The 57,302-nt window shown below is 40.9% G+C and carries 49 protein-coding genes, 1 tRNA gene, 1 rRNA gene, 2 pseudogenes and 3 riboswitches; of the genes and pseudogenes, 35 read left to right on the forward strand and 18 right to left on the reverse strand.

The annotated features are described in order from the left end of the window. Positions 1-118: 118 nt before the first annotated feature. The 6 genes from rrf (at position 119) to tsaD (ending at position 3,089) form a co-directional block, all read left to right on the forward strand. Positions 119-234: ribosomal RNA gene (gene rrf / locus CSV76_RS14440) — 5S ribosomal RNA — on the forward strand. 26 nt (positions 235-260) lie between these two features. After that, positions 261-336, forward strand: a tRNA-Asp gene (locus CSV76_RS14445). 144 nt (positions 337-480) lie between these two features. After that, on the forward strand, positions 481-930 hold the full coding sequence (tsaE, locus tag CSV76_RS14450) for a tRNA (adenosine(37)-N6)-threonylcarbamoyltransferase complex ATPase subunit type 1 TsaE (RefSeq protein WP_198166241.1): 450 nt from the start codon (positions 481-483) through the stop codon (positions 928-930). Next, positions 927-1,628, forward strand: a complete 702-nt coding sequence (gene tsaB / locus CSV76_RS14455; RefSeq protein ID WP_085427341.1) for a tRNA (adenosine(37)-N6)-threonylcarbamoyltransferase complex dimerization subunit type 1 TsaB — start codon at positions 927-929, stop codon at positions 1,626-1,628. The genes tsaE and tsaB overlap by 4 nt, the downstream gene beginning before the upstream one ends. Next, positions 1,621-2,070, forward strand: coding sequence for a ribosomal protein S18-alanine N-acetyltransferase (rimI, locus tag CSV76_RS14460; protein WP_085427340.1), 450 nt, complete (start codon positions 1,621-1,623; stop codon positions 2,068-2,070). Before tsaB ends, rimI begins: the two co-directional genes overlap by 8 nt. Further along, positions 2,070-3,089, forward strand: a complete 1,020-nt coding sequence (tsaD, locus tag CSV76_RS14465) for a tRNA (adenosine(37)-N6)-threonylcarbamoyltransferase complex transferase subunit TsaD (protein WP_085427339.1) — start codon at positions 2,070-2,072, stop codon at positions 3,087-3,089. Before rimI ends, tsaD begins: the two co-directional genes overlap by 1 nt. Positions 3,090-3,582: 493 nt before the next feature. Here tsaD and CSV76_RS14470 read toward each other — a convergent pair whose 3' ends face one another. Then, entirely contained in the window at positions 3,583-5,508 is a 1,926-nt protein-coding gene (locus CSV76_RS14470; RefSeq protein ID WP_099626010.1) for an ABC-F family ATP-binding cassette domain-containing protein, read from the reverse strand. Positions 5,509-5,642: 134 nt separating this feature from the next. On the opposite strand from CSV76_RS14470, the gene CSV76_RS14475 reads away from it, so the two are divergent. The 4 genes from CSV76_RS14475 (at position 5,643) to dacB (ending at position 9,007) form a co-directional block, all read left to right on the forward strand. Then, the gene (locus CSV76_RS14475; RefSeq protein WP_085429019.1) at positions 5,643-6,308 is read left to right on the forward strand and encodes a redox-sensing transcriptional repressor Rex; all 666 of its coding nucleotides are present in this window, start codon (positions 5,643-5,645) and stop codon (positions 6,306-6,308) included. A 63-nt stretch (positions 6,309-6,371) separates the two neighbouring features. Beyond that, complete coding sequence (locus CSV76_RS14480; protein ID WP_029055052.1) at positions 6,372-6,563, forward strand: twin-arginine translocase TatA/TatE family subunit; 192 nt, start codon at positions 6,372-6,374, stop codon at positions 6,561-6,563. 17 nt (positions 6,564-6,580) lie between these two features. Continuing rightward, positions 6,581-7,384 carry a twin-arginine translocase subunit TatC gene (tatC, locus tag CSV76_RS14485; protein WP_099626011.1) on the forward strand — a complete coding sequence of 268 codons (804 nt, stop codon included), beginning with the start codon at positions 6,581-6,583 and terminating at the stop codon, positions 7,382-7,384. A 132-nt stretch (positions 7,385-7,516) separates the two neighbouring features. Beyond that, the gene (gene dacB, locus CSV76_RS14490) at positions 7,517-9,007 is read left to right on the forward strand and encodes a D-alanyl-D-alanine carboxypeptidase/D-alanyl-D-alanine endopeptidase (protein ID WP_085427336.1); all 1,491 of its coding nucleotides are present in this window, start codon (positions 7,517-7,519) and stop codon (positions 9,005-9,007) included. 200 nt (positions 9,008-9,207) lie between these two features. On the opposite strand, the gene CSV76_RS14495 is transcribed toward dacB, so the two are convergent. Next, positions 9,208-9,939 (reverse strand): CPBP family intramembrane glutamic endopeptidase, encoded by a 732-nt coding sequence (locus CSV76_RS14495; RefSeq protein WP_233204501.1) that lies wholly within the window; start codon positions 9,937-9,939, stop codon positions 9,208-9,210. A 195-nt stretch (positions 9,940-10,134) separates the two neighbouring features. On the opposite strand from CSV76_RS14495, the gene groES reads away from it, so the two are divergent. The 4 genes and pseudogenes from groES to CSV76_RS17395 all read left to right on the forward strand — a co-directional run bounded on the left by groES (position 10,135) and on the right by CSV76_RS17395 (position 12,868). Then, positions 10,135-10,419, forward strand: a complete 285-nt coding sequence (gene groES / locus CSV76_RS14500; RefSeq protein WP_085427334.1) for a co-chaperone GroES — start codon at positions 10,135-10,137, stop codon at positions 10,417-10,419. Positions 10,420-10,476: 57 nt separating this feature from the next. Next, complete coding sequence (gene groL, locus CSV76_RS14505; RefSeq protein WP_085427333.1) at positions 10,477-12,111, forward strand: chaperonin GroEL; 1,635 nt, start codon at positions 10,477-10,479, stop codon at positions 12,109-12,111. Between the two features lie 274 nt (positions 12,112-12,385). Next, a pseudogene (locus tag CSV76_RS17750) lies at positions 12,386-12,679 on the forward strand (GGDEF domain-containing protein); the annotation flags it as partial. 27 nt (positions 12,680-12,706) lie between these two features. After that, entirely contained in the window at positions 12,707-12,868 is a 162-nt protein-coding gene (locus tag CSV76_RS17395; RefSeq protein WP_158232816.1) for a nucleotidyl cyclase domain-containing protein, read from the forward strand. An 85-nt stretch (positions 12,869-12,953) separates the two neighbouring features. Here CSV76_RS17395 and CSV76_RS14525 read toward each other — a convergent pair whose 3' ends face one another. Then, positions 12,954-14,621 (reverse strand): glycerol-3-phosphate dehydrogenase/oxidase, encoded by a 1,668-nt coding sequence (locus CSV76_RS14525; protein WP_099626014.1) that lies wholly within the window; start codon positions 14,619-14,621, stop codon positions 12,954-12,956. Positions 14,622-14,836: 215 nt separating this feature from the next. Further along, positions 14,837-14,939, forward strand: a riboswitch (SAM riboswitch). A 73-nt stretch (positions 14,940-15,012) separates the two neighbouring features. Here CSV76_RS14525 and mtnK point away from each other — a divergent pair. Both mtnK and CSV76_RS14535 read left to right on the forward strand, forming a co-directional pair. Next, positions 15,013-16,218, forward strand: coding sequence for an S-methyl-5-thioribose kinase (gene mtnK / locus CSV76_RS14530; protein ID WP_099626015.1), 1,206 nt, complete (start codon positions 15,013-15,015; stop codon positions 16,216-16,218). Continuing rightward, a complete protein-coding gene (locus CSV76_RS14535) occupies positions 16,218-17,411 on the forward strand; it encodes a 2,3-diketo-5-methylthiopentyl-1-phosphate enolase (RefSeq protein ID WP_099626016.1) in 1,194 nt (397 codons plus the stop codon). The genes mtnK and CSV76_RS14535 overlap by 1 nt, the downstream gene beginning before the upstream one ends. 731 nt (positions 17,412-18,142) lie before the next feature. Here the strand turns inward: CSV76_RS14535 and CSV76_RS14540 are convergent. Continuing rightward, positions 18,143-20,179: a molybdopterin-containing oxidoreductase family protein gene (locus CSV76_RS14540; protein WP_099626017.1), complete on the reverse strand. Its 2,037-nt coding sequence runs from the start codon at positions 20,177-20,179 to the stop codon at positions 18,143-18,145. Between the two features lie 164 nt (positions 20,180-20,343). Beyond that, positions 20,344-20,434: riboswitch (SAM riboswitch) on the forward strand. A 138-nt stretch (positions 20,435-20,572) separates the two neighbouring features. Between CSV76_RS14540 and CSV76_RS14545 the strand changes: the two genes are divergently transcribed. From CSV76_RS14545 to CSV76_RS14565, 6 genes are all read left to right on the forward strand, one after another. Beyond that, the gene (locus CSV76_RS14545; RefSeq protein WP_099626018.1) at positions 20,573-21,823 is read left to right on the forward strand and encodes an MFS transporter; all 1,251 of its coding nucleotides are present in this window, start codon (positions 20,573-20,575) and stop codon (positions 21,821-21,823) included. Between the two features lie 204 nt (positions 21,824-22,027). After that, on the forward strand, positions 22,028-22,702 hold the full coding sequence (locus tag CSV76_RS14550; RefSeq protein ID WP_099626019.1) for a 2-hydroxy-3-keto-5-methylthiopentenyl-1-phosphate phosphatase: 675 nt from the start codon (positions 22,028-22,030) through the stop codon (positions 22,700-22,702). Positions 22,703-22,740: 38 nt separating this feature from the next. Beyond that, complete coding sequence (locus CSV76_RS14555) at positions 22,741-23,253, forward strand: 1,2-dihydroxy-3-keto-5-methylthiopentene dioxygenase (RefSeq protein ID WP_085427309.1); 513 nt, start codon at positions 22,741-22,743, stop codon at positions 23,251-23,253. Between the two features lie 46 nt (positions 23,254-23,299). Then, positions 23,300-23,833, forward strand: a complete 534-nt coding sequence (msrA, locus tag CSV76_RS14560) for a peptide-methionine (S)-S-oxide reductase MsrA (protein ID WP_099626020.1) — start codon at positions 23,300-23,302, stop codon at positions 23,831-23,833. 462 nt (positions 23,834-24,295) lie between these two features. Next, a complete protein-coding gene (locus CSV76_RS18005) occupies positions 24,296-24,592 on the forward strand; it encodes a nuclease-related domain-containing protein (RefSeq protein ID WP_143560375.1) in 297 nt (98 codons plus the stop codon). A 1,142-nt stretch (positions 24,593-25,734) separates the two neighbouring features. After that, a complete protein-coding gene (locus CSV76_RS14565) occupies positions 25,735-26,667 on the forward strand; it encodes an NADP-dependent oxidoreductase (protein WP_085427306.1) in 933 nt (310 codons plus the stop codon). A gap of 185 nt (positions 26,668-26,852) precedes the next feature. Here CSV76_RS14565 and CSV76_RS14570 read toward each other — a convergent pair whose 3' ends face one another. Both CSV76_RS14570 and CSV76_RS14575 read right to left on the reverse strand, forming a co-directional pair. After that, positions 26,853-27,653: a sulfite exporter TauE/SafE family protein gene (locus tag CSV76_RS14570; RefSeq protein ID WP_158232817.1), complete on the reverse strand. Its 801-nt coding sequence runs from the start codon at positions 27,651-27,653 to the stop codon at positions 26,853-26,855. Between the two features lie 213 nt (positions 27,654-27,866). Then, positions 27,867-28,502, reverse strand: coding sequence for a 2OG-Fe(II) oxygenase (locus CSV76_RS14575; protein ID WP_099626021.1), 636 nt, complete (start codon positions 28,500-28,502; stop codon positions 27,867-27,869). Between the two features lie 266 nt (positions 28,503-28,768). On the opposite strand from CSV76_RS14575, the gene CSV76_RS14580 reads away from it, so the two are divergent. Continuing rightward, positions 28,769-29,542 (forward strand): hypothetical protein, encoded by a 774-nt coding sequence (locus CSV76_RS14580; RefSeq protein ID WP_143560374.1) that lies wholly within the window; start codon positions 28,769-28,771, stop codon positions 29,540-29,542. 115 nt (positions 29,543-29,657) lie between these two features. Here the strand turns inward: CSV76_RS14580 and glpK are convergent, their stop codons facing one another. The 4 genes from glpK to CSV76_RS14600 all read right to left on the reverse strand — a co-directional run bounded on the left by glpK (position 29,658) and on the right by CSV76_RS14600 (position 34,434). Then, entirely contained in the window at positions 29,658-31,151 is a 1,494-nt protein-coding gene (gene glpK / locus CSV76_RS14585; protein WP_085427302.1) for a glycerol kinase GlpK, read from the reverse strand. A gap of 29 nt (positions 31,152-31,180) precedes the next feature. Next, on the reverse strand, positions 31,181-32,020 hold the full coding sequence (locus CSV76_RS14590) for an MIP/aquaporin family protein (RefSeq protein WP_085427301.1): 840 nt from the start codon (positions 32,018-32,020) through the stop codon (positions 31,181-31,183). 189 nt (positions 32,021-32,209) lie between these two features. Then, a complete protein-coding gene (locus CSV76_RS14595; protein WP_085427300.1) occupies positions 32,210-32,764 on the reverse strand; it encodes a glycerol-3-phosphate responsive antiterminator in 555 nt (184 codons plus the stop codon). Positions 32,765-32,808: 44 nt separating this feature from the next. Beyond that, positions 32,809-34,434: a glycerol-3-phosphate dehydrogenase/oxidase gene (locus CSV76_RS14600; protein ID WP_099626033.1), complete on the reverse strand. Its 1,626-nt coding sequence runs from the start codon at positions 34,432-34,434 to the stop codon at positions 32,809-32,811. Between the two features lie 301 nt (positions 34,435-34,735). Here CSV76_RS14600 and CSV76_RS14605 point away from each other — a divergent pair, with 301 nt between their 5' ends. The 3 genes from CSV76_RS14605 to CSV76_RS14615 all read left to right on the forward strand — a co-directional run bounded on the left by CSV76_RS14605 (position 34,736) and on the right by CSV76_RS14615 (position 40,101). Continuing rightward, on the forward strand, positions 34,736-35,452 hold the full coding sequence (locus CSV76_RS14605; RefSeq protein ID WP_099626023.1) for a toast rack family protein: 717 nt from the start codon (positions 34,736-34,738) through the stop codon (positions 35,450-35,452). Between the two features lie 255 nt (positions 35,453-35,707). Further along, on the forward strand, positions 35,708-38,467 hold the full coding sequence (locus CSV76_RS14610; protein ID WP_099626024.1) for an EAL domain-containing protein: 2,760 nt from the start codon (positions 35,708-35,710) through the stop codon (positions 38,465-38,467). Continuing rightward, positions 38,464-40,101, forward strand: a complete 1,638-nt coding sequence (locus tag CSV76_RS14615) for a thiamine pyrophosphate-binding protein (protein ID WP_099626025.1) — start codon at positions 38,464-38,466, stop codon at positions 40,099-40,101. Before CSV76_RS14610 ends, CSV76_RS14615 begins: the two co-directional genes overlap by 4 nt. Before the next feature lie 52 nt (positions 40,102-40,153). Here the strand turns inward: CSV76_RS14615 and CSV76_RS14620 are convergent, their stop codons facing one another. Next, positions 40,154-40,891 (reverse strand): hypothetical protein, encoded by a 738-nt coding sequence (locus CSV76_RS14620; protein WP_099626026.1) that lies wholly within the window; start codon positions 40,889-40,891, stop codon positions 40,154-40,156. A 274-nt stretch (positions 40,892-41,165) separates the two neighbouring features. Between CSV76_RS14620 and CSV76_RS14625 the strand changes: the two genes are divergently transcribed. Then, positions 41,166-42,047, forward strand: a complete 882-nt coding sequence (locus CSV76_RS14625) for a DMT family transporter (RefSeq protein WP_233204502.1) — start codon at positions 41,166-41,168, stop codon at positions 42,045-42,047. A gap of 116 nt (positions 42,048-42,163) precedes the next feature. Here the strand turns inward: CSV76_RS14625 and CSV76_RS14630 are convergent, their stop codons facing one another. Beyond that, complete coding sequence (locus CSV76_RS14630; RefSeq protein ID WP_085427285.1) at positions 42,164-42,460, reverse strand: hypothetical protein; 297 nt, start codon at positions 42,458-42,460, stop codon at positions 42,164-42,166. Between the two features lie 221 nt (positions 42,461-42,681). On the opposite strand from CSV76_RS14630, the gene CSV76_RS14635 reads away from it, so the two are divergent. Continuing rightward, entirely contained in the window at positions 42,682-43,098 is a 417-nt protein-coding gene (locus CSV76_RS14635) for a carboxymuconolactone decarboxylase family protein (protein ID WP_085427284.1), read from the forward strand. A gap of 182 nt (positions 43,099-43,280) precedes the next feature. Here the strand turns inward: CSV76_RS14635 and CSV76_RS14640 are convergent, their stop codons facing one another. Together CSV76_RS14640 and CSV76_RS14645 are read right to left on the reverse strand one after the other, a co-directional pair. Continuing rightward, positions 43,281-44,045, reverse strand: coding sequence for an SH3 domain-containing protein (locus CSV76_RS14640; RefSeq protein WP_085427283.1), 765 nt, complete (start codon positions 44,043-44,045; stop codon positions 43,281-43,283). 150 nt (positions 44,046-44,195) lie between these two features. Further along, positions 44,196-44,849 carry a reverse transcriptase-like protein gene (locus CSV76_RS14645; RefSeq protein WP_085427282.1) on the reverse strand — a complete coding sequence of 218 codons (654 nt, stop codon included), beginning with the start codon at positions 44,847-44,849 and terminating at the stop codon, positions 44,196-44,198. A gap of 369 nt (positions 44,850-45,218) precedes the next feature. On the opposite strand from CSV76_RS14645, the gene CSV76_RS14650 reads away from it, so the two are divergent. Next, positions 45,219-46,700, forward strand: a complete 1,482-nt coding sequence (locus CSV76_RS14650) for a glycine betaine uptake BCCT transporter (protein WP_085427281.1) — start codon at positions 45,219-45,221, stop codon at positions 46,698-46,700. 288 nt (positions 46,701-46,988) lie between these two features. Beyond that, positions 46,989-47,951, forward strand: coding sequence for a tRNA dihydrouridine synthase (locus CSV76_RS14655; protein WP_085427280.1), 963 nt, complete (start codon positions 46,989-46,991; stop codon positions 47,949-47,951). A gap of 61 nt (positions 47,952-48,012) precedes the next feature. Here the strand turns inward: CSV76_RS14655 and CSV76_RS14660 are convergent, their stop codons facing one another. Beyond that, complete coding sequence (locus tag CSV76_RS14660) at positions 48,013-49,179, reverse strand: pyridoxal phosphate-dependent aminotransferase (RefSeq protein WP_099626027.1); 1,167 nt, start codon at positions 49,177-49,179, stop codon at positions 48,013-48,015. Between the two features lie 228 nt (positions 49,180-49,407). Continuing rightward, positions 49,408-49,519: riboswitch (SAM riboswitch) on the forward strand. A 121-nt stretch (positions 49,520-49,640) separates the two neighbouring features. Here CSV76_RS14660 and CSV76_RS14665 point away from each other — a divergent pair. From CSV76_RS14665 to CSV76_RS14675, 3 genes are read left to right on the forward strand one after another with little or no spacing between them, the layout of a single operon-like run. Beyond that, complete coding sequence (locus CSV76_RS14665; RefSeq protein ID WP_085427278.1) at positions 49,641-50,654, forward strand: methionine ABC transporter ATP-binding protein; 1,014 nt, start codon at positions 49,641-49,643, stop codon at positions 50,652-50,654. Beyond that, a complete protein-coding gene (locus CSV76_RS14670; protein WP_099626028.1) occupies positions 50,647-51,315 on the forward strand; it encodes a methionine ABC transporter permease in 669 nt (222 codons plus the stop codon). The genes CSV76_RS14665 and CSV76_RS14670 overlap by 8 nt, the downstream gene beginning before the upstream one ends. Before the next feature lie 18 nt (positions 51,316-51,333). Continuing rightward, positions 51,334-52,158, forward strand: a complete 825-nt coding sequence (locus tag CSV76_RS14675) for a MetQ/NlpA family ABC transporter substrate-binding protein (RefSeq protein ID WP_085427276.1) — start codon at positions 51,334-51,336, stop codon at positions 52,156-52,158. Positions 52,159-52,244: 86 nt separating this feature from the next. Here the strand turns inward: CSV76_RS14675 and sdaAA are convergent, their stop codons facing one another. Continuing rightward, entirely contained in the window at positions 52,245-53,822 is a 1,578-nt protein-coding gene (gene sdaAA / locus CSV76_RS17895; RefSeq protein ID WP_085427275.1) for an L-serine ammonia-lyase, iron-sulfur-dependent, subunit alpha, read from the reverse strand. Between the two features lie 181 nt (positions 53,823-54,003). Then, the gene (locus CSV76_RS14685; protein ID WP_198166237.1) at positions 54,004-55,059 is read right to left on the reverse strand and encodes a M42 family metallopeptidase; all 1,056 of its coding nucleotides are present in this window, start codon (positions 55,057-55,059) and stop codon (positions 54,004-54,006) included. Between the two features lie 177 nt (positions 55,060-55,236). Between CSV76_RS14685 and CSV76_RS14690 the strand changes: the two genes are divergently transcribed. Then, entirely contained in the window at positions 55,237-55,605 is a 369-nt protein-coding gene (locus tag CSV76_RS14690) for an STAS domain-containing protein (RefSeq protein ID WP_099626029.1), read from the forward strand. 173 nt (positions 55,606-55,778) lie between these two features. Here CSV76_RS14690 and CSV76_RS14695 read toward each other — a convergent pair whose 3' ends face one another. Next, positions 55,779-56,216 (reverse strand): universal stress protein, encoded by a 438-nt coding sequence (locus CSV76_RS14695; protein WP_099626030.1) that lies wholly within the window; start codon positions 56,214-56,216, stop codon positions 55,779-55,781. Positions 56,217-56,842: 626 nt separating this feature from the next. Between CSV76_RS14695 and CSV76_RS14700 the strand changes: the two are divergent. Next, positions 56,843-57,169, forward strand: a pseudogene (locus tag CSV76_RS14700) (alpha/beta hydrolase family protein); the annotation flags it as partial. Positions 57,170-57,302 lie beyond the last annotated feature (133 nt).

The following is a 57,302-nucleotide window of genomic DNA, read 5'->3' on the forward strand; positions in this document are numbered from 1 at the left end:
ACGTATGTAGCTGACAGATACTAATCGATCGAGGACTTAACCTATTTTAAAAAGTAGTTACTTGAACTACGCCAATGTCTTTTATTCAGTTTTGAGTGAACAAGCTTTACTCAAAGAGTCTAGTAACGATAGCGAAGAGGTCACACCCGTTCCCATACCGAACACGGAAGTTAAGCTCTTCAGCGCCGATGGTAGTTGGGGGTTTCCCCCTGTGAGAGTAGGACGTTGCTAGGCTTTAATTTTTTTTGTAAATTTCAAGTGGTCCCGTGGTGTAGCGGTTAACATGCCTGCCTGTCACGCAGGAGATCGCGGGTTCGATTCCCGTCGGGACCGCCATATTTTAACATTCCAAAACGATTTCACCTTAACGGGTGTGATCGTTTTTTTAATATGAATAAACATGGCCGTCTTCTTGGCTTTTGTTTTGAAGAGTTTTTCTGTACACTAGTACTATGATAAGAAGAGAAGGGTGAGTTGGCTGTGTGGAAGAAAGAAATCAAGTCAGTAGAAGAGATGGAGAAGCTCGCTGCCGAGATTGGCAAGTATCTTAGACCTCCTGATGTGTTGACGCTTGAAGGCGATCTCGGAGCAGGGAAGACGACGTTCACAAAAGCACTTGCGAAATCGATCGGAATCACACGGACAGTCAGCAGTCCCACTTTTACGATTATCAAGCAGTATGAAGGGGATTATCCTTTCAATCATTTGGATGTATATCGATTAGCCAACAGTGAAGAAGACTTGGGATGGGACGAACTGTTTTATGGGGATGCCATTTCTGTAGTGGAATGGGCGCAATTTATTCAAGAAGAGTTGCCCGAAGATCGTTTGGAATTAATCATCCGCCATACGGGAACCTATTCTCGTGAAGTTGAATGCACGCCAAAAGGTGAACGATTTACACGTATTTGTGAGGAGATTTTTACATGATATGGTTAGGTATAGATACAGCAAACTCACCTCTGTCAGTAGCAATTGTTAAAGATAACGTGTTACTTATTGAAGAGTCGAGCATGATGAAGATTAATCATTCGCTACGTGCGATGCCAGCGGTAGAGGAAGCATGTCGCAAAGCAGATATTACACCGTCTGAAATTGATGCAATTGCAGTCTCTGAAGGTCCAGGGTCGTATACGGGAGTCCGCATTGGCGTGACAATCGCGAAAACACTTGCATGGACGCTAGACAAGCCGCTTTACGGTGTATCGAGCCTGAAGGCCCTAGCAATGAATGGACAACTATTTAATGGCCTTGTTTGCTCTTTAATTGATGCCAGAAGATCTAACGTCTATGCAGGAGTCTATCGTGCAGAAGGTGAAGGATTGGTCAATGTACTTGAAGATCAGCACTGTGCACTTGTAGAGTTACTGGAGAAGTTACAGGAGTATAATGAACCAGTCTTATTCGTTGGAGAAGATGTGAAGCTGCATGAAGCGGTCATTCGTGAACGACTTGGTGGGCTAGCGCATCTAGCTTCATTCGCTTTAAATGTACCGCGCGCTTCTTCTGTTGTTTTATTGGCGCAACGTGCGGATGAACCGGAAACGGTGCATACGTTTACGCCACAGTATAAGCGTATTACGGAAGCGGAAGCGAATTTGGAGAAGAAGGTGCCTTCTCATGAGTAATGAAGTGTTATTTCGGAAGATGACACATGATGACATTGCGGCGGTTGCAGCTATAGAGCTCGAATCATTTGCGACGCCTTGGACCGAAGAGATTTTTGAGCATGAATTGACCGGTAATGCGTATGCTCATTATATTGTAGCGGAATTAGATGGGGAAGTAATTGGGCACTGCGGTATGTGGATCGTTCTAGATGAATGTCATATTACCAATGTCGCTGTACTATCAGCTTATCGTGGAAAAGGGTATGGAGAAGACCTGATGCGTCAGGCTATGGAGTTATGCCGCTTGAATGAAGTAAAGACTATGACGCTTGAAGTACGTGTAAGTAATGAACCGGCACGGACGTTGTATCGTAAGCTAGGTTTTCAAGAAGGCGGAATCAGGAAAAACTATTATACAGACGACCATGAAGATGGGCTCGTCATGTGGGTGGAATTCTAATGAATAAAGATCATTATATTTTAGGTATTGAAACAAGCTGTGATGAAACTGCAGCCTCTGTAGTGAAAAACGGAACGGAAATTGTTTCTTCGATTGTATCGTCACAAATTCAGCAGCAGAAGCAATTCGGCGGTGTAGTGCCAGAAATCGCTTCGCGTCTGCATGTCGAACAAATTACACTGGTGATAGAGGAAGCATTAAAAGAAGCAAAATTAGTACCAAGTGATTTGGAAGCAATTGCTGTAACCGAGGGACCTGGATTAGTAGGAGCTTTGTTGATTGGTATCAATGCTGCAAAGGCTTTTGCATTTGCAAACCAATTACCACTGATAGGTGTGCACCATATTGCAGGACATGTATACGCCAATCAGTTAATGCATGAGATGGAGTTTCCGCTATTGGCGCTGATCGTCTCAGGTGGTCATACAGAGCTCGTTGTTATGAAGTCACATGGTTCATTTGAATTGATCGGTGAAACGCGTGATGATGCGGCAGGTGAGGCGTATGACAAAGTGGCTCGTGTCCTTGGTTTGCCTTATCCAGGAGGTCCTCAAGTGGATCGTTTAGCGTTGGCTAGCGATGAAAGTATCGATTTTCCTCGTGCTTGGTTAGAAAAGGAATCGTATGATTTTAGTTTTAGTGGATTGAAATCCGCGGTTATCAATTATAAGCATAATATTGAGCAAAAAGGCGGGAAGATCAATCACGATCATGTTGCTGCTGGATTTCAGCAGAGTGTCGTGGATGTACTGACGGTCAAAACGGTGAAAGCGGCAAAAGAATATGGTGTGAAGCAAGTGATTGCGGCAGGTGGAGTTGCAGCCAATCAAGGATTGCGAAAATCATTGACTGCAGCGCTTGAACAAGAGGAGATTCCTTTTTATGTACCACCCATTTCCTTATGCACAGATAATGCTGCGATGATTGCGGCAGCTGGTTATGAGATGTGGAAAAGTGGCGTTCGAAGTGATTCTAGTATGAATGGTCGACCTGGAATGCCATTAAAATCATGGAATTAAATAAGATGCACACAGTTTGCTAACTTTCAGCAAATTGTGTGTTTTTTTGTTAGACGAATATTCATTTGTCAATAGAGAACATTCGTACTTATGCACAATTTGTGGATAGATTGTGGGTAACATATGTAACATGTGAATGGTAAGCGTATACATATAGGATAACTATGTGGATTATTAAACAATTAAATGTGGACAACGTGGATAACTATGTTCATATGTGTTCAAATGGGGATTTTCTCTGTGGAAAAGGTTGTGGAGAAATAAATTTGATTTTGAGAAACTTTTTCTAGTTAAAAGTTGAAAAAGGCGAATGATTGATAGAATACGATGGATTATGTCGCGATATGTCGAATGAAGTTGAGGAGTTTTTCGCCAATTCATTGTATTCGTTGTGTCAGGAGTGGGTTGTAATCGCATAGACGAGATACGTAATTTTTGTACATATCCAATCCAAAATAAAAAACGAACTTTCAATTGAAAGTCCGTTTCGTAATTATAGATTTTCTAGTTCATCTTGAAGCATTAGCCACTCTTCTGATTGTTCGTCATGTATAGCTTGAGTTTCATCGATTTGACGTTGAATGTCCATAAGTTCGATATGGTCGTTCGCTAGTTCGGGTTCTAGTAATTTCAATTGTAATGTCTCGATCTCTACATCGAGAGCTTCGAGTTTTTTTTCTAAGTCTGCGATCGCTCTAGTTAGTTTACGCTCGTGACGTTGGTTTTCTTTGTTGGCCACTTCTTTTTTGATGATAGGTTCTTTTGCGCGCTGTTCAAGTTGTGTAGCTGCTAAAATTTCCTCTGTTTCTGTTTTCTTCTCAATGTAGTAATCATAGTCACCTAGGTATTCAACTGCACCGTCATCACTCATTTCGATGACTTTGGTTGCGAGTCGATTGATGAAATACCTGTCATGTGACACGAACAGAATGGTTCCTGGAAAGTCGTCTAGCGCATTTTCTAGAATCTCTTTACTGTCGAGATCTAGATGGTTTGTCGGCTCGTCCAAAATTAACGTGTTGGACTTCTCTAACATTAGTTGTGCCAATGAAAGACGAGCTTTCTCTCCGCCTGATAGCGACGTGACGAGTTTTTCTATATCGTCGCCTGTGAACAGGAATCGTCCAAGTAATGAGCGTACATCTTTTTCATTCATCAATGGCCAGTCATCCCAGATTTCTTGCAAAACCGTGCCAGAACCGATGAGTGTTGCTTGGTTTTGATCATAGTAACCGAATTGCACGTTCGTACCATAGCGGATTTCTCCACCTAGCAGTTCGTTGCGCTTTACTATAGTTTTGAGTAAAGTTGACTTGCCTACACCGTTCGGTCCGACAAATGCCACGCGGTCTCCTTTATAAATTCGCAGATTAATATGCTTTGATACAGGCACTTCGTCATAGCCAATTTTCACATCGTCTAGCGATAGTACATCGTTACCGCTTGGTCGATCGAGCGAGAAGGAGAAGTTGGCGGATTTCTCGTCACCGTCAGGAGAGTCCATCCATTCGCGGCGCTCAAGTTGTTTGCGTCGACTCTTCGCCATTTTGGAAGTGGATGCACGCGCAATATTCTTTTGAATAAATTCTTCAAGTTTCGCACGTTCATCCTTTTCCTGAACAAACAACTTCTGATCACGTTCATAGTTCTTTGCTTTCTCATCTAGGTATGAACTGTAATTTCCGCTGTACTTTGAAACTTTTCGTCGTGATACTTCATATACGGTTGTAACTACTTTATCGAGGAAGTACCTATCATGAGAAACAATTAAAATGGCACCTTCATAGCCCGACAGGTAACGTTCCAGCCAGTTCAGTGTCTCGATGTCCAAGTGGTTCGTCGGTTCATCGAGTATCAACAGGTCCGGCTTGCTCAGCAGCATGCGTGCAAGTGCAAGACGCGTTTTTTGACCGCCTGACAGTAAGTGCACCGGCTTCTCGAAATCGTCGGGATAAAAGCGCATGCCGTGAAGAACAGAACGGGCATCGGCTTCAAACTGATAACCTCCCGCTTCTTTAAAAGCGATTTGAAGCTCATCATACTCGGTCATTACGCGTGCGTAACGATCGGTATCCTCATACACTGCAGGATTCGCCATTTCATGTTCTAACGCACGCAAACGACTTTCTTTTTCACGAAGTGGTGCAAATACTGTCATCACTTCATCCCAAATCGTTAGCTCCGAATCCAGCCCGCTATGCTGTTCAAGATAGCCCATGCGTATATCCTTTGGAATCATAATATCGCCTTCATCCGCGGATAGTTCACCTGCTATTATTTTTAATAATGTCGATTTTCCGGCACCATTTCGTCCGACGAGTGCGACACGATCCCGATGCTGTACTTCGAGACGGACATTCTCCAGTAGATTCGTACCTGAAAAAGACTTGGTCAGTCCATTCACTTGTAAAATAATCAAGTCCCACACCTCTATTCCTTATCAGTTTAATGGAACGGAGCGCACCATGCAATAATCGGCTTTACAATAATCTCGTTGTGCTGTACGATAAAAGCGGCTATACCCTTGTTCATGGGTTGGTCATTGAAGTAACAATGGAGGTTCGGCACAGCGTGAGTAAACCTAGAATTCCACAGGCAACATCTAAACGATTGCCTCTATATTATAGATTTTTGAGAAATTATGCAGACAAAGGCGTACAACGCATATCATCGGGAGAATTAAGTGAAGCGATGAAAATTGATGCGGCGACGATTAGAAGAGACTTTTCCCATTTCGGAGCGCTTGGACGTAAAGGATACGGCTACGACGTTGATTCCTTATTGCAGTTCTTCCGTGAAACCCTTGATCAGGATGAAGAAACCAAAGTTGCTTTAATCGGGGTAGGTAGTCTCGGTAATGCATTCTTGAAATATAATTTTCAGAAGATCCATAACACGAAAATTGTCGTGGCGTTCGATCCGAAAGCACCGCATGATGGAGAATTGAAGAACGATATTCCTATCTATCCGCCTGATCGTATCGAGGAGAAAATTAAAGAACTGGGCATTGAAATGGTGATATTGACTGTTCCATCACGCGTTGCACAGGAATTGACAGACCGTCTTGCTACAACAGGCGTAAAGGGGATTTTAAATTTCACACCTGAACGTTTAGCGGTACCAGATACAATCCGCATCCAGACCATTGACTTGTCCGTAGAGTTGCAAACATTGATTTATCTCATTAAAACAGACGTAAAAGATTCACAAATTACATAACACTGTGATAGTAAAATCATAGGTTTTCATGTAGAATAGACATATTATGAGGAGGTGGCCAACATGGCTCCAGGTATCGGAAGTTTACTGATTATCGCTGTGATTGCATTGCTTATATTTGGTCCTAAGAAATTACCTGAAATCGGTAAAGCGTTCGGTTCTTCATTGCGCGAGTTCAAAAACGCAACTAAAGGCCTTACAGACGACGAAGATGACGTAAAAAAGGTTGAAGACAAGAAAGAAGAAGTGCGCTGAGTTAGGGTGTTATTCTGATGGCAGATAAAGACTTAACAATCATTGAACATATAGATGAAGTTCGAAAACGGCTGATGGTAATCGTCGTTTTCTTTATTGTTGGGGCAATTGGCAGTTTCTTCTTAGCGAAGCCGCTGATCAATTTTATACAATTCGATACACCGGCTGAACAAGTCACATTAAATGCATTTAACGTCGTAGATCCAGTCGTGATCTATTTGAAGGTTATAGTATTTCTTGCGATTGTTATTATTTCACCGGTCATCATGTATCAATTTTGGGCCTTTATTTCACCAGGTCTTCGTGACTTAGAACGACGTGTCACACTATCGTATATACCGTTTGCTTTTCTCCTGTTTTTAGCAGGAATTAGTTTCTCTTACTTTGTATTGCTACCGTACGTGATGAAATTCATGATTAATCTGTCAGGTCAATTGAACATTGAGCAGACAATCGGTATCAATGAGTATTTTTCTTTTTTATTCTCACTACTATTGCCGTTTGGTTTTGTTTTTCAATTACCGATCGTCATATTGTTTTTATCCCGTCTCGGTGTGTTGCAACCTAAAGTACTTGTTAAAATACGGAAGGTTGCGTACTTTGTTCTATTCGTACTTGCTGCGTTCATTACACCACCGGACATTGTATCGCATTTATTCACCACGGTTCCGCTATTCATCTTATATGAGATCAGCATCGTGATTTCACGTTTAGGCTACAGGAAGTTTGAGAAGTCCGAACGTCTGCGCCAGATGGAAGAAGTGAAGGCAGAGCAACAGCGTCAAATTGACGAAGTGCTGAATAAAACAGATGATAACTAAACCACACAAATCCTCTTGCTCACGCAGGAGGATTTTTACGTTTACATAATAAAGGTCGTAGATGGGTTCATTTACCAGTAGCCCTATGGTAAACTATCTAAGAATAGAATGAGTAGGGGGAAATGAAATCTAGTGAACAGCAAAAAGACTCCAAACAGATGGAGCAAGTGGTTGTTAGGTGCAATGTTGCTTATGGCGAGTGTTACGACTCCTGTTGCAGGCGTTCAAGTTGCTGCTGCACAGCAGTCTTATAAAGCGATGGAAGTCGGTATCAATCAAGTTATTACTAGTCAACGTATGCGTGGTACACGAAGCAGTGTCGTCGTACGTGAAGCAAATACGAATCGTATTATCTATCAATATCGTGGCAATCAAGGAGTTACACCTGCCTCGAATGTTAAAGTGTTAACAAGTACAGCGGCTCTTGAAGTGCTCGGTAAAGACTATACATTCGACACAGATGTCTTGACGAACGGCACGATAAAAAACGGTGTTCTTGACGGTCATCTTTATTTACGCGGGACAGGAGATCCGACATTACTAGAATCTGATTTACTCCGTCTAGCAAGACAAATGCGGGAATCAGGAATTCATACAGTAACCGGACATATTGTGGCGGACGATACGTGGTTTGACACGCAGCGTCTATCACCAGGTATTTATAAATCAGATGAAACGTATTACTATGCAGCACAAATTTCGGCACTGACGATTTCACCAAATAAAGATTACGATGCAGGTACGACAATTGTTGAAGCGAAGCCGACAAGAAATGGTAAAGCGGGAGCGGTCACATTGACTCCACATACGGACATCGTAAAAGTAGTCAACCGCACACGGACAGTACCGAAAAATCAACGCAACACGGTAACAATGAGTCGTCAACAAGGTACGAATACGATCATTGTTTCAGGAAACGTACCACTTAACTCAAATGGTAAGCGTCAATGGGTAACGGTATCGAATCCGACCGCCTATACAGCAGACGTTTTCAAACGCGCACTGGCCAAAGAAGGCATCAAGCTTCAGCCAACAGCACGTGTCACACGTGGCAAGACACCTGCAAACGCAGAATTACTTGCAAAGAAAGAATCGATGTCACTGTTTTATTTAATGATGCCATTTATGAAATACAGCAACAACTCCCATGCGGAAATCTTGGCAAAATCCATGGGTCGCGCAGTATACAATGACGGGAGTTGGAATGCCGGCTTGCGTGTTGTTAGGGAAACGTTAGAAAAGGATGGTATTAGTACAAAGGGAATTTATCTAGAGGACGGTTCAGGTATGTCTCATAAGAATAAAATTCCATCCGAGAAGATTGCGGAAGTATTATATGCAGCTCAGTCCAAAGATTGGTATACGGCATTTGAGCGTTCACTGCCCATTGCTGGCGTCAATGATCGCATGCTTGGAGGAACGTTGCGCAACCGTCTGACAAGCCCTGTAGTCAAGGGCAAAGTATACGCGAAGACAGGCTCTCTGAATGGCACAGATTCATTGTCTGGCTATGTAAAGACGAAGGGTGGACAAGAGTTGATCTTCAGTATTTTGACAGAGAATGTTAAAGGAACAGCTAGGCCTGATATTGATAAGATGGTTCAGGTTATGGCGGCGCAGTAAGAAGTAGTAAGTGTGCACTTGGTTTACGGTTTTGGGATTGTGAGTATAGGATGATTTTCTCACTTACTATAATTAGAAAAGATGCTAGTTGATCGGAGTGGAACGCGTCCGCCTGGAGCGCAGATTAACGGTGCCTTCACACTCACCGAATTCTCAACATACCCACAGTAAAAAATCTCCCCATTGTCGGGGAGATTTTTTTATTGCAGGAATAATATGATACCCTGCTGCATATCTTGTAATTGTTGCAGCTTATCCGCATTCCATTGCACGACAGTGACGAAACTGTTCATCAGGAAATGGGCAATCATCGGGGTTATAAGTCGCTTAGTCTTATAGTAGACGAATGCGAACGCAAGACCCGGCATCAAGTACATCAACAAATGCTGTAGCTCATTATGTACAGCAGCGAAGACGATGGCGCTAACAATCGCAGCGACCCAGAAGTTTGTCTTGTTGTACAAGCCACCGAAGATTATCCGGCGGAACACGACTTCTTCAAGAAACGGTGCAAACAACACCATGGCAAAGATGATGATTGGCGCTGTCTTTGCGATGTTCGACAGTAACTCCGTATTCTCGGAGCCTGCTGTTACACCGAACATGGACTCAATCGCAGCACCAATAATCTGTCCAGCCATTGCGAGGAAGAAACCAAGTATTCCCCATAGCAGGACGTTTCCGAAACCGGATGGCTTTCCTTTAAACACGGGTAAGAACTTTTTATTTCGTAATAGAATCGCAGCAACTATGAGTGCAGCGATACCTTGCGTGATAAATAACGTCCATGCGAATCCTTGCGACAAAGCTTCTGCTTTGGACAAGTTTTTGCCAGTGAAGTAAACAATTAATTCAGGGGCAAGAAAAATGCTGCCGATCTGCAGCAACACATATGAGACGAAGATCATCAGAGCAACTATCCAGTTTTTCACGGTGCACAACCTTTCTTCCATATATGATGAATAGTTTAACGCGAAAAAAGACGTTTGGCAAAAGAAGAAAATGTCGAACGCTTTTACTTGCAATTATGTGTGAAATTCTTTAATATAAGAGTTGTGTTAGCACTCGTTGTAAGTGAGTGCTAAGAAAAATAAAAACTACCCATTATCTCGAGGAGGTTGTTTCATTTGTTGAAACCACTAGGTGACCGTATCATTATCGAATTAATCGAAGCAGAAGAAAAAACATCAAGCGGTATTGTTCTACCGGACTCTGCACAAGAAAAGCCACAAGAAGGTAAAGTAATCGCTGCTGGTACAGGCCGTGTTCTTGAGAACGGACAGCGTGTCGAGCTTGAAGTAACTGAAGGCGACCGCATCATCTTCTCTAAATACGCAGGCACTGAAGTGAAGTATGAAGGTACTGAATACTTGATCCTTCGTGAAAGCGATATTCTTGCAATTATTGGCTAATTAATTAAAACGTAAACGTAGTAGACAAATAGAAAATTCTGGAGGGTATCAAATACAATGGCTAAAGAACTTAAATTTAACGAAGATGCACGTTCCGCAATGCTCCGCGGTGTAGATACACTAGCAGACGCTGTAAAAGTAACACTTGGGCCAAAAGGTCGTAACGTCGTACTTGAGCGCAAATTCGGTTCACCACTGATTACAAATGATGGTGTAACAATTGCAAAAGAAATTGAGCTTGAAAATGCATTCGAAAACATGGGCGCAAAGCTAGTAGCAGAAGTTGCATCTAAAACAAATGACATCGCAGGCGACGGAACAACAACAGCAACAGTCCTTGCACAAGCAATGATCCGTGAAGGTTTGAAGAACGTAACAGCTGGCGCAAACCCAGTCGGTATCCGTAAAGGAATCGAAAAAGCGGTAATCGCAGCAGTTGAAGGCCTTCAAAGTGTTTCCGATGAAATCGAAACTAGACAAGAAATCGCACAAGTTGCGGCTATCTCTTCTGGAGATGAAGAAGTCGGTGAGTTGATTTCACAAGCAATGGAGCGTGTGGGTAACGATGGTGTTATCACGATCGAAGAATCCAAAGGCTTCGTAACAGAGCTGGATGTAGTAGAAGGTATGCAATTCGACCGTGGCTACGCATCTGCTTATATGGCAACAGATACAGACAAAATGGAAGCAGTGCTTGATAATCCATACGTCTTGATTACAGATAAGAAAATTAATAACATCCAGGAAATCCTTCCTGTGCTTGAACAAGTTGTTCAGCAAGGTAAGCCATTGTTGATTATCGCTGAAGATGTTGAAGGTGAAGCTCTAGCTACACTAGTTGTTAACAAACTTCGCGGTACATTCAATGCGGTAGCGGTTAAAGCTCCTGGCTTCGGTGATCGCCGTAAAGCTATGCTTGAAGACATCGCAATCCTAACTGGTGGACAGGTAATCACAGAAGATCTAGGACTTGATCTGAAATCTGCTGACCTTACATCACTAGGACGCGCAGCGAAGATTGTAGTTACAAAAGACAACACAACAATCGTAGAAGGTAGCGGAGACGCAGGTTCTATCGAATCACGTGTTGGCCAAATCCGTTCACAATTGGAAGAAACTACTTCTGAATTCGACAAAGAGAAATTGCAAGAACGTCTAGCTAAACTAGCTGGCGGTGTAGCAGTTATCAAAGTTGGAGCTGCAACTGAAACTGAGTTGAAAGAGCGTAAACTTCGTATCGAAGACGCATTGAACTCTACACGTGCAGCAGTTGAAGAAGGAATCGTATCTGGTGGTGGTACTGCACTAGTTAACGTGTATAAAAAAGTAGAAGCATTACTTGAAGATACTGAAGGCGACGTAGCAACGGGTATCAAAATTGTACTTCGTGCACTTGAAGAGCCAGTACGTCAAATCGCAACAAACGCGGGCCTTGAAGGTTCTATCGTAGTAGATCGCTTGAAGCGCGAAGAAGTCGGCGTAGGCTTTAACGCTGCAGAAGGCACATGGGTTAACATGGTAGAAGCAGGTATCGTAGATCCAACTAAAGTAACTCGTTACGCACTACAAAACGCAGCATCTGTAGCGGCAATGTTCTTGACTACTGAAGCTGTTGTTGCAGATCTACCAGAACCAGCAGGTGGCGGTATGCCTGATATGGGCGGTATGGGTGGAATGGGCGGCATGATGTAAGAAAGAAAGGAACCCTTTCATACTAGGGTTTTGTGTCATGCATCATCATTTTTGATGCCTAAAACTTATTTTTGATCATTATAAGGCTCGAGAGCTTCTCATTAGTTGACTAAACTTTTGAGAGGCCTTTTTTTGTTTTTCTTTTGTAATGTGTAAATAAAATTGTGTAGTCGTTTCATCATCCTTATGTCCTAACTAACATAGGGGGTTAGTAGAACTTAAGCTTGAAATTTAACGTGGTGTTTACTCCGTTGAAAAGAGAGCCAATACGGACTATTTTACAGTATTATACAATCGCTGCTATCTGGAAAGTACCAAAAATGAGTGGCTTAAAAAAGCATCCTGGAACAACGAAAGCATCATATGCATCGCATGTGATATCGATAACTTTAAGTAACTTAATGATGAATACGGACATCTAGTGGGTGACGCTGTTATGAAGCAGATTAGTCAATACTGCTCAACGATTTTTAGAGAATCGGACTTAATGGGTCGATTTAGTGGAGACAAATTCGTCGTTATCCCGAAAGGCGTTTCACTTGAGGGTGGGAAAAAGAAAGCCGAGTAGCTATCGGAAACGGTTAGAAGTATAGAAGTGGAATACAAAGGAAAGTTCGTTTCAATCACCGCAAGTGTTGGGTTGGTCGATAACGCAAAAGGGAAAGTGTCGGATCTTAAGGAATTATTCAATTCCGCAGATATCGTACTCTGTTTGGCAAAAGAGACTGGAAAAAACCAAGTTTGCGTTGTCGGTTAAAAAATGACTGCCCGTGAAATGGACCTAAAAATAGCCATCTCCGGCATGCATCTGGAGATGGCTGTTTTTATCAATCCTATCTACACTATTCCCTCTCAACCGGAACAGTCGCATCATGCAAATGTTTTTCAAGGTCGGCGTGGAAACTTGCTTTCTGCTCGTCACTCCAACCCAGCTCTTTACTCATCATTTCAAGGAGGGGCACTTTCCACTCGTTCACCCATTGGATATCGAACAGTAATGCTCCCGTACGTCGCCAGAAAAAGTCGATGGGTGTACGGACGAATTCATCTGTGATTGAGTAAAGAACTTGCGCATATAGGTAGAGGGGCAGTCCGGAATCTTGCGCCGCCTGCTCATTTTTCTGTAATAAATCAAAGAGGATATCTACATTTGAGCCATATCTTTTCACGAGAGACTGAGCTCTTTCTTGGTCCAACCCAAGCTTTATTCCTTGTTTAATCTTCCGATACATGAACGCTTCAAAGTTCCGGGAACCTCCGACGTGTCCGCCCGAAATCGGCATATTCTTCGTGCTAGACGGAGAATATATTATTCCTATATCTGTTTTGAGTTTTGATGCAACGACATCTACAATCGTTTCCGCCATTTTTCGATAGCCCGTCAGTTTTCCACCGGCAACTGTGATTAAGCCAGAAGCGGACTCCCAAATTTCATCTTTTCTTGAAACTTCGGATGCCCCTTTACCTTTTTCATTGATTAAAGGCCGTAGCCCAACCCAGCTGGATTCAATATCGCTCGCCGCAATGGTCAACTTCGGAAAAATGAGAGCAATTGCGGCCATCAAGTAATCGCGGTCGCTTACGGTCATTCGGGGATGAACCATGTCCCCTTTGTAATCAGTGTCTGTCGTCCCAACGTACGTTTTCCCGTCCCGTGGGATTGCCAATACCATCCGGCCATCCGGTGTGTCAAAGTAAACAATCTGATTCAAAGGGAATACACTTTGGTCAAAAACGAGATGAATGCCCTTCGTCAAACGAATTTCCCTTGAATCCAAGGAGTTGTCTTTCTCCCTCAATGTATTTACCCATGGCCCGGCGGCGTTCACTATTGTTTTTGCGCGTATTTCACTTATTTTGCCATTTAGCTGGTCGACCACGCATACGCCTGCAACTTTTCCTCCATTGTAAATAAAATCAGTTACTTTTGTATAATTGAATACAGTTGCGCCTTGACTAACAGCTTCTTTCATCACTTCAATCGTCAGTCTCGCATCATCCGATCTGTATTCGACGAAACGGCCAGCTCCAAGTAACCCTTCTTGCTTGAGTTTAGGCTCCGCATGCAACGCTCTTTCTCTGGTCAACATGCTTTTTCGTTCTTCTTTTTTCACGCCCGCCAAAAAGTCATAGACGCGCAATCCGATGGAGGTAGTGAATTTACCCATTGAACCGTCCTTATAAATTGGCAAAAGCAGCCACTCTGGGTTCGTCACATGGGGTCCATTTTCATAGACGACCGCCCGCTCTTTACCTACTTCCGCAACGATCTTCACTTCAAGATTTTTCAGGTATCGCAAGCCGCCATGGATCATTTTTGTAGAACGGCTGGACGTCCCTGCAGCAAAATCCTGCATTTCCACAAGTACTGTTTTCATTCCACGACTGGCTGCATCTAAGGCGATTCCAGCCCCCGTGATTCCGCCCCCGATGATTAATACATCAAATTCTTCCGCTTGTAATCTTGCAAGCACTTCATTTTTTTGTAATCCATTAGGTTGTTCACTCATTCTATTTAAAGCCTCCACATATTGTATTCGTTCATTAATTATACTACAATTTAGATAACTAAATCTATTGATTTACAAAAGGTTTAGAAATAGTAACATGTAGAAAGTGTTTTAACTATTTGGTGGGTTTCGATAAAATAGACAATGGGTAAGAGTCATGCTATAATTTCATATGCGTTGTGCGAATCTAATGGTAATTAAAAATAATAAATATACTCTTATCAGGAGCAGGTGGAGGGAAAAGCCCGATGAAGCCCGGCAACCGACTCAATTGAGCACGGTGCTAATTCTTACAGCATTTATGCTGATAGATAAGAAGTTGTGTGAAAAACCTCTTCTTAACTGAAGGGGTTTTTTTATCATCATAGACGATACAGAAGGAGGAAATGACATGAATATATCAAGTAGTCATCAGGAACTAGCAACCTATGCATTCTTAGAAATCAATGAAATTGTGAAGTATGTTAAAAAGCGTGACTTCTTTAGTGAACAGGAACAAGTGATTGTGACGGAGGTAAGTGATGGGAAGATTAATCATGTTTATCGATTAACCGGGGAACAGAAGAGCTTGATACTCAAACAGGCTGTACCTTACGCGAGGATTGTAGGGGAGTCGATGCCTATTCCGATTGACCGGGTCGTCCTAGAAGCAAAAGTATTACAGGAATACGATAATATCATTCCCGGTTCTGTTCCGAAAGTGCATCATCTGGATGAAATCATGGCAATTGTTGTGATGGAAGACATGCATCCGATGGAAATGGGACGCACGGCTTTGAATAATGGGACGGAATCTGCCGTATTTGCGAAGGACATAGGTGTATTCAGTGCGAAAACCACTTTTTATACGTCCGATTTCTACCTAGATCCAAAAGTAAAGAAAGAATTGAATGCTTCTTTTACAAATCCAGCCATGCGGGAAATGACGGAAGAGCTTTCTTTCGATTGTCCCTACAATTCGCATGACAGCAATTACTTTGAAGAAGGCCTGAAAAATGATGTGTTATTTCTGAGTCAAGATCACCAGTTAAAGCTGGAAGTGGCGAAGTTAAAACATAAGTTCATGACGAAAGCGGATGCTCTCATTCATAGCGACTTACATAGTGGTGCAATATTCATGGGGGATGACAAAACAGTTGTATTCGATACCGAGTTTGCTTGTTTTGGGCCTTTCGGATTTGACATGGGGCATTTCATCGCAAGCTTGTTGTTAAATGGAATCGGTCATCCTGAATTTCAAACGAAGCGCTATGAACAAGCGCGGGAAACATGGTATGCGTACACCGATACATTCGCCCAATTATGGAGAGAAGAATCCAATGAGCCTTATACACAACTCGAGGGTTTTCTGACGCATGTAATGGACGGAAAATTTGCCGATATGCTGGGGTATGCAGGGTGCGAATTGGTCCGCCGCTCCATAGGTATTGCACAAATTGACGATTTGAATTATGAAGAAGATGAACAAAAAAGAATGACCAGAAGGAAAAAAGTGTTGGAGCTCGGAAAGTATTTGATACTTAACCGTCACGCAATACGCTCTTTGGAAGAATTGGAGAGCTGGTTCATCGACAGTAATCACAAGGAGGAATTTTAATGGGAGTTACAGCCACTTATCTATTTCCGACACATCCAGAGCAAGAAAAAATAGCGGAGCAACATGCCCTAGGGCTTACAATTGGGTCTTGGACAGACATTCCGCATCTTGAACAGCAGCAATTGAAGCACCATAAAGGTGAAGTTGTTTCTGTGGAAAAAGGGGAAGTAAAGGACACGGTGAAAATCTTTTATCCGTCCGCTAATTATTCGGCAGACCTTCCCGCGATTTTCACGACTGTCTATGGCAAGTTATCCTTTTTTGAAGGCTATGAATTAATCGACTTGGATTTTGGCAAACAATTGCTCGCACAATTTCCAGGGCCACGATTCGGTACGAAAGGGATTCGCGAGCAGTTGAATGTAATGGATCGCCCATTACTGAAAGCCATCTTCAAGGGAGTCATGGGAAGAGATCTTTCCTTTTTCTCAGCCCAACTGGAAGAACTGTTAGCCGGCGGTGTCGATCTCATCAAAGACGATGAAATTCTTTTTGAGAATGAATTAACACCGTTTTACAAGCGAATTACAACAGCAAAAGACATTATCGATCGGCATTATGAACAGACCGGAAATCGGGCATTGTATGCAGTGAACTTGTCGGGACGGACGAATGAGCTTCACGACAAGGCGGAACAGGCGGCAGCGCTTGGCGCGAACGCGTTATTATTCAACGTCCACGCGTACGGTTTGGATGTACTTCAAACGCTGCGTGAAAATAACAATATCAGTTTGCCGATTGTGGCACATTCCGCATTATCCGGCGTTCTCGCGGGACAAGCGGGTGGCGGATTCTCTTACTCGTTATTGGTAGGAAAATTAACGCGGCTAATCGGTGGAGATCTATCCTTGTTCCCAAGCTCATATGGCAATGTCGCCATTTCGCGGTTCGATGCGTTGGCAATTAATGAAGCGTTGATTGAAGACAATGGCTTCGAAAAAACATTTGCCGTTCCGTCCGCTGGAATCCATCCAGGCATGGTGCCACAATTACTGAAAGATTTTGGAGATAATCTTGTCGTCAATGCTGGTGGCGGAATATTCGGCCATCCCGATGGACCGACGCAAGGTGCCAAAGCATTCCGGGCGGCGATTGACGCAAGTGTCAAACAAATTTCTCTCGAAGAAGCGGCAAAAACATCAGAACCTCTGAAACGCGCCATTGACCAATGGGGCGTTGTCGAGTCAGTATAAGAACAAAACGAGCCTCCTGGGGTTGTATCCAAGAGGCTCGTTTTTTTAGATAGAATGAATCAGAAATCTTGCTAATAACGCTTCGCCGCTTTGTGGATGCCTCTCGCGATAAGCCAGAAAGGAAACCACTTTCAGTCTTATCGCTTTGGCTACCACGTAGGCGCGCCTTCGCTGGATGGTCCAGGTTAGAAAGCGTATTTCGTTATTGGGGATTAAACCTGCACTCCTTCTAATCCACTACTATTTAGGTTGCAATATCGACTAATATACATAAACCGAGAGAAAGCATTTAACAACAGTCCCTATACAATGGATAGAATTGGAGTTCCCGCTAATATCGCTTCTGCGCTTTGTGGATGCCTCCCGCGATAAGCCAGAAAGAAGACCCCTTTTTGTCTTATCGCTTCGGCTACCACGAAGTCGCGCCTTCGCTGGATGGTCTCTGTGGAGGAAAGCGCATTTCATTAGCGGGGATAAGACCTGTACCCTATAGTGCGTCTATCTTCAATGAAATTAGTATCAAATAGTAATCACATTATAATCTCGGTCTATACATCACCCAAATACTTTCAATAATGGGACACCCCAGCGCAGGCGCGGCAAAGGCATCCCCAAAGCGCCAAGCGAATTACAATCCACACTCCGCTTCGCGCAACTCTCTCTCAATAATGTTCACCCTAAAGGGGTAGTCATAGCGGATTCAGTGGGGTTCTTTAATTCAACATATCTAGTTATAAACCCGCCACCTCAACCCGCCCGGAGAAGAACGTTGCACCGCCGCCCATATCGGCAATCCGATCTGGCGTCAAAGCATTCACAAGGCGTTTTTGACCCGACTTATCTCCCCAAATCCCTTGACTGACAACAACGCCAGGAAGAACTTGCTCGCCGACGGAAACAGTAAACTCACATTCCCCGCGCTCATTCCATATACGGACAGCCGCTCCGTCTTCAATTCCCCGACTTTCCGCATCTAGCCGATTCATGAACAACTTAGGTGCTTTCTCAAGCTTGATATGTTTTTCATTGTTCGAAAAAATCGTGTTCATGAAGTTATGGTTAATTGCAGGTACATAAAGTAAAGGATGATCGGAATCCTGGATAATCGGGATATACGTAGGAAGGGCCGGGAATCCTGCCGATTTCATCTGTTCCGAATACAACTCGATTTTTCCGCTCGGTGTCTTTAAATTGTTCAATAGATTGCCGGTACCGCTCGCTTTCATATAACGTTTTTCCTTTAAGGCAGCATACGACACCTCGGATAAATAAGGATTGGACAGTTGGCTTAACGCTTGGTTAACCATTTCCGCGTCATCATCTAGAAATGGTTGCTCATCAAAGCCCATTGCCCGTGCCAGCAATCTGAAAACGTCCGGGTTGGATTTACTGTCCCCATAAGTATCGATGACGGGTTCCTGCAAATGGATGTAGTGATGCCAGAAGGACGTATAGATGTCTGTGTTTTCAAAAGCGGATGTCGCTGGCAGAACAATGTCCGCATACAAGGCAGTGTCTGTCAAAAACAAATCATGGACAACTGTGAATAAATCTTCGCGTGCTAAGCCATCCCGTACTTTATTGGCATCCGGTGCCACAACGGCGGGGTTGCTATTATAGACGTACAAAGAGCGAATCGGCTGTTGTTCCTCCAGTAATACTTGTCCCAATAAATTCATATTGAATCTGCGCGTTGGCACTACCTGAAGTTCAGGACGTTCCAGTGCGGCTGTATTATGCGTCAAATAGTCGGAATTCGATTTGAGGGCCCCTCCGCCTTTCAATTCCCATTGCCCTGTCAAAGCAGGCAAGCAGGAAATTGTCCGGACCATCATTCCCCCGTTATCATGATGCTGCAACCCATTGCCAATGCGAATCATGGAAGGGGAGACGGTTCCATACATCCGGGCCAATTCATAGATATCTTCCTTCGGCACGCCCGTAATGGCGGAAACCGTTTGGGGATCGTAGTGCTTTACATGTTCCCTGAGCTCTTCATAGCCGATTGTATATTGTTCCAAAAACGATTGATTGACCAGTTTTTCTTTATAAAGAATATGCATGATTCCGAGTGCAAGCGCTCCGTCAGTTCCGGGAAGAATGGGGATGAACCAATCAGCCATGCGTCCGGTCTGATTTTTATGGACGTCAATAACGACGATTTTAGCACAGTTTTTTTTCGCTTTTTGCGCAATCATGATTTGGTGCATATTGGTGCTGACAGCATTGATGCCCCAGAAAACAAATAATTTTGTTTCCGTCATCTCCTCGGGATCTGTTCCGAAACGCCCGCCCATCGTGTAATTGTAGCCGACCTCGCCAGCGACTGAACAAATCGTCCGGTCCAGTTGACTCGAACCAAGGCGGTTGAAGAAACGGCGATCCATCCCTTTGGAACTAAGTTTCCCCATATTGGCATAGAAACTGTAAGGAAGAATCGATTCCGGACCCTCTTCTGAAATCAATTTTTTCCACTGATCTGTGATGGTTGTAATGGCTTCTTGCCAACTGATTGGAACAAATTTCCCATCACCTTTTTCCCCAACGCGTTTCAAAGGGGTTGTAATCCTTTTTGGATCATAAATGCGTTCAGTCATATGTCGAACTTTGTTACAAATACTTCCTTTTGTTACAGGATGGTCCGGATCGCCTTCAATTTTAACGATTCTCCCATCATCTTTGTGAACAAGCAATCCACATTGGTCTGGACAATCAAGGGAACAGACCGAGGGGACTACACCATTTTCTACATCAATATAAGAATGCATATCAAATATCCTTTCAAACAAACGATTTATGCTAGATAGTATAACATATATTAAACTATTTTTTTGGAAAGTTAAAATAAGTGGTTGACTTCAGATTGAAAATTCTATACAGTTAATTGATAAGTTAGATATTCGACATTTTTCACTCAATTACATATTATTATTTTCTATCGAGAGAAGTTGAGGGACTGGCCCTATGAAACTTCGGCAACATAATTGTGCCAAATCCAGCAAGCGTAGCTTGAGAGATAGAAAGGGTTTAGCATTTATTTTTTAATGTGATTATGATGTACTATCATCGACTCTTTCCGTCCTTTCGGAAAGGGTTTTTTTATTTTATATAACCTAAGTTGAAGCTACAGAAAAATTAGAGATAGAGATGGAGAGAGTGTTATGTTAGAAAGAATCGGAATCACGAAAAACTTAGGATGGGGCTTTTTCGGTGTCATGCTGTTCATGATGGGAGACGGAATTGAAGCCGGTTGGCTGAGTCCTTTCTTGATTGAAAGCGGGTTGACCATTCAACAGTCAGCTGCCATTTTCACAGTATACGGAATCTCGATCGCGCTGTCTTCTTGGTTTTCAGGCGTCTGTGTAGAGGTATTTGGTCCAAAACGTACAATGGCAATCGGTTTAGCCGTTTACATAATCGGTACCGCAGGGTTTATCACGTACGGTTTTTCGACGATGAATTACCCGGTTATGCTTCTCACGTATTTCATTAAAGGTTTCGGTTATCCGTTGTTTGCCTACTCCTTCCTGACATGGGTCATTTATAAGACACCGCAAAATAAATTGAGCTCTGCCGTCGGTTGGTTTTGGTTTGCGTTTTGTGCGGGAATGATGGTGCTGGGCGCATGGTATTCAAGTTTCGTAATCCAGCATCTTGGTTACATCAATACAATGTGGACATCTATTTTCTGGGTATGTCTCGGTGCGATCTTTGCTTTAGTTATCAATAAAGACAAGTTCCAAAAGAAAAAACTCGCGAACAAAAAAGAAGCAGTCACCGAATTATTGAAAGGCATCACCATTTTGAAAACGAACAAACGGGTTGCTGCAGGTGGAGTTGTCCGAATTATCAATAGTTTAAGTGTCTATGGATTCCCGGTATTCTTACCGATGCATATGGCGCAACATGGCATTGAAACAACTGCATGGTTGCAATTATGGGGAACGTTCTTCTTAGGAAACATCATCTTCAATTTAGTGTTCGGCTTTATTGGGGATAAATTCGGTTGGAAAAACACAATCATTTGGTTCGGTGGAATCGGCTGCGCGATTTTCACGCCGCTTCTGTTCTATATACCGGTAATTACAAATGGTAGTATTCTCATGACGAGCATTGTTGGATTCATATGGGGCGGCTTGGTAGCGGGCTACGTTCCAATCGGTGCCCTGGTACCATCCGTTGCAGGTGAGGATAAAGGCGCTGCAATGTCCGTGTTGAACTTTGCCGCTGGTCTGTCCACATTCGTAGCACCAGCAATCGCTTTGGCGTTCATTGGGCTTGTTGGAGCGGAAGGGGTCGTGTGGATTTTCAGTGCCCTCTATGTAGTGAGTGCGATTATTGTTAAATTCATTCGTGTACCGGAAGAGGAAGAAGGAAAGGCGCGGGAAAAAGCCGTTCCGATTACTTCCTAAAACCGCTGTCGATGGGCGTTGATTGACAAAGTTATCGATAGATGAAATAATCACAATTAATTGAAATAAATACGAGATTTCTTATCTAGGTGGAGGGACACGGCGTGACTTCTTGCTTTGTGTTGTTGTAGATAAGAAGATGTATCAATGACCTCTTCTTATAATAGAAGAGGTTTTATTGATAGATGGTAGGAGGACATATAGATGAGTGCAGAGTTTAAACCAGTAATTTTTTGTGATTTCGATGGTACAATTACGATGAAAGATAATATTATCAATATCATGGACAAGTTCGCTCCCGCTGGATGGGAAGAGATAAAGGACGATATTATGGCACAAAAGGTGTCGATTCAAACAGGAGTCAAAGAACTCTTTGCTTTATTGCCCACTTCCCAAAAAGAACAAATCGTGTCGTTCGTTTTGGAGGACGCGGAAATCAGGGAAGGTTTTGGTGAATTTGTTCAGTTTACCCGCGAAAAAAACATACCGCTCTATATCGTAAGTGGCGGCATCGACTTTTTCATTCACCCATTGCTTGAACCATTCGGGCCATTCAATCAAGTCTATTGCAACGAAAGTGATTTTTCAGGAGAACACATCAACATCCTCTTCCCGCATGAATGTGATGCAATTTGTACAAGTCAAGGCTGCGGTTGCTGTAAGCCGACGATTATTCGCGAGAACACTGCCCAGCAGCAAACGAGCATTGTCATCGGTGACTCGATTACAGACCTAGAAGCGGCAAAGCTTGCCGATATCGTCATTGCAAGGGATTTCTTAATTGAAAAATGCGAGGAATTGAACATTCCTTATTCACCGTTCACTAATTTTTATGACTGTATTCGGATCATTGAAGCCCGCTTGAATGTGCAAGTGTAAGTAAAAACCAAAAATATATCAGAGGAGAGATGAGTAAAATGGCGACAATTACAATTCAAGGAACAAACGAAGTTATTGAAACACAAACAGAGGTTGCGGCATTTCTAGAGCAACAAGAAGTCGTTTATGAGTATTGGGATATCGAAAAGCTACCCGAAAACCTTCGTGAAAAATTCAATTTAACTGATGAAGAAAAAGAAGAGATTCTTAAGGCTTTTAAAACAGAAATCGACGATATTTCAGAGCGCCGCGGTTATAAAACGGCAGACATTATCTCACTATCAGATGCGACACCTAATTTGGATGAACTTCTGAAAAACTTCGAACAAGAACACCACCATACAGACGATGAAGTGCGTTACATAGTCAGTGGACACGGCGTATTCATCATTCAAGGAAAAGACGAACGATTCTTTGAAGTGCATCTTAACCCAGGTGATTTAATTTCCGTTCCGGAAAACATCCGCCACTATTTCACACTCGCAGCCGATCGCAAAGTAGTAGCTGCCCGCATCTTCGTAACACAAGAAGGATGGGTACCGGTTTACTAAAAGAGGCGTTTTGTACACTCGCTATAATTGAAAGGAGATATAGACAATGACTGAAAAAAAGTTTGAAAAAGCTGCATTTGCAGGAGGATGTTTCTGGTGCATGGTGAAACCGTTTAAAGAATGGCCAGGCGTCCAAGATATCGAGTCAGGTTATATGGGCGGGCATCTCGATAATCCAACGTATGAAGATGTGAAAAATGGTGAATCGGGCCATGTGGAAGTTGTTGAAATCACATTTGACCCTACTTTGTTTTCATATGAAAAGTTGCTCGAAGTATTCTGGCAACAAATCGACCCAACAGACGCAGAAGGTCAATTCCACGACCGCGGCTCATCGTACACAACCGCGATTTTCCATTACACAGAAGCGCAACAGGAAGTTGCCGAGAAATCGAAAGCCAACCTAGCGGCAAGCGGCGTTTTCTCAAAACCGATCGTCACAGCAATCCGCCCCGCAGAAACTTTCTACCGGGCTGAAGAATACCATCAAGATTATTACATAAAAGAAAAAGAACATTACACAGACAACCGTGCCCGTTCTGGCCGCACTGAATTCATCGCGGAGCACTGGGGAAAATAATAAGGATTGGGTAGGGGGTCGAGCGTTTTCACGACGCTCTGCCTTTTTTTGTTGGAAATAGGGCGATGAAACTGTGGTAGTGTGGGAATCTCCCTTTCGACCGCCCAACCTTCGCGTCCACTCCCCCCAAAATAGTAACTTCAAAAACCGATTTTAAAGCACAAATAACCCCAAAATCTCAATTATGCTGCTATTTAGCACATCCAAAATTCAGCTATGTCAAAAACCACAGAAATTTGTTAAACCTTTTGGTAAGCTAACGTAAAGGTGATAAAAGATGATCTATAAACAAATATCAAAACCCAAAAAACTAATTGGATTAAATGCACTAATTCCAACGATTGCATCCGTTACATCCGGAAATTCAAAAGTTTAAAGAGGAATTCCGGATTCGCAAAGCAGGCTTTGGGGGGGGACAGCACCTTGACAAGCATCTGGTAGAATTCCCCCCCATACCCACACATAATTTTGCATGACATCTGCCTTAAACAGAACGGCATTTACTTTCAAATGGATTCTGTAATAATTACACCAACGTTTATCCTCATTATTGGGGCAAAAAAATGGCCCAAATTGCAATATTTAATAAAGAGTACCTGTGCAACATTGAACTCCGAATTCAATGTTACCCAGGTACTTTGTTTTCGTTTCATGCACAACCAGGAATTTATCTTCACTTATCCAGCGCCCGGAAGTTTGTCCATTTCCGGGTGTGGCACTTCCTTCAATACGACCCCGAATCTTCCTGAACCGGTATAGACATATAGGATAGTTTAAATGATTACGAAAAGAAAGCCATTGAATACAGATATAGTAAGGTTCGATTAAATTTCACAGCTATATCAATTTACAGGGCGAAGTAAAAACTGTGGCTTAGGGATATTGAGAAATTTGTGCAAGAATGATATTTTAGCACTAAATAGCACTTCATCTACCGATCCAAATTAGCAATACTTTACAAGAAAACAGACGGCGGAATCTAAAAACTTTTAGCTATCTGTTTCTGATGCCACAAGGTCATATTTGATGCCGTAATTGATGCTGAAAATTATAAAAACCAGTATAAGTTGATATAATTAAATTGAACGAAACATTCCGGAACGTTGATGTATAACGATTTGTACTAGAAGATATACAAGTGTAATAGCCCGGACTCTATGGGCGGCATGATGTAAGCCGTTTTCCCACTATATATTTTAAAAACGCCAACTCCATTATTATGGAGTTGGCGTTTTTGCGTCTGCTGAAATATAAATGTTTTGTATTGTAAATGGGTTAGAACGTAAGTATCCAAGAACATTAATACATTATAGATAAAGATAGTGCCTTTACACGCCGAGAAGTTAGGGGATCGAACGTAATTTCACTCTCAAATAGTTAGTAAAATATAAATATAGCTATAACGGTCAATATAATAATTACTGGTAATGATAAAACATAAATCCACATTAAATTGGAAAAGCTTTTTTTACTACTGTACGTTTTAGTACTGGAATTAGTGCTGGAACTAGTACTAGAATTAGCAATGGACATGGTCAAAAGTAATCCGACAACTAAAACAATGACAACGATAATCAATGAAACAATAAGGCCTAGGTTCATGCCGTCCTCCTTTTTAGAAATGATTCTCTTCTATCTCTACATTACAAGAATTCACTATAAAACATTTTCAAGATCATCTAATTAGCGGTATGTAAACCAACTACTTTTATGTAACAACTGTAACACAAAAGTGGTTGGTCAGGGGTTATGAAGTCATCAAGAATTATCTGTCAATAAGTAATATTTCTTTTGCGAGTAGATTTATTTCTTGAGGAAAACGATGTTAGCTCAGTAAATGAATACTTTTTTGATTAAACGGGTATCTATACTGAATGAACAGAATAGGGAGAGTGAAGTAGATGAAAGCAATTGTTATTGAACAATACGGTGGGGCAGAAGAACTTATTGAGAAAGAACTTCCGAAGCCGGAAATACAACATCATCAGGTATTAATAGAGATGCATGCAACGTCAGTAAATCCTATTGACTGGAAAGTTCGAGAAGGTTATATGAAAGAGAATATACCTTTTGAATTTCCGCTTATTTTGGGATGGGATGCAGCAGGAGTGATCGCTGAAGTAGGGAAAGACGTGAAGAGTTTCAAAGTAGGAGATGAAGTATTCGCTCGTCCGGCAATGGAAAATGGAACATACGCTGAGTATGTTGCTGTTAACGAAGACTTAGTTGCTTTAAAACCAGCCGATGTTAGTTTTGAGGAAGCTGCTTCAGTTCCACTAGCCGGACTAACAGCTTGGCAATGTCTTGTTGACTTTGGTCAAATTAAACCAGGAGACAAAGTCTTAATTCATGCTGGCTCGGGCGGTGTTGGAAGCTTGGGTATTCAAATCGCTAAAAGTTTTGGCGCTTATGTTCTATCGACAGCTAGTGGTAAGAACGAAGCTTTCTTAAAAGAGCTCGGTGTTGACGAATTTATTAACTATGAAACAACTGATTTTACAGATGTCGTAAAAGACGTTGATTTAGTTGTTGATACAATGGGCGGTGAGATTTTAGAGAAAAGCTTGAGTGTAGTTAAAAAAGGGGGGCGACTGGTTTCGATTGCAGGCCAGCCAAATCTTGAAAAGGCTGAAGCTAATCATATTACAGCTGAATCTCTATGGCTTAATCCGAATGGAAAGCAACTCGCCGAACTTGGCGAGCTAATGCAAAAAGGAGAAGTGAAAACCCATATAGGCCACACATTTCCTCTATCCGCCAAAGGACTACGAGATGCACATGAATTAAGCGCAACTCACCATGCAAAAGGAAAAATTGTTATAGAAGTGAAATGAGGATTTTTCCTAAGGGAAGAAGACAATTTTATCATAAGCTATATTTAAAGCGTCAACTCCAGTCTATGGAGTTGGCGCTTTTTTAATAAAATGAGTTGATTCATCTTTTAGTGTTTGTGGATAGAACTGCCACGTACCGAAATCTTCAGTAAGCGTCTTTTTTCATTCAATAACTGAGTAGATCTTTATTTCACTATCATCGTAATAACTACAACAACAAGCAATGCCAAATAAACTTTGGAGAATAATTGATCGGGCAAACGATGAGCAATGCGTGTTCCAACTGGCACGCCTATAAAACCACCAATCACAATGCCGAAAAAGGCGGGTACATAGACAAAGCCAAATGACCAAGGGGGTAGACCGGTTTGCTGCATGCCGTTAAATATGGATGTAGTAGCACCAATCATCGCGATAGGTAGGCTCAGTGGTGTAGCTAAAGCCACCGCATTAACCATTTTTAATCGACAACTTCTCAAGAATGGAATGGTCATTAGACTACCGCCAACACCAAGTAACGTAGAAATAAAACCGACACCGCTCCCAATGAGTGATGTTTTCAAGCGTCCAGGCATTTGTATACTATCCGTATTCACATGTATAAAACCTTTCCCAATCAATGATGAGAAAATGGTGTATAGGATAAGGCCAATAAATAAGTACCTAAGAATATCACCTTCTATAAAAGGCGATAGTAAACCACCTATTAACGCGCCAACAGTAATAGCAGGTGCCAATTGAAAGAAGATAAACCATAAAATATGGCCTCTACGATAATGAGAGATCGTAGAGTTGATTGAATTGATGATCATGATCGCAAGAGATGTTCCTATAGCAACATGCATAACTAACGGCTCAGGAAAATTCAACTCAGGTAACAAAATATATAAAACAGGTATGACGACAAAACCGCCGCCGAATCCAAACATACTAGATAAAAAACCGGTTAATATACCAAAAATTAAAAAGATAGTGAGTAAATACATGAAACTCCCCATTTAAAGTAGTAATAGTGCTCGATTTTGTAGATAAAAGAGCCTTTGGATTAATACTATCATCTTATTACGTTGTTGTATTTGTTTTAGTGAGAGTAGGCGTTAGTGTTTATCATGGAGAAATAAAAAATCCGTTCAGCTGATTAAACTGGACGGATTGACAATACGAATATATAAATTATAGATGATAGTTAATAGAGCCTTTTACCGTACTTTTTGTTTTCTCATCCACTGCGTAGCTACAAATTTCTCTCCGACTTCTATTGGTGCACCACCGTGTAATGTTAGGTCATTCATCAGCGGATCGTTGTAAAAATACTCAAAGTAGACAGCCATTCCTTTTTTAGGTGTGATGGACAGTTTGAGGTGAGGGAAGTACGTTTCGCCGCCTTGTTCGACATCGTTCAAGTACATGACGAGTGTGCTAATCCGGTTATTCGTAACGTTGCTTGTTGCTGAGAAGAAGTCGTGATGCGCTTTATATTCTTGTCCAGGTAGGTAGTGAAGAACTTGGAGACTTTCGCCGTGTTCGATGGAGATATTCATAATTGTTTCAATCCGTTTTTCTATCCGTAGGACGATCAAGTTATCAGTTTCTTCAATAAACATACCGCTACTTGTTCTAATTTCATTTTCTGCATGAATTATGCCGATTTTAGAACGTTTCATTTTATCTGTAGAAAGCTGAATCAGTTCGTCGCATTCTTCGTCGCTTAACATATTGCCGAGTACAACGACTAGTGGTTCATCGACTTTCGCTATTATATCAATCACACGATCTGTTATGATTTTCTTTCCTGTATGAGTAAATATCGTTTGTTCTTTATTTTCTGCTATCAACTTTGAACACCTCTTTAATCGTTTGATTTTATAAATCAAATACCGTGTAACGTGATGAGCGTACAGCTAATAACGAACTTCTTTTGAGTTTTACACATCCTCTTTGGAATTGCATTTAATATATTTTAGCACGCTGCATTGGTTGACGTATATTCGAAATGTAATGAAATAGGTAGTGATATATAACTGTTTTTCACATTTTATTATTTCTATCTGATATACCTGTACACTATGGGAAAGTATGAATTGATAGCAGTTCAATATACTTGTCAGACTTATTCGTAAAAGTACTTCGTCTGAAGGATGGTAAGGAGACGGTACTGCATTTGCCGAATGAACAGTGTAATTATCATGTAGTTGAATCGATTGACGATGACCATATACTGCTTGCTTGCGCAAGATCTATTTATCATGATGAAACCCATGTTGATCAAAATGGACGCGTCTATGATTGGGACGGGAACTTGATTCGTTCATTCTGTTTAGGCGATGGAATCGACCATATATATACGACGAAAGATAATCAGATATGGACAGGTTATTTTGATGAAGGCGTTTATGGTAATTATGGTTGGAAGAAACCAATTGGTAATTCAGGGCTAGTGGGCTGGGATCATGAGGGAAATATTATAGATGACGGGAATGATAGAAAGCTTACAGGAGAATGTTTGGCGCTGAATGTGGCGGCGAATGATGAAATTTGGTATTTCATTGGCATGGATGCACAAATTGGTTTAATGAATGAAAGTGGCGAGTTCCAATTCTCTACTGACGCACTTGGATTTCAAACATTTGCGATCAATGGCGATGCAATGGTCGTGCATCGAAAGTACTTTGATCATCATCACTTTTTTGAATTGATTAGAAAAGCTGATTCCTACGAAATAGTTCAAGAGCTCGACTTCCGTAAACCTGATGGAAATCCATTGCAGCCACAATTAACTTCCAATCGTGCGGATCGGCTATTATTTTTAGATGGCAGCGAACTTTACTATTACTCTATATTCGATGTCTTTAGCCACTACAAACTATCCTTGTAGATTCATACGGGTCGCGAGTTTAAAAAGACAACGGGATAAAAAATACCTGTAGGGAAAGGCATGACAATTAAAACAGTCACGACAAATGAACCTACAGGTACTTTCAGCAAAGAACTTATTTAAACACAGTCGCTGCCTGTACAGCTTTTTGCCAGCCGCTGTACAGCTTTTCGCGTTCAGATTCCTCCATATTAGGTTGGAACGGTCGATCTATTGCCCATTGTGCGGCAATTTCTGAACGGTCTTTCCAGAAACCTACAGCAAGTCCAGCCAAATATGCGGCACCGAGCGCTGTTGTTTCATTAATCGTCGGTCGTTCAACCGATACATTTAGTAAATCGGATTGGAACTGCATCAAGAAGTTGTTCTCGACTGCTCCGCCATCTACCCGTAACGTTTTTAGAGAGATACCTGAATCCGATTCCATTGCATCAACGACGTCTTTCGTTTGGTATGCAAGGGATTCTAGCGTAGCCCGTACAAAATGCTCTTTCGTCGTTCCGCGTGTTAAACCGAATACGGCACCACGCACATCACTATCCCAGTAGGGGGTACCAAGACCAACAAATGCCGGTACGACATAGACGCCATCCGTAGAAGAGACCCGTTTTGCGTATTGCTCACTTTCGGAAGAGTTTCGGAACATGCGTAAACCATCGCGCAACCACTGAATTGCTGAACCTGCGACGAAGATACTTCCTTCTAGCGCATACTCTACCTTGCCATCAATTCCCCAAGCGATGGTTGTTAACAGCCCATTATCGGATTTAACCGCTTTTTCGCCCGTGTTCATTAGCATAAAGCAACCTGTTCCATATGTGTTTTTCACCATACCCGATTCAAAACAAGCTTGACCGAATAATGCAGCTTGTTGATCTCCTGCAATACCCGCGATAGGAACTGCGTGACCGAAAAATTGCTCGGGATCTGCATGTGTATAGACTTCAGATGAAGGACACACTTTAGGCAACATCGATGCCGGCACACCCAAGATAGACAATAGTTCTTCATCCCATTGTAGTTCATGTATATTGTACATAAGCGTTCTAGAAGCGTTCGAGTAATCTGTTACATGTGCCGCACCACCTGATAACTTCCAAATAATCCACGTATCAATCGTACCGAACAACAAGTCTCCGTTTTCAGCTTTTTCACGTGCGCCTTCTACATTATCCAAAATCCACTTGACTTTAGTGCCCGAAAAGTATGCATCGATAAGCAATCCGGTCTTATCTCTGAACAAATTGTTGTAACCGCTTTCTTTAAGGTTGTCGCAAATGTCTGCAGTTTGACGCGATTGCCAAACGATCGCATTATAAATCGGATTTCCTGTATGCTTATCCCAAACAACTGTTGTTTCGCGTTGATTTGTAATACCGATCCCTTCGATTTGTTCAGCGGATATATTTTTCTCAGACAATACGCCTGCAATTACGGATAAAACAGAGCTCCAAATTTCGTCTGCATTGTGTTCAACCCATCCAGACTTAGGGAAGTATTGAGTGAACTCCTGTTGCGCTGAGTGAAAAATTCTACCTTTTTTATCAAATAAAATTGCCCTTGAGCTAGTTGTGCCTTGATCAAGTGCCATAATATATTTTTTTGTCATAATATATTCCTCCAGTATAGGTGAGTGAATTAGTCAATCGTTGCTTTTGTTGACTGTGTTTGTATTGCTGATTGTACAGTTACTTTGCGTATGGAGAACTGGGCAGCAAGAAGAATCGCCAGGATAATTGCTCCAATTAGCCAAAACGTAACACTGTTTTCTCCTACGAAAAACTGCTTGTAGAATAATGCTCCGAATGTACCGCCGATAATCGGACCCACTACTGGAATCCATGCATACTTCCATCCTGATGGTCCTTTGCCTGCAATGGGAAGAAAAGCATGTGCAATTCTTGGGCCGAGATCGCGTGCAGGATTAATCGCATAGCCAGTTGTGCCACCAAGTGATAAACCAATGGCGATGATTAAAGCCCCAACAATTAACGGATTAAGTCCTTCAGTAAACTCATTGGCGCCAATTGATAATAAGCCAAGTACTAAAATGAATGTCCCGATTATTTCGCTCGTGACATTTGATAGGGGATTGTAAATGGCAGGTGTAGTAGCGAATACATCCCGTTTTGCCGTCGGATCCTCTGTTTCTTTCCAATGGGGTAAGTAGTGGAAGTAGACCAATACCGCTCCAAGGATGGCCCCAATCATTTGTGCCAACAGATACATGGGAACGTCTGCCCAAGGGAAGTTTCCAATAGTCGCAAAACCAATCGTGACTGCTGGATTTAAATGTGCACCGCTTGCTTGACCTACTGCGTATACGCCAAGTGTAACCGCAAGTCCCCAACCGACAGTGACAACAATCCATCCTCCACTCATTGCTTTAGACTTGTTCAACGCTACGCCACCTACTACGCCACCACCAAATAAAATTAAAATCATAGTGCCGATCAATTCGCCTGTAAAAGCTGTCATCTACATCTCCTCCTACCTAGTGTTAGTTTGGTAGTTGAGCGTTTACGACGCAAAAAAGTCCACAATTAACCCCTTGCTCTACGCAAGAACTTAATTGTGGACTCCTAAACTCAACCACTTATATTAACTTGTTTCCAAGTATAGAGTGGTTGGTATCATCTGTCAACAAAAACACAGAAAGTTCTCTTATCACGTAAAGGACTCCCATAATTGATTATCTGATGTAGTTACCGCTACGGCTCCTGCTGCGAGTGCATCCTCAATATGTTGTTTCGTACGAATAAGTCCACCATTAATGATTGGTATACCTGTGCGCTCATAGACTTCTTCGATAAGTTCAGGGATGACACCTGGAAGCATCTCGATGAAATCGGGAGCTGTTTGATCAATAAGAGAGTAGCTTTTCTCCAACGCAATAGTATCGAGTAAAAACATACGCTGGATCGCAAGAATGTTTTTGGATTTTGCTTTCATGATCATATTCGATCGTGTAGATATAATGCCTGCAGGTCGAATATCATTACATAAAAAATCAGCTGCATAATTATCTGTTTTGAGACCTTGTATCAAGTCCGCGTGAATTATGAGTTTCTTACAACGTTTTTCCGCTTCTTGCTTAACAGTTTTTAAATTACTTATATGCACTTCAAGTAAAACGATATACTCGAACGGACTCTCCAGTAGTTTTTCAAATTGTTTTAGTGTACGTGCTGCTGGCAATACTTTTTGGTTATGAAAGGACATATAAAGGAACCTCCATCTATGGATATACATTTATACTATCGTATTTACACAACGGATGTAGCTTTTTGTAACTCGTCTTCCAACTCTAACGCATAGCGTTTCTGTTCATCGGCAGTCCAGTTCAAGATCTGTCCCATTTTGACGAGTACGTCTTGTTTTGCATCTTGGACATTTTTAATATTGAAGAACAAGTCACCCGTACGACGAATAAAGAAATCAGTCGGTTTTACAGTCATCTCCTGTTCGATCGCATAACGTAATTTCACATAGAGAATGCGCGGCATTGATTCGGATGCATCATAAGGGATGGTTAAGACTTGATCGACATTAGACCCGTAAAGTGCAGCTAAGTGGCGGCTTTCACGCTCTGTGAATCCCAGCAACATCCCACGGCCGATCGCTTGGTTGAAGAATCGAGGATATTGAGCTGAACCACCAACATCACCGCCCGAGATCGGCATGTTTTTTGTATTGGATTGTTTGAATTGCAATCCCTTTTCTTGCTGCAGAAGACTAGAAATCTTGTTTACGACCGTTTCCGCCATTTTACGATACCCTGTTAATTTACCACCAGCAATCGTGATCAGACCACGTTCGGATTCCCAGATTTCGTCCTTACGTGAAATCTCGGAAGGTTTTTTCCCGTCTTCGTGAATTAAAGGACGAACGCCTGCCCAGCTGGACTCGACATCTTTTTCAGATACAGTTACATCAGGGAACATGTAGTGGATAGCATTTAAAATATACGTACGGTCTTCTTCGGTGATTTGCATTTCCTTTGGATCACCTTCATAGAATGTATCTGTTGTGCCGACATAGGTTTTCCCGTCACGTGGCACAGCAAAGATCATACGTTTATCGGGCGTGTCAAAATAGATTGCTTGATGCAAGGGGAATACACTTTGGTCGAATACTAGGTGAATTCCTTTGGACAAGATCAAGTTCTTTCCGTTTGAGTGGCCATCAATTTCTTTCACTTCATCGACCCAAGGACCTGCAGCATTGATCGCTTTTGTCGCTTGAATAGTCAACAGTTCGTCTTTGATCATGTCCCGTACTTGGACGCCTGAGATCTGATTGTGCTCATTGTAGATAAAACCTTCCGCTTTCGCGTAATTCAATAGGGTGGCACCTTTTTTTGCTGCGGATTTTGCCACTTCAATGGTCAATCGCGCATCATCCGTGCGGTATTCCACATAGTAGCCGCTTCCTTGAAGTCCTTCTCTTTTTATAAGTGGTGCTCGTTTAATAGTTTCTTCGAGATTGAGCATTTTTCTACGTTCACTGCGCTTTACCCCAGCTAGGAAGTCATATACTTTTAATCCAAGTGCTGTAGATGCAGGACCAAATGTGCCGCCTTTATGAAACGGCAATAGCATCCACTCTGGTGTAGTGACATGCGGACCGTTCTCATAGACGACGGCGCGCTCCTTCCCCAACTCGGCAACTTCTTTAATTTCAAATTGCTTCAAATAACGCAAGCCGCCATGCACTAGTTTTGTTGAACGGCTTGATGTCCCAGATGCGAAATCCTGCATCTCGATCAATGCAGTTTTCATACCGCGTGACGCTGCATCCAGTGCGATTCCTACACCGGTAATACCACCGCCTATAATTAAAACGTCAAAATTCTCAGTGCTCAACGTATTCATAATTTCATTTCGGTTCATTGATGAAAAGTTTGTCAATTCTATCGTCTCCTTTTTATAGTGGGTCAAGGGACAAAAAAAGACCTCAAGAAAGTGATTGCATTTGCACAATCACTTCTTGAGGTCTTCTCAGTAACTCAAACCCGGACTATTAACTTGCTTTCTATAATACCATAGACTATGTAGAATTCAAATTATAGAACTCGTAATACGTCCAGCTGCTTAGATACATCACTCAGACCTAAGACGGATATACAATTCAATCATTTGGATGAATCAATTTTTGTGCATTTCGCTTAAGATAGAATAAAGGAGTGTTACTATGCAGAAAATACTGATAATAGTATTAGGTGCTGTATTGTTGGGAACGGCAGGCATCTGGACGTATGATCGGCTCACGAAAGAAAAAGTGTCAGGCGCATTATCCATAAAAAAAGATGATGCCAAGTCACTAGACGTAGATATTGATTTCGGTGCGGGTAGTTTCTTAATTGAAGGTGGCGCGAAGGAATGGGTGGACGGTAACATCGATACCAATATAAAAAAATGGTATCCATCCGTTACCTACAAGAATAAAAAAGACATCGGCTACGTAAAGATTCAACAGAAGGGAACAGGTTTATCAATTTTGCGAAAGCAACGTAATAATTGGAAACTTCAGCTGACTAATGAAATACCTGTGCGTCTAGATGTCGAAATGGGTGTATCAGATTCAGAACTGGATCTAGCAGGAATTCGGCTAAGCCACTTATCGGTCGATGCGGGAGTTGGCGATACAATTATTAACTTGGATGATGATTGGCAGGATAGCTTCGATGTAGAACTTGATCTTGGGGTAGGAGGTGCAACTATTTATTTGCCGAAAGACATCGGCGTTGAATTAGTTGTAGACAAAGGGGTTGGTAGTATAGAAGCGAAGGACTTTATATCCAAGGGGAAAGGTATTTATGTGAACGAAGCGTATGGTCGATCCGATACCACGATCCATGTAGAAGTTGATGTAGGCGTAGGCGGCGTTAAATTCCTACTTGGAAACTAAATATATAAATCTATACTCCCCGGCAACTATGCAACTGCCGGGGAGTATTTTGTCATTCCTTAGGGAACACTACTATTTGCTTATACAAAAATCATTGGTTCGTTATATATTTAAAGTAGCTTTTACATCTATTAAAAGGCTATTTTAAATAATTTGTCGAATAACTTAAATAAGATCTTATTTCTCGATATGCAATAGAGTATCTACTACTCTATGAGTAGACAATATATTTGCGCAGAAAAAAGGGGGGGATGAATGGTGAAAGATCAAATGAGATATCTTCGTCTTGCGAATATAACAAAGTTAATAAATACAAAGCTAGAGTTAAGAGAAGTACTGAATCACGTCGTCACCGCAATATCAGAAGAGATTGTCCAATGTGACTCGGTCGGAATTTATTTGCCACAACCAGATGGGTCATTCAGGGGGTTCGTAGGAAAACCTGAAGTAATCAACGGCATGACACTTGATATGCATGTAATTGATACAGACTTCGATTTACTGGCGAAAGAAGTAATTGAAACTAAAAGAGCAATATATATATCCGATACATCTAAAGATCATCGACCTGATCCAAGGGCCGTCCAAGGTTTTAAGATAAAGTCCCTTCTGGTTTTACCTATTACCGGCGAGACGGAACTATTTGGACTAGTTTTCTTGTTCGACTATGGAATACCGATGAATTTAACGGAGCTGGAGATTCAAACCGTTCAGTCCTATGTCAATATGGCCGCTGTTGCTATTCAAAATGCCAAGTTGCTGATGAACAAAGAAGAACTGATTCAGGAAAAGCAGTTGCTGTTGGATATAACAAGGGAATTGTCCCTTTGTTCTACGATGCAAGAAGCCTTGGATACAAGTTTTCTGTATATAGAAAAAGTCCTTGGCAACAGTAACATTGGCGTGCACTTGATCGATCCGTTAGTGCATAAAAAGATTAAACCTGCAACGATTAATCGGAATAGCAATTGGTCTCCAGAAGAGTGGGTTAAATCTCATGACGAGATCGAGTTTGACGAGGAAAATGATAAAGTATTCCAAGAAGTGATTGCTTCTAGAAAAGCGGAACTCATTCCTGATGTTTTTGCAGATGATCGGGTAAATCACACGGTATGCCGATACTTTGGTATTCAATCGATGTTTGTTCTGCCAATTGTTTCAATGGGGAAAGTGTTGGGGTTAATAGTAATTGCAGACCTCCAACAAAAAAATCCGAATTACTCTCTGGCGAGTCAGCAACTGACGCAATCCATAGTTGATACAACTGCTTCCACTTTATTGAACTTATTGAATATGGAAAAACAGGAACTGGTCATAGAACAGCGAACTGCAGAGATTACAGAAAAGAATACTAAACTTGAAACAACGATGAAAGAATTACAAAGGCTCAGTCGAGAGAAAGAACTGATTCTACACTCGGCAGGCGAAGGAATATTCGGATTAGATTTAGATGGAGTCATTACGTTTTGTAATCCTGCTGCCGCGATTATGCTTGGTTACAAGGGCAAGAATGAACTAATAGGTAAACCTGTCAGTATTATCTACAATGAAAACTTTACAAATAATGAGGATGTCACATTTTTTAGACAAGATCAATCCAGTTTCCCTGTAGAATACGTTAGATCTTCCATTAAAGAAGGAAATAGGGTCGTTGGTGATGTCGTCACGTTTAAAGATATCTCCGAAAGGAAGAAGATGGAGAAAGAAATTAGATATCATGCGTATTATGATAGCTTGACCAATTTGCCTAATCGGGTGCTGTTAAAAGATCGAATGGATCAGGGTTTGAGATATTCACAAATGCATGGAGAAAAAGCAGCGGTACTATTTATGGATTTGGATCGTTTTAAATCAGTAAATGACTTATTAGGTCATAGCTACGGAGATATTTTATTGTCACATGTAGCACGACGTATTAGTGCATGCTTACCTGAAGGGGCTACCGCTTCTCGTCAAGGTGGAGATGAATTTATTATCTATTTGCCCATTATTGAATCAGAGGCAGAAGTGGAAGAAGTGGTCGAAAAGATTGTTGATCAATTCAATAAGCCTTTCAATCTTAAAGGACATGAAATGCATATCCACAGCAGTATAGGGATCAGCTTATTTCCGAAAGACGGGCAGACATCGGAGTTATTAATAAAAAATGCCGATATCGCAATGTATCAGTCTAAAACAGTATCCGGCAATAGTTATCATTTTTATAAAGTGGCGATGGATATTAAAACGTTTGAAAATGTGAAGTTTGAAAATGCTTTATATAAAGCGCTTGATCGTGGAGAACTGGAAATCTATTTTCAACCTCAAATTGATTACAGCACACGTACTATAATTGGAGCTGAAGCATTATTGAGATGGAATCATATGACAGAAGGTTTAATCTCCCCGGATAAGTTTATCGCGCTGGCGGAAGTGACAGGACTGATCGTTCCTATAGGAGAATGGGTTATTAGAAGTGCATGTAACCAAATCAAGAAATGGCAAGATAAAGGATATCCACCAATTGTAGTATCCGTAAATTTATCCGCCCGCCAGTTTGAGGAAAATAATTTATTCCAAACAGTAAAAAGTATTTTAGATGAAGTAGGCGTATCGCCGGAACTTTTATGTCTCGAAATTACGGAGAACCAAATCATTAAAAATACAGAAATGACTATACAGACTATGAAAGAGTTACAGGAAATAGGCATCAAGATGTCTATTGATGATTTTGGTACAGGCTATTCCTCTTTAGGTTATTTAAAGAATTTACCGATTAATGCTTTGAAAATAGATAAGTCGTTTATAAGGGATTTGAAAAGCAATGACGACAATTTTGCCATCGTGAATACAATTATCACGCTTGCAAAAAATCTAGGACTGGATCTAGTTGCTGAAGGTGTCGAGACATTGGAACAAGCTGAATTTTTAGCTTCAAGAGAATGTTATATCATGCAAGGTTATTACTTTAATGTGCCGCTGAAAGTGAATGAGTTTGAAAGCACATATCTGGCTACTAAAGGAGAGTATTTATGAAAGCTGTTCGAGCAGTACTAGATTATTTAGTGGCTGGCGGAATACAACATGTTTTCGGTATTCCAGCAGGTTCTGTCAATGCGTTTTTCGATGAGTTGTATGAGATACCTGAACTGTCGCCGATTGTGACGAAGCATGAAGGCGCAGCATCTTATATGGCAGTCGCTTATGCGAAATACACATCTACTATGGGGGTATGTATTGGATGCAGTGGGCCTGGTGGTACCAATCTTCTTACGGGTGCCGCAAATGCTATGCGTGAACATGTCCCTGTCTTATTTTTAACGGGTGCAGTTCCTGTCGACACTGTCGGTTTAAATGCTTCTCAGGAATTGGATGCAGAACCGCTCTTCACATCTGTGACGAAATATAGTGTGACTGTAATAGATTCAAAGGATTTACTAGCCGAAGTGGCTAAGGCTTGTGAAATAGCGATTTCAGGTGTTCCGGGGCCTGTACATATTGCTATGCCAATCGATATCCAAATCAATCAAATTGATACCCCGAAATTTCCGGCTTGGCCAAAAAGAGCACCTATTGTTCCCGATCAGCATACGATAAAATCTGTTGCAAAAGAACTTGTCTCTAAACAAGATGGATATATTTTTGTTGGGCAAGGCATCAGAAAATCCGTCGAACAATTGCTCGAATTAGCAGATATTCTTGGTTGGTCAATTATTACAACGCCACAAGCAAAAGGCTACATCCCAGATGATCATCCTCTCCTCGCTGGCGTATTCGGATTTGCAGGAAATGACGTCGCTTCTAGCTTGATTAATGGAGAAAGTGGAGAGGCTTTGCTCGTTATAGGATCCAGTTTAGGCGAGACGGCTACGAATAACTGGAATGTCAATCTCACTAAAAATCGATATACTATTCAACTGGATCATGATTCCTCGGTATTTAATCGTAAATATGAAGTGGATATCCCTGTTTTAGGCGACATAGATCTAAGTTTGGCTGCGTTACTGGCTGAATTAAGAATAGAAGATTCGCGAACTCATTCTCCGACATTTGTTAAAGAGGAAAAAAACGTAACAAGTAAAGACGAATACAATACGAAAAACGTATTGCTGCGTCTACAAAATTACGCACCTCGCCATACAAGATACACCGTTGATATCGGTGAATTCATGGCGTACATCATCCATGACATGCTTGTGATGGAGTCTGATACATTTGATATAAATGTACACTTCGGTGCGATGGGCAGTGGCATAGGTTCCGCAATCGGTTCTAAGCTTGCTGAACCCGAACGTCCGGTGATTTGTGTTACGGGAGACGGTTGTTTCTTTATGCACGGAATGGAAATTCTAACCGCGAAAGAACATAAGCTACCGATTTTATTTGTAGTGATGAATAATGCGCGCCTCGGAATGGTCTACCATGGTCATTCGTTGCAATATAAACGTTCGCATCCATCGTTTGAACAACAGCCCGTAAACATAGCAGCAATGTCCGCGGCTATGAACATACCGAGCAAACGGATTGAAGCGATGGAAGATCTGACACAAGAAATGCTAGACGAACTTATGAGCGTTAAAGGACCTTCAGTTCTTGAAATTTCCTTGATCGATAATACAATACCTCCAATGGGAGACCGTGTGAAGTTTCTCTCCTCCTTTGGAAAGTAAAAAATCCGAGGTAGACGCTACCTGAGCATCTACTTCGGGTTATTTGTATTCATCAGATAGTTGGGTACAATGCATGTGTAACTTTTACAATCGCATCTATTGTATCTCCTTTAAATTCATTGGAAACGGTAGTGCCTGAAGGATTTGAAAAGTAATACGCATCGACTCTTGGGTTATAACTGTATCCCATGCCTGCTAAAGATTGCTGTAGTTGAGTGGGTATGCTTTTTAATCCAGTACGCTCCGTAAAGTAGTCTGTACAGTAGATTTTCACGTCTATATCATTTGTGCCAGTATGAATGACAAATAAGTCTTTATTATCTTTCACGAGCCACTGACCTTTTGAATACAAAGAAATTCTGGTTTTCCCCAATTTATCAATTCCAACTAAATTCATACCAAAATAGTGGTTAATCATTGTTCGGACTTCTTTACCTGTCACGCGATAATTATGATGGTCTAAATATAAGTCCAATAGAGCTTGCGAAGAGGGTCCGGAGCAGTTTTCATTAACCTTTAGGGTATGAGCTTCAAAAGAACCGAGCTTTGCAAGTGTTAGAACGGGAGCAAGAGTTAATTGAATATGGAATGCTTGTGTAATTGCTTCATAAATGACCCGACTGGTTATATGATCCTTATAATGATGGATATACATATCCATTACTTCAACTTTAGCTAACTTGCTGATGTAATCCACTACTTCTTTTTCCGAAAAGCAGTCGTTCAATTGATGAGAATTTTTCACTATATCTTGAAGTTCATCGGAATACGTTACTGAGACAACATCCATGCGAAACCTCCTCATAGTAGACATTATTGTATGTATTAAATAATCATACAATAAAATGCGTGCGAAGTACTTAAGTATTTGAATAAGTAGCATCCGGTGTTTGTCAGATCAATCCCGACATAAATTAATACAAATGAGAAAAAAAAGTCATGAAGCAATTAGTTTTGAAGTTATCGACTCTTTTTAATAATGCGGTATGCAAACTACTATACATAAATGGGGCATCTTTTGGGAAAAGAACGGGGATGAAAGAAAAATGGAAGCACAGGCGAGTATGAAGATCTATTTATTGACTATTTCAGGGGCGGTCTGCTGGGGATTAATCGGTCTATTCATAGCACCGCTTTATGATCAAGGTTTCACTGCGTGGGATGTTGTAGCAATTCGCGGGATTTTTAGTTTCATCTTTTTGTTTATCATCATGGTGATGTTTTTTCGTAACCAGTTACACACCCGGTTAAAAGACCATGTTTTTTTCGCGAGCGCAGGGATTTTTAGTCTTGCTTTATTTAATTACTTTTACTTTGAGGTGTTTTCTCGTTCGAGTTTATCGGTAGCTGTAACATTACTATATACAGGACCGTTATTTGTCATGATCTTATCAAGGGTTTTCTTCAAGGAGTTGCTGACTTTACAAAAGGGATTGTCGCTAGTATTCGCAATGATCGGCTGTGCATTCGTAGTTGGACTTTTACCGTATGGGTCGGCAAGTATCCCTGGTAAGACGCTATTCATGGGGATTCTATCCGGCTTTTGCTACGCTTTATATAGTGTACTAACGAAGCCAGTGACAAAACGATATTCCGCACTGACGATTACTACCTACACATTTTTTTATATGGGACTATTCATGTCTTTGACGAGTGATGTGTGGAGCAAGTTCGATAAATTTCAGCATGTTGATGTATGGATTTCGTCCTTATTACTTGCATTGGTTTCTACTGTGGCAGCGTATGTGTTGTATACATCAGGACTGAAGTATTTGGAAGCAGGAAAGGCATCCATTCTGGCAACGATAGAACCCATTGTCGCAGTTCTCATTGGTGTACTGTTTCTTGGAGATCAGTTGCGACCATTGCAGGTTATGGGAATAGCTCTTGTACTATATTCAGCTATGTTAGTGGTAGGTAGACGAGAGGGAACTAAGATCTTATAAAATGTGCCTGCATCAGAAGTGAATTCCGTTGCAGACACATTTTTAGTTCTTGTCATAGTAAGAAACAGTAGGGATACAGTAGTTTTCATCAAAATCAGTACGCTTAATAAAAAATATTATACTTTAAAATTCTGTATTTCATCCGCAACCACAAATGCCAGGTCATCATTTCCAAACATCTGAAGTACATCGAGCATGGTTTCATTATCAATATGAAGCTCTTCGAATCCATCGTCGTTTTCCATTACTTCTTTTAATGCAGGGTTCTCCCGCTGTTCAGGATAGGCTTTTTGATAAAGAGCTTGTGGATTCAGTTTATGATTCACGCACCATTGGACAAATAGACGAATCATCAAATTTTCATCATCTTTATACTTTTGTATGATTTGTTCCTCTACGTTTTTAAAATCCATCGTACAGACCCCCATACTTGTTTCCTTAAGTATAAACGATAAAGAACCTTTCTAATAATGATTGAATTAATTTAGACATTTTATGCCTAAAAAATAGAATAGAATAAATACTTATAAAATAATAGATGCAAAATTTGGATTTATCTTAAATTTTGGTACAATGAAATGAATAGCGCCATTTGATGAAATGGCAGACAAAAATATTCAGGGGGTTTTTAAAAATGGCAGAGGATCGTTATCAACGTGGTTTAGAAAAGTTAATGGAACTCACATTATCAAGTGAGGACAATCCAGCAGGTGAGATGGAGATTGGTGATAGTTTTAAAGATGTTGCTCCCGATTTGACCAAGTACGTTGTAGAATTCGCATTCGGTGATATTTATTCACGACCTGGACTCGACAATAAGCAAAAAGTGCTGACCACGATTACAGCGCTTGTAGCACAAGGAAAACCGCAAATTCAGATGCATATCAAAACGGGACTTGACGTCGGTTTAACACCGGATGAAATCATTGGATGCATTATGCATTTGATTCCCTATACAGGATTCCCGAGTGTACTAAATGCCTTATCGGTAGCGCAAACCGTGTTTAAGGAACGTGGCGTTTCGATTACTAAAATTGAGGATGATAAATAATTATATAAAAAGGCTTCATTCCACAGGGCGTTACGTTGAATGAAGCCTTTTTTGTATATAAGTAAATAGTTGAATAGTATTCTATAGAATAACAAGAAATTATTCAGTTTATTTAATTCAGATCAATATAAAAAGTTGCTGCCTAGGGAAGCTCATTGGCAGCAATTATTCATTAGTGTGCATTACTTTTTTGCTTTAACTGATACTAGCTCTGTAATAATAGTTCCTTTGTTGTTTGTACTCTTGATGATCCCGATACCTTTTGCAATATATTCGCGTGAACCGTCTTTGTGACGCAAAATTACAACGTTTTTAAACGTACCTGCCTTTACCTTGATCGTTTTCGTCGTGCTTTCTACTAAAACTTTGGAATTATCGTAAGCAGATTTTGCGTACGTTCCTTGTTTCAATGGATATAACACATCTACAAATATAACATCCGAATCAGATACGCCGATCATCAGTCTATTTTTATCCTCGATATACGTATAGCTGGAATAGTCAGGATAGAGTGTGTCTCCTTTATTGAATAGAAAAGTGAATTCACCATCTTTTTTTACAACAAAATTTTCTTTTGTATCATCGAAAAAAGAAGGGGAATACGTTAGGGTTAAGCCATTAACAGGGGTCAAACCTTTTGTGACAGTAGTTGGAGCGGGGCTGGCGTTAGGGTTTTTCTTGGATAAAGCAGATGTATAAACATATCCCTTACTCTTTCCTGCTTGTACATACGACCAACCGTTAGATGAAGAAAAGACCGTTACCTTCGAATGGTTTTTAATTGTTCCCACTCGCTCTGCATTTTTGGCAGGCTTTACGCGGAGGACGATGTCACTCTTTGCACTTACATACATGGTAGTTGTTTTTGTAGCTGCTTCTGTCCCAGTAGGAAGACTAAAGGAAAAGCTCAAAACTAGTACCGTAATTAAAAATAATACTTTTCTCACATAACTCACTCCTCATTAATAGTTATTCATGTATAGGAACGCTAAAGAACTTAGTGGGCCTATACTAGTATATCTTACTATTTAGACTATTGTTTAAGCAAGTAAGTTAGTATGATATTTCATTATGATCTTTCTTGTTCTACGTACTATTTACCTTTCGCTATTTGCCATAATCTCAACACCCGCCAAAGCTTGAGTTGCAAGTCGATCTGCTTCGTTATTTAACTTTCGAGAAATGAGCTCATACTGTGGTTCTAATCCAAGCGATTTCATCTTCGCTTCAATTCTATCTGCCCAGCGATACAAATCTTCCTCGATGACAGGCCATTCTTCGGTTAAATGATGGATAACAACACGTGAATCACCGAGTACAGAGATAGGCAAGTGGTGTACTCCAAGAATCTCTAACTCCTGCAAGCAAAGGTGAAGTGCGGCATATTCTGCTTCATTATTTGAAGTTAGACCTTCGACGAAAGCATTTTTCCTTACCCTATAGGACTTGCCGTTTTGATCATAATAGATGACGCAACCAAGTCCGGCCGTCTTCGTGTCCCAATCGAAGCCACCATCAAAATAAATACTGATGTTATGTGGTTCTGTTTCAATCCCTTTTACGTAGGTCTTTAATTCTTTCAACGTCCATGAGCTATCATGTGGATCAACAAAAATAATATCTTTTACTCGGCCAGTCTTTTCTATATCCAAGCCAAACATTATGGCTTCTTCTGCTGACATTTCCTCTGAATGAAAAACAGTGATCTTTCCGTTACGCGACTTATATGTCCATTCAATACTAATTTGCATGGCAATTCCTCCAATACACGTAGTGTAACCTTTTTTAATTGCAAAAAAACTCAGTATTGATTAAATATAAAATAATAGCAGCAACACTTTATGTTGAATGAAGCACATTTATTGAGAATTAAAAGTACGCTATAGTAGGCATAAAGTCGTTATTAATATATTTTCTGCCTTCATAATTAGACACGGTTCTTTATCTCATTATCGTTTATTGCTAGATGTTGTCTATATTTGTAACGCTTTATGAAAAAATAAAACAACTCTACCTATATGTTTGCATGTATCTTTCTCTTTTGCGTTTTTCTAAAAGAATATGTATAGTTAGAAATCGTTCATTACACGAACAAATAGCCTCAATTCGAAAGGAGAAACATGAGAAAAATATCAAATGTCTTTTACATTACTATCGCATTAATCGTCATTACTGTCGGATATGGGGCATTCGCTTCGGATAGTTTCGAGGAAATTACGAGTAATGCCAAGAATTTTGTCGCATCATCATTTGGATGGTATTATCTGCTACTGCTATCCTCTTTATTGTTATTAAGTATCTTCCTCATCTTCAGTCCGTACGGCAAGATCCGTCTGGGGAAGAACACGGATCGACCTGAATTCTCTACAATTACGTGGATTGCTATGCTGTTTTCAGCTGGAATGGGAATCGGTCTAGTGTTCTATGGTGCAGCTGAACCGCTGTCACATTTCGTCAGTCCCGCAACTGAGGATCCAGGTACTAATGAAGCATTTAAGGAAGGCTTACGAGAATCTTTCTTCCACTGGGGCCTCCATGTATGGGCCATGTATGGAGTTGTCGCATTAGCACTGGCTTACTTCCAGTTTCGTAAAGGTTCACCTGGTTTAATTTCAGCAACATTGAAACCGATTTTCGGTAATAAAATGGATGGTCCGTGGGGGATATTCGTAGACGTTCTTGCTGTCTTTGCAACTGCGTTCGGCGTTGCTACCACTCTCGGTTTTGGTGCTGTTCAAATTAATGCAGGCCTTAATTATTTGTTTGGTATTGAAATTGGGACATTCTCTCAATTTATCATTATCGCAATCGTTACCGTCCTATTCATTGCATCTGCGTGGTCAGGACTGAGTAAAGGAATTAAGTATTTATCCAACTTGAACCTCGTTCTAGCCGTGTTACTACTCGCATTTGTTGTGATTTTAGGACCTACACTATTAATCATGAATATGTTCACGGAGTCATTCGGTAGTTATCTTGGGAATCTGGTAGAGATGAGCCTCCGCACAGCACCACTTAACGTAGACAATCAACAATGGTTGTTTGACTGGACTATCTTTTACTGGGCATGGTGGATTTCATGGGCGCCGTTTGTCAGTATGTTCATAGCACGCGTTTCAAAAGGTCGTACAATTCGAGAATTCATGGTCGGTGTTCTATTGGTACCGACATTACTATGTGCGTTTTGGTTTTCTGCATTTGGTACGACAGCTGTGAATATGCAGCTTACAGGTATCGCCGATATCGCCGGCTCTAAAACGGAGCTAGTCATTTTCGAGATGTTTAATGAATTGCCATGGTCATTCTTCATTTCTGCTATTGCTATTCTATTAATCGCATCATTCTTCGTAACAAGTGCTGACTCTGCGACATTTGTTCTCGGTATGCAATCGACATACGGTTCACTCACGCCGCCAACTAGCGTGAAGATTGTATGGGGTGTTATCCAATCATCCATCGCATTGATCTTGTTATGGGTTGGGGGTCTGGGGGCATTGCAAAATACGATTATTATAGCCGCCTTACCATTCTCATTCGTCATGCTGCTGATGGTAGTATCACTGATGAAAGCACTAGGTCAGGAAAACATTTCACGAAGATAACAGTAAGATTATTTACCTGTATATAAGCTAGAGTATATTTTAGCCGCTACTTAATTTTACGTAGCGGCATTTTTTTTATGAAATCGTATAAGGCGCTAAAACCTTGTTGTGTCTAGTGTCGGATGAAGTTTCTCCAAAATAGTACAGTGTAGTAGGTTGTTCTAATTTTTTTTGGTATCATCTCATAGATAGTGGAATTCACCGCCTCATTTTTTGTATAATGATATAATTGGCATCTGCTTCAAAAAAGAACAGTGCGAATTACGATGAGAGGAATTGAAATGAACAATGAGTAATAATTTTTGGCGCGAGTTGCCTCGGCCATTTTTCATATTAGCACCGATGGAAGACGTGACAGATGTTGTGTTTCGTCATGTGATAGCAGAAGCTGCACGACCTGATGTGTTTTTCACGGAGTTTACGAACACCGAAAGTTTTTGTCATCCGGAGGGAATTTATAGTTTGCGTGGACGTTTAGCATTTACTGAAGATGAGCAGCCCATTGTTGCTCATATTTGGGGAGATAAACCGGAACATTTTCGTGAAATGAGTATCGGCATGGCAGAGCTTGGGTTTAAGGGGCTTGACATAAATATGGGATGTCCAGTACCGAATGTGGCTGCGAAAGGAAAAGGTAGTGGATTAATCAATCACCCTGAAACAGCGGCTGCAATTATTCAAGCATCAAAAGCAGGGGGACTACCGGTCAGTGTGAAAACGCGTCTTGGTTACACAGATATTGATGAATGGCGTACTTGGCTTAGACATGTATTGGAACAGGATATTGCCAATCTATCGATACACTTGCGTTCACGTAAAGAAATGAGTAAAGGACATGCACATTGGGATTTGATTCCCGAGATCAAGAAACTTCGTGACGAGATTGCGCCTGACACGATGTTGACAATCAACGGAGATATTATGGATCGTCAAATGGGACTAGAACTTGTTGAGAAATACGGAGTAGATGGTGTCATGATCGGACGGGGAGTTTTCCATAATCCATTTGCCTTTGAAGTGGAAAAGAGAGAACATGACCACAAAGAATTATTAGATCTTTTACGTCTGCATCTAGATCTTTTTGACAAATATTCAACTGAACTAGAGCCACGACTATTCAAGCCGCTTCGTCGTTTCTTCAAGATTTACGTAAAAGGATTCCGTGGAGCAGCTGAACTGCGGAATGAATTGATGAATACCAATACGACAGATGAAGTACGTGCTTTACTTGATGCCGTAGAGCTTGATTAACTACAAATAAAACCTTCTCTTTTATTCCAACGCTTATTGAATAAAAGAGAAGGTTTTTGTCTTATTTAAATACGTCTAGTTTTTCAATGCGGTGCATGGCTTCTCGCATGCGGTCTTCACTTTCTAATAAACCGACACGTATATATCCTTCTCCGTGAACACCAAAACCATTGCCTGGCGATACGGCAACATCTGCTTTGTCCAATAACAAGTCAGCGAAGGTTTCACTCGTAAATCCTTCAGGAACAGGAAGCCAAGCGAAGAATGAGCCGGTGGGAGCCGTTACATCCCAACCGATGCGTTTACATTCTGACAGCAAAACTGTTAGACGTCTTTCATACAATTCGACTAACTCTTCAACACATTGCTGAGGGCCTGTCAAAGCCTCGATTGCAGCACGTTGCACAGCAGGGAATAAGCTAGTGAATAAGTGATCTTGCAATACATTTAATGCTTCTACGATTTCTGCATTTCCTACAGCGAAACCTACACGCCATCCTGCCATATTATACATTTTGGATAGAGAAAGCATTTCAATCCCGACTTCTTTCGCACCTTCTGTCTGTAAAAAACTAATTGGTTTCTTACCTTCAAACCCAATGCCGCCATAGGCAAAATCTTGTAAAACAGCAATCTGATTTTCTTTGGCAAATGCCACGGTTTCCTCATAAAACGCTGGTGTTGCTGTAACGCCAGTCGGATTACTTGGATAATTTAAGTACATGAGCTTGGCATCTTTTTTCTGATCGTTAGTTAGCTTGTCATAATCAGGTAGAAATCCATTCTCTTTATGGAGTGGCATCGTATCATAGCGAATACCCGCTAAGCTCACGCCTGATAAATAGTCAGGATAACCGGGGTCTGGAAGCAATAATAAGTCACCTTCATTCATGATAGCTAAAGGAAGTTCGACGACACCAATTTTTGTGCCACCTAGTACCGCGACTTCTGTTTCAGGGTCAATCACCACATCGTATTCTCGCTTATAGTATTCAGCAACGGCTTGTTTTAAAGCCGGTGTTCCACGGAAAGGTGAGTAACCGTGTGTGGCGGGATCTTCAACGGCTTCTTGTAATGCTTTAATAATATGAGGAGGTGTGGGCTGATCAGGATTACCGCGCCCCAGATTAATGACATCTCTGCCTTCGTCCATAGCTTTTTCCACTTTTTTTAATAATAATGTAAAGAAATGCGGAGGGAGATTTTGTAATCGGTTGGACAAAGCCATAGTCTATTCCTTCTTTCTTTGATATGTATTTTCAATTAGTATACATAGAACATACTAAACTTTTCAATAAAAGAATTGTTATTTGATTCGAAACAATCGTGAAAACTACGTAATAATAAATAACACTGATCTAAAAAGTCGGATATTATATTGAATTGTCGTTATTCACCTTGACAGTTTTATTAATTCAGATTAGTATATGTTTTACGCATCTAAATGAATAGCAATCTCTTATCAAGAGCGACTGAGGGGAAAGGCCCTATGAAGTCCAGCAACCCCTTGGAAGGATCAAGGAAGGTGCCAAATCCTACAGCATGGTTTTCCATCTGAGAGATAAGCTGAGAATATATCAGTACTTCTTTCATTTAGAAAAATGAAAGAAGTTTTTTATTTATAAAGAAATTTTAATTCCAGCTATACTTATACTCTTTGGCTGCTGGAATACAGAAAGAAGTGAGAATATGATCCAAATTCAACATTTGTCTAAAGTATATCAGACAAAAGAGAGAGTGGTAAAAGGTGTAGATGATGTATCACTTAACATCGGGACTGGAGAAATATTTGGTATTGTTGGATATTCTGGAGCGGGTAAAAGTTCTCTTATACGCTGTTTGAATTTATTAGAAAAGCCAACGAGCGGTACTATTTTGATTGATGAAGTGAATTTAACGAAATTATCTGGAGCACAGCTTCGACAGGCACGTTTAAAGATCGGAATGATTTTCCAGCATTTTTATTTAATTAGCCAAAAGACGATTTTCGAAAATATCGCTTTCGCTTTACGGGCAGCAAAAATGCCTTCGGACAAAATAGAGACGCGTGTATTAGAACTTCTTGAAATGGTAGGTCTTTCTGAAAAACGTCATGTATATCCTGCGCAGTTGAGTGGGGGCCAGAAACAACGTGTCGGTATAGCGAGAGCTCTGGCCAATAATCCTTCCGTTTTGCTTTGTGATGAAGCTACATCTGCACTTGATCCAAATACGACGATGTCTATTTTACGATTGCTGAAAAAGATCAATAAAGAATTGAATATTACCATTGTATTAATTACGCATGAGATGAATGTTGTAAAAGAGATTTGTGATCGCATGGCGATTATGCAAGATGGAAAAGTTATTGAAGAAGGACAAGTGTATGACATCTTTTCTAATCCAGTTCAACCTTTGACGAAGGAATTTATTAGCAGTGTAGTGTCTTATGATATCCCTGAAGCGGTCATGTCGAATTTGGCAGGGACACTAATAAAGATCACATTTAAAGGTGAAGTAGCGATGGAGGGTGTGATTTCCGATACGATGCAGAAGTACAAGGTCAAAGGAAACTTCTTGCATGGATCGATTGAATATATTCAAGAACGAGCACTTGGAATTTTCTTAATGGAATTACAAGGTGAACGTCAAGAAGTCAAGCAAGCAATTGCATACATACTCAAACAAAACGCACAAGTGGAGGTGATCCGCCAACATGTTTGATCTAGCCCACATCATGGAACTCATGCCGGACATTACAAAAGCATTTGGTGAAACTCTTTATATGATCGGTATCTCCCTAACGATTGCGCTAATTGTTGGATTACCTCTTGGCGTCCTGTTATTTACAACAGACAAAGGATTATTTTTAGAGAACCGGGCAATTAATTCGGTTGTAGGTTTTTTCGTCAATATTATTCGTTCAATTCCATTCATTATTCTACTTGTAGCTTTAATACCTTTGACGAAACTGATCGTTGGAAATACAATTGGACCGGCAGCTGCAAGTGTATCGCTTTCTGTAGCAGCAATTCCGTTCTTTGCGAGAATCGTTGAAACATCCATGCGTGAAATAGACAAAGGGGTTATAGAGGCAGCCATTTCAACGGGTGCTTCGCCGTGGATGATTATTTGGAACGTGTTACTACCTGAATCTAAATCGAGCATTATCCAAGGACTTACACTGACGTTAATCAACTTAGTTGCCTATTCAGCAATGGCTGGATTTGTTGGTGGAGGCGGAATTGGGGACTTAGCTATTCGTTTCGGCTACTATCGATATGATGACAGTATTATGCTAGTCACTGTCGCCATTTTAATAGTGCTAGTACAGTTGATTCAATTTGGTGGAGATCGTTTTTCAAAAATGATAGATAAAAGATAATAGGGGAGAGATGGATTTATGAAGAAACTGGTACTTGCATTCATTCTTACTGCGTTGGTTGCAGCATTGGCAGCTTGTGGAGGAGAAAAGTCTACTGAAAAGTCGGATGATGATAAAAATATTCATTTTGGTGCAACAGCAGGTCCTTATAGTGACATGCTAAAAAAGGCAATACAACCTGGTCTTGAGGAAAAAGGATATACGGTTAAAATCACAGAATTCAGCGACTATATTCAGCCGAATATTTCGTTGGACAGTGGAGATATTGATGCGAACTTGTTCCAAAATATTACGTACTTAGAAAACTTCGAGAAAGAAAACAATATGGAACTCTCTGAGTTGATTATCGTACCGACAGCGCCATTAGGTATCTATTCAAATAAATATAAGTCTCTTGACGAAATTGAAGATGGATCAACCATTACTATTCCCAATGATCCAGTAAACGCTGCGAGAACATTATATGTATTGGAAGATGCAGGATTAGTGAAAATGGATGAAGAAATTGACCAATTGACGGCATCTGAAAAAGACATCGCGGAAAATCCGAAAAACTTAGTCATTCAGCCGGTGGAAGCGGGACAATTACCTCGTTCGGTGGAAGGGTCTGATTTGGCCGCGGTACCTGGTAACTTTGCAATTGCGGCAAATATGGATTTGTTAGACGCACTAGCTTTAGAAGATATGCCGGACCAGTTCCGTAATGTCGTAGCTGTCAAAACAGAAAATGTAGATAAGCAATTCGCGAAAGATATTATTGAAGTAGTAGAATCCGAGCAATTTTTAGAAGTGATTGAATCTGAATTTAAAGGTTTCGGCAAACCAGCTTGGATGGAAAAGTGAAACTCGGATTTATAAGAATACCGTAAAAAAACACCAGACCCGAAGACGATGGAAAGTGTCTTCAGGTCTGGTGTTTTACTGCTTTTTTACTCTGTTTCTACTAATACTATATCATCGATAATCGGAACATCGCGTTTCAATACTGCCAACATTTCATCGTCTACTTGACTATCGATTTCACAAATCGTGATGGCGGGTCCATCAATCGCAAACCGTTCGTTGGCCATACGTGCAATATTGATTCCTTTTCTTGAAAGAATCCCAAGAAGATCGGCGATGACACCTTTTTGATCCGTATGACGAATTAGGAGTGCAGGTCGTTCGCCAGAGAATTTTAAAGGATAGTCGTCTAGTTCTTGTACTTCAATTTTACCGCCACCAAGTGAACTGGCAAGGACTTTTATGGAGTTGGTGGGTCCAGTCAATTCCACGAGGACAGTATTCGGATGATAGCTGCCGAGCACACGCTTCGTGAACTCGTAATGTAATCCTGTTTTTTCAGCTAGCTCTTTTGCATGTGGAATTCTTTCATCTGTCGTATTGAAACCCATGACACCAGCAAGCAATGCTAAGTCAGTACCGTGACCTTGATAAGTAGTAGCGAAAGAGCCCATTAGTGAGAATTTCGCGTGTGTTGGTTGTTCATTCAGCAACTGATATGCAACATTGCCTATTCGTACAGCACCGGCAGTATGTGAACTCGAAGGACCAATCATAACAGGTCCAATGATTTCGTAGGCGCTCTGGTATTTAGCCGGAGCCCCTTTACTCTTTTCTTTATTGCCCTTGTCATTACTGAATACTTGATTCTTTAATTTTTGCCCTGTTGGAGTGCCGGCCAATCCGCCAATGCCTGTTTCACGTAATGATTCAGGCATTTGCTGTCCCACTTCGTGCATTACATGAATGACTTCGTCAGGAGGGATGATGCTCACTACACCTGCCATCGCCATGTCTGCTGCAGCTTCAGCTGTAATAGCATGCAATCCATTTCGAATAATACAAGGAATTTCTACTAAGCCTGCTACTGGATCACAAACAAGTCCCAATGAATTTTTCAGTGCAATACCGATTGCGTGTCCGACTTGATCAGGCGTACCACCAGCAAGTTCCACTAATGTACCTGCCGCCATTGCTGTAGCAGAACCGACTTCCGCTTGGCATCCTCCCGCGGCTCCTGAAATAGAAGCGCGGTTTGCGATGACCAACCCTAGCGCAGACGCCGTGAACATAGATAAAACGATTTGTTCGCGTGTGTACTTGCCCGTATCAAGTGCATGCACGAGAACGGCAGGTAAGATTCCTGCCGAACCGGCTGTAGGAGTGGCAACGATTCTTCCCATATTCGCATTTACTTCAGATACAGCTAATGCGTTTGCTGCGGTATTTAGTGTTGAAGGATGAACGAATGAATTGCCTTGTTTCGCGTAATCATATAAACGTTGCCCATCTCCACCTGTTAATCCCGTCCGTGACATAACGGAAGTAGTCGTTCCTTTACGAACTGCTTCTTCCATAACGGTAAATTGTTCCGACATTTTCTTGATGATAGTTTCTCTCTGCATGCCTTTTTGTTTAATTTCAGACAGAATCATTAACTCGTATATCGGAGTATTGTCCTGTTCCGCATGCTCGATCAGTTGGTTTAAACTCGTGAATGCCATGTGTATTTGCTCCCTATAGAGAACTGTTCCATATAGAAAAAACAGGAACCGCTCTCGCTGTATTTGATAGAACTGACTGACAATTTGAAAGCGCTTACCTCTTATTATTTGTTATTTCACACGTAATGTCAATGAATCGAAAAGGCACTAGAGCATTAAATGCCCAGTACCTGTTTTTGGTTTAATAGTTTTGAAGATCGGATAGCAAATAATAATAGATCAATTGTGAAGTGTTTTTCAAAGAATCCTCATGTGTACGTTCAAACGCATGGGAAGAGTCAATTCCAGGACCAATTAAGCCGTGTATAATATCGTGGCCCGCTTTAATAGCCGCGGATGCATCAGAGCCATAGTGTGGATACATATCAATTTGGTATCCTATGTCATTTTTATTGGCTAGCTCTACTAGATGGTTGCGTAATCCATAGTGGTAAGGACCGCTAGAGTCTTTTGCGCAAATAGACACTGTGTACTCATCCGTTGTCTGACCGTCCCCCATGGCCCCCATATCGACAGCCAAGTACTCTACTGTTTCCTCAGTAATATTAGAGTTACCGCCATATCCAATTTCTTCATTATTCGAAATCAGGAAGTGGGTAGTGTAAGGCAACACAATGTTTTCTGTTTGGATATGTTTGATAAGTTGCAGCAAGATGGCAACACTCGCTTTATCATCTAGGTGGCGGGATTTAATAAAGCCATTATCCGTGATTTCTACGCGTGGTTCAAGCGAGACGAAATCCCCAACTTCAATACCGAGTTTGCGAATTTCTTCTGCGGTATGTACTTTTGCATCGATGCGGACTTCCATGTTCACTTGATTGCGATCTGCGGTACCAGCATTTTTATACACGTGTACAGACGTTTGATGGAGTAAGATCGTCCCCGTAATCGTCTTGCCGGATGCCGTATGAATCTTACAATACTCACCTTCAATTGAATTGTAGTGATAGCCGCCAATTAAATCGAGTTTTAGACGACCATTACTTTTCACTTCCTTGACCATCGCACCCAGTGTGTCGACGTGGGCAGTTAACATACGGTGTTCTTTATCATTTGTACCCGGTAAAGTGGCGATTAATCCACCTTTACGATTGCGTGTAGTTTCCACATTATATGCCTGTAAAAAGTCCTCTACAAAAGAAATTACTTGTTTCGTGTAACCGGAAGGACTTGGAATGGATACGAGTTGCTGAATAAGTTCCTTCGTTTCAGTTATGTTTGCTTGATAAGCCATGTAATGAATCTCCTTTTATTGGATGGTTTTAGCTTAGTTTATCGTGTTAGAAACTTAGTTTCAACGATTTGAAATGATTTGATTCCTTCGGAGTAGATTGACCTATGGTATAATTGTTTATTAAAAATACATTGTAGAAACTAAAAGTTTTACTTGGAAAGGTGAGGAAATCCTTCTATGAATAAAGAAACAAGTTCCACACAACAAATTAAAGAGTTAAAAGAACAAATCATTGCTTATGAAAGAGTAATAGAAGACTTGTCGGCTCCTATTATACCTTCTATTGTGCCCGAAACAATTTTGGTTCCTCTAACGGGTGCTCTTTCGGTAGGACGCTTTATACATATTCAGGATAAAGTTGTACAAAGAATATCATCTAACAATATACATACAGTAGTATTTGATTTTACTGATATTGGTTCTTTTTCCGTAGAAGAAAATATGGGATATGAGTTGTTGAGTGAAAAAATCAATGAGTTAGTCAGCGCGCTACAATTAATGGGGACAGAAACCGTTTTTGTAGGATTTTCACCTGAGTTTGCATAAAACTTGATTTTATCCAATGTGTCCAATTTTAATCAGATTCGTGCTTTTACGAATTTCCGTGAAAGTCTTCAGTATTTGCTCGAAATAAAGGGATTGGAAATCGTAAGTAAAAAATAAAATAATGCCTGTGCAACAGAGGATGGTATCTTCCGCTGTTACACAGGCATTTTATATTACATATCGCTTTGTCGAACGACCAATACGTCACATTTTGCAGTTAAAACGATGGCTTCTGATACAGAGCCGAGGAAATAATGCTCGACATTTTTCAAGCCTTGGGCACCGCAGACGATTAAATCAGCTTCTACTACAAGAGCGAGATCCTTGGAAATATTGATTTTTGGATCACCGTGCTTGATATGTGTTTCCACGTGTTCAAGTCCCTCTTCTTTGGCAATGGTTTCATAGCTGTTTAGCAGATCCACTATATGCTGCTTTTCACGTTCCAGAAAGGAAGCATCCTCCTCATCAATAGAGAAAACATCAATGATATTGACGATGTGTAGCCTCGCATCAACTTCTTGCTTTGCCACCTCAATCGATTTATACAAAGCCCATTTAGCCTCATTTGATCCATCTACCGCGACGAGAATACTCTTATATTCATTCATCTGGAAAATCCCCTTCCGAAAAATCTAGATAATTATTCGTTCAGTGTGAAATAGCAACGATAGTATGGTAAAAACTACTTGTTATTCTACCTTAATTATACCATATTTATACACTGGCCATGATTGAATCTTAAGAGTAATTCATTTTGTGAAACGCATAACTTTCACATAAATTATTAGTTAATTACTTACTAAATAGTCATTAAAAACTATCTCAAAGGACTGGTTATATGTCGTGTAAGTGAATTTTGATAATTAATTATACCTAATAAATTAATAGTCAAAATAAGAGTATCGAGCAATAAATTAATGCAGCTAGGGTCTGTCGATAAAATATTTTTAGTTATAAATTGAAATACTATTTAAAGATATACAAGAATTGAATAGATAGTCTTTAAAATACTATAGGTCAGCCATTTGATCGTGATTTCTATTATTCAAATTAAAGTGAAATATTTATCTTTTAACTAGCTCAGTAGACTGAAAATTATAGAAAATGATTTTACAAACCTAGTCAATATAAAAATGTGGTGCTACAATTGATTAAGTTTTTGAGAAATAGTGTAAATGACAAAAACAAAATCATTGGAGGTTTTTATATGTACGCTCATGTTAACGGAGTAAATAAAACTTTCCTAGAAAATACAGGACCTTGGAGAAGGAAACTACGGGAATATGAATATGGAACGCTTGGTGCAGATGATGACTTCTTTGAAGAAATCGCACCTTTGAATCACTTAGAACGTATCGAAGCTCCGTTGCTAGTGTTCCACGGAAAAAATGATACTAGAGTACCTGTCAGTGAGGCAGAGCAGTTAACGGCTACTATGCGTGAACTGAAGAAGGATGTCGAACTGGTCGTGTTTGAAGATGAGGGACATCAAACAGATAAGCTTTCCAATCATATTACGATGAATACATTAATTGTAGAGTTTTTCAACAAGACATTATAAAGGTTGGCCAATTGTACAATCAAGTTAGCCATCTAAATTCAAATAAAAAAATGCCACTATAAAATTTCGTGTATCATTGAAGTTACGAGACAAACAATGAGAGGAAGTTTTATAGTGGCACAACTTGAGAATA

This window comes from Sporosarcina sp. P17b (genome assembly GCF_002743115.1).
In the GTDB taxonomy this organism is placed as follows: Bacteria; Bacillota; Bacilli; order Bacillales_A; family Planococcaceae; genus Sporosarcina; species Sporosarcina ureae_C.

Coding starts and splice junctions, on each gene's coding strand:
- CSV76_RS14535 (WP_099626016.1), top strand. CDS start 16,218: ATGGGAGTTACAGCCACTTATCTATTTCCGACACATCCAGAGCAAGAA.
- CSV76_RS14625 (WP_233204502.1), top strand. CDS start 41,166: ATGAAGATCTATTTATTGACTATTTCAGGGGCGGTCTGCTGGGGATTA.
- tatC (WP_099626011.1), top strand. CDS start 6,581: ATGGCAGATAAAGACTTAACAATCATTGAACATATAGATGAAGTTCGA.
- CSV76_RS14610 (WP_099626024.1), top strand. CDS start 35,708: ATGGTGAAAGATCAAATGAGATATCTTCGTCTTGCGAATATAACAAAG.
- CSV76_RS14635 (WP_085427284.1), top strand. CDS start 42,682: ATGGCAGAGGATCGTTATCAACGTGGTTTAGAAAAGTTAATGGAACTC.
- CSV76_RS14540 (WP_099626017.1), bottom strand. CDS start 20,179: ATGCATTCTTATATTGATGTAGAAAATGGTGTAGTCCCCTCGGTCTGT.
- CSV76_RS14670 (WP_099626028.1), top strand. CDS start 50,647: ATGTTTGATCTAGCCCACATCATGGAACTCATGCCGGACATTACAAAA.
- CSV76_RS14565 (WP_085427306.1), top strand. CDS start 25,735: ATGAAAGCAATTGTTATTGAACAATACGGTGGGGCAGAAGAACTTATT.
- sdaAA (WP_085427275.1), bottom strand. CDS start 53,822: ATGGCATTCACGAGTTTAAACCAACTGATCGAGCATGCGGAACAGGAC.
- CSV76_RS14615 (WP_099626025.1), top strand. CDS start 38,464: ATGAAAGCTGTTCGAGCAGTACTAGATTATTTAGTGGCTGGCGGAATA.
- CSV76_RS14620 (WP_099626026.1), bottom strand. CDS start 40,891: ATGGATGTTGTCTCAGTAACGTATTCCGATGAACTTCAAGATATAGTG.
- CSV76_RS14525 (WP_099626014.1), bottom strand. CDS start 14,621: ATGAGTGAACAACCTAATGGATTACAAAAAAATGAAGTGCTTGCAAGA.
- CSV76_RS14685 (WP_198166237.1), bottom strand. CDS start 55,059: ATGGCTTATCAAGCAAACATAACTGAAACGAAGGAACTTATTCAGCAA.
- CSV76_RS14695 (WP_099626030.1), bottom strand. CDS start 56,216: ATGAATGAATATAAGAGTATTCTCGTCGCGGTAGATGGATCAAATGAG.
- CSV76_RS14655 (WP_085427280.1), top strand. CDS start 46,989: ATGAGTAATAATTTTTGGCGCGAGTTGCCTCGGCCATTTTTCATATTA.
- CSV76_RS14480 (WP_029055052.1), top strand. CDS start 6,372: ATGGCTCCAGGTATCGGAAGTTTACTGATTATCGCTGTGATTGCATTG.
- tsaB (WP_085427341.1), top strand. CDS start 927: ATGATATGGTTAGGTATAGATACAGCAAACTCACCTCTGTCAGTAGCA.
- CSV76_RS14675 (WP_085427276.1), top strand. CDS start 51,334: ATGAAGAAACTGGTACTTGCATTCATTCTTACTGCGTTGGTTGCAGCA.
- CSV76_RS14600 (WP_099626033.1), bottom strand. CDS start 34,434: ATGAACCGAAATGAAATTATGAATACGTTGAGCACTGAGAATTTTGAC.
- CSV76_RS14570 (WP_158232817.1), bottom strand. CDS start 27,653: ATGTATTTACTCACTATCTTTTTAATTTTTGGTATATTAACCGGTTTT.
- CSV76_RS14630 (WP_085427285.1), bottom strand. CDS start 42,460: ATGGATTTTAAAAACGTAGAGGAACAAATCATACAAAAGTATAAAGAT.
- CSV76_RS14645 (WP_085427282.1), bottom strand. CDS start 44,849: ATGCAAATTAGTATTGAATGGACATATAAGTCGCGTAACGGAAAGATC.
- CSV76_RS14605 (WP_099626023.1), top strand. CDS start 34,736: ATGCAGAAAATACTGATAATAGTATTAGGTGCTGTATTGTTGGGAACG.
- glpK (WP_085427302.1), bottom strand. CDS start 31,151: ATGACAAAAAAATATATTATGGCACTTGATCAAGGCACAACTAGCTCA.
- CSV76_RS14595 (WP_085427300.1), bottom strand. CDS start 32,764: ATGTCCTTTCATAACCAAAAAGTATTGCCAGCAGCACGTACACTAAAA.
- tsaD (WP_085427339.1), top strand. CDS start 2,070: ATGAATAAAGATCATTATATTTTAGGTATTGAAACAAGCTGTGATGAA.
- msrA (WP_099626020.1), top strand. CDS start 23,300: ATGACTGAAAAAAAGTTTGAAAAAGCTGCATTTGCAGGAGGATGTTTC.
- CSV76_RS14555 (WP_085427309.1), top strand. CDS start 22,741: ATGGCGACAATTACAATTCAAGGAACAAACGAAGTTATTGAAACACAA.
- CSV76_RS14550 (WP_099626019.1), top strand. CDS start 22,028: ATGAGTGCAGAGTTTAAACCAGTAATTTTTTGTGATTTCGATGGTACA.
- CSV76_RS14660 (WP_099626027.1), bottom strand. CDS start 49,179: ATGGCTTTGTCCAACCGATTACAAAATCTCCCTCCGCATTTCTTTACA.
- CSV76_RS14545 (WP_099626018.1), top strand. CDS start 20,573: ATGTTAGAAAGAATCGGAATCACGAAAAACTTAGGATGGGGCTTTTTC.
- CSV76_RS14475 (WP_085429019.1), top strand. CDS start 5,643: ATGGAGGTTCGGCACAGCGTGAGTAAACCTAGAATTCCACAGGCAACA.
- CSV76_RS14665 (WP_085427278.1), top strand. CDS start 49,641: ATGATCCAAATTCAACATTTGTCTAAAGTATATCAGACAAAAGAGAGA.
- CSV76_RS14650 (WP_085427281.1), top strand. CDS start 45,219: ATGAGAAAAATATCAAATGTCTTTTACATTACTATCGCATTAATCGTC.
- rimI (WP_085427340.1), top strand. CDS start 1,621: ATGAGTAATGAAGTGTTATTTCGGAAGATGACACATGATGACATTGCG.
- mtnK (WP_099626015.1), top strand. CDS start 15,013: ATGAATATATCAAGTAGTCATCAGGAACTAGCAACCTATGCATTCTTA.
- groL (WP_085427333.1), top strand. CDS start 10,477: ATGGCTAAAGAACTTAAATTTAACGAAGATGCACGTTCCGCAATGCTC.
- CSV76_RS14590 (WP_085427301.1), bottom strand. CDS start 32,020: ATGACAGCTTTTACAGGCGAATTGATCGGCACTATGATTTTAATTTTA.
- CSV76_RS14690 (WP_099626029.1), top strand. CDS start 55,237: ATGAATAAAGAAACAAGTTCCACACAACAAATTAAAGAGTTAAAAGAA.